General features: G+C 72.9%; 54 protein-coding genes (2 of these 54 only partly in view). 32 read left to right on the top strand and 22 right to left on the bottom strand.

Annotation, left to right across the window (positions count from 1 at the left end):
• Together F1615_RS18845 and F1615_RS18840 are read right to left on the bottom strand one after the other, a co-directional pair.
• On the bottom strand, window positions 1-474 hold the 5' end (the start) of the coding sequence (locus F1615_RS18845; protein ID WP_149550162.1) for an NADPH-dependent 2,4-dienoyl-CoA reductase. 1542 nt of this gene lie to the left of the window's left edge; the window shows 474 of its 2016 coding nt (coding positions 1-474); it begins with the start codon at window positions 472-474; the stop codon falls past the left edge of the window.
• Between the two features lie 105 nt (window positions 475-579).
• Entirely contained in the window at window positions 580-951 is a 372-nt protein-coding gene (locus tag F1615_RS18840) for a hypothetical protein (RefSeq protein ID WP_149550161.1), read from the bottom strand.
• Between the two features lie 240 nt (window positions 952-1191).
• On the opposite strand from F1615_RS18840, the gene F1615_RS18835 reads away from it, so the two are divergent.
• A complete protein-coding gene (locus F1615_RS18835; protein ID WP_149550160.1) occupies window positions 1192-3273 on the top strand; it encodes a SpoIIE family protein phosphatase in 2082 nt (693 codons plus the stop codon).
• Window positions 3274-3284: 11 nt separating this feature from the next.
• Here F1615_RS18835 and F1615_RS18830 read toward each other — a convergent pair whose 3' ends face one another.
• Entirely contained in the window at window positions 3285-4037 is a 753-nt protein-coding gene (locus F1615_RS18830) for a putative protein N(5)-glutamine methyltransferase (protein ID WP_244328784.1), read from the bottom strand.
• 388 nt (window positions 4038-4425) lie between these two features.
• On the opposite strand from F1615_RS18830, the gene F1615_RS18825 reads away from it, so the two are divergent.
• The 4 genes from F1615_RS18825 to F1615_RS18810 all read left to right on the top strand — a co-directional run bounded on the left by F1615_RS18825 (window position 4426) and on the right by F1615_RS18810 (window position 8216).
• A complete protein-coding gene (locus F1615_RS18825) occupies window positions 4426-5031 on the top strand; it encodes a sulfite oxidase-like oxidoreductase (protein WP_149550158.1) in 606 nt (201 codons plus the stop codon).
• A gap of 190 nt (window positions 5032-5221) precedes the next feature.
• Window positions 5222-5941, top strand: coding sequence for a ferredoxin reductase (locus F1615_RS18820; protein WP_149550315.1), 720 nt, complete (start codon window positions 5222-5224; stop codon window positions 5939-5941).
• 380 nt (window positions 5942-6321) lie between these two features.
• Entirely contained in the window at window positions 6322-7296 is a 975-nt protein-coding gene (locus tag F1615_RS18815; RefSeq protein ID WP_149550157.1) for an acetylxylan esterase, read from the top strand.
• A 176-nt stretch (window positions 7297-7472) separates the two neighbouring features.
• Window positions 7473-8216, top strand: coding sequence for a GntR family transcriptional regulator (locus F1615_RS18810; protein ID WP_149550156.1), 744 nt, complete (start codon window positions 7473-7475; stop codon window positions 8214-8216).
• A gap of 383 nt (window positions 8217-8599) precedes the next feature.
• Here F1615_RS18810 and F1615_RS18805 read toward each other — a convergent pair whose 3' ends face one another.
• Window positions 8600-9328 carry a class I SAM-dependent methyltransferase gene (locus F1615_RS18805; protein WP_149550155.1) on the bottom strand — a complete coding sequence of 243 codons (729 nt, stop codon included), beginning with the start codon at window positions 9326-9328 and terminating at the stop codon, window positions 8600-8602.
• Between the two features lie 281 nt (window positions 9329-9609).
• Here F1615_RS18805 and rho point away from each other — a divergent pair, with 281 nt between their 5' ends.
• The gene (gene rho, locus F1615_RS18800; protein WP_149550154.1) at window positions 9610-10746 is read left to right on the top strand and encodes a transcription termination factor Rho; all 1137 of its coding nucleotides are present in this window, start codon (window positions 9610-9612) and stop codon (window positions 10744-10746) included.
• Window positions 10747-10829: 83 nt separating this feature from the next.
• The gene (locus F1615_RS18795; RefSeq protein ID WP_149550153.1) at window positions 10830-11990 is read left to right on the top strand and encodes a D-alanyl-D-alanine carboxypeptidase family protein; all 1161 of its coding nucleotides are present in this window, start codon (window positions 10830-10832) and stop codon (window positions 11988-11990) included.
• A gap of 13 nt (window positions 11991-12003) precedes the next feature.
• Here F1615_RS18795 and F1615_RS18790 read toward each other — a convergent pair whose 3' ends face one another.
• From F1615_RS18790 to F1615_RS18750, 9 genes are all read right to left on the bottom strand, one after another.
• On the bottom strand, window positions 12004-12936 hold the full coding sequence (locus tag F1615_RS18790) for a glutaminase (protein WP_149550152.1): 933 nt from the start codon (window positions 12934-12936) through the stop codon (window positions 12004-12006).
• On the bottom strand, window positions 12930-13967 hold the full coding sequence (locus tag F1615_RS18785; RefSeq protein WP_149550151.1) for an asparaginase: 1038 nt from the start codon (window positions 13965-13967) through the stop codon (window positions 12930-12932). Before F1615_RS18785 ends, F1615_RS18790 begins: the two co-directional genes overlap by 7 nt.
• A complete protein-coding gene (locus tag F1615_RS18780; protein ID WP_149550314.1) occupies window positions 13967-14635 on the bottom strand; it encodes a FadR/GntR family transcriptional regulator in 669 nt (222 codons plus the stop codon). The genes F1615_RS18785 and F1615_RS18780 overlap by 1 nt, the downstream gene beginning before the upstream one ends.
• A 143-nt stretch (window positions 14636-14778) precedes the next feature.
• Window positions 14779-15153 (bottom strand): fluoride efflux transporter CrcB, encoded by a 375-nt coding sequence (gene crcB / locus F1615_RS18775; RefSeq protein WP_149550150.1) that lies wholly within the window; start codon window positions 15151-15153, stop codon window positions 14779-14781.
• On the bottom strand, window positions 15150-15506 hold the full coding sequence (locus F1615_RS18770) for a DUF190 domain-containing protein (protein WP_149550149.1): 357 nt from the start codon (window positions 15504-15506) through the stop codon (window positions 15150-15152). The genes crcB (F1615_RS18775) and F1615_RS18770 overlap by 4 nt, the downstream gene beginning before the upstream one ends.
• Window positions 15503-15946, bottom strand: a complete 444-nt coding sequence (crcB, locus tag F1615_RS18765) for a fluoride efflux transporter CrcB (RefSeq protein ID WP_149550148.1) — start codon at window positions 15944-15946, stop codon at window positions 15503-15505. The genes F1615_RS18770 and crcB (F1615_RS18765) overlap by 4 nt, the downstream gene beginning before the upstream one ends.
• A 75-nt stretch (window positions 15947-16021) precedes the next feature.
• Window positions 16022-16279: a helix-turn-helix domain-containing protein gene (locus tag F1615_RS18760; RefSeq protein WP_167533793.1), complete on the bottom strand. Its 258-nt coding sequence runs from the start codon at window positions 16277-16279 to the stop codon at window positions 16022-16024.
• Window positions 16280-16473: 194 nt separating this feature from the next.
• On the bottom strand, window positions 16474-18033 hold the full coding sequence (locus F1615_RS18755) for a glycoside hydrolase family 53 protein (RefSeq protein WP_149550146.1): 1560 nt from the start codon (window positions 18031-18033) through the stop codon (window positions 16474-16476).
• Window positions 18034-18146: 113 nt separating this feature from the next.
• Window positions 18147-20168 (bottom strand): beta-galactosidase, encoded by a 2022-nt coding sequence (locus F1615_RS18750; protein WP_149550145.1) that lies wholly within the window; start codon window positions 20166-20168, stop codon window positions 18147-18149.
• Window positions 20169-20375: 207 nt separating this feature from the next.
• On the opposite strand from F1615_RS18750, the gene F1615_RS18745 reads away from it, so the two are divergent.
• From F1615_RS18745 to F1615_RS18725, 5 genes are all read left to right on the top strand, one after another.
• Window positions 20376-21695, top strand: a complete 1320-nt coding sequence (locus F1615_RS18745) for an ABC transporter substrate-binding protein (RefSeq protein WP_149550144.1) — start codon at window positions 20376-20378, stop codon at window positions 21693-21695.
• Complete coding sequence (locus tag F1615_RS18740; RefSeq protein WP_149550143.1) at window positions 21692-22669, top strand: carbohydrate ABC transporter permease; 978 nt, start codon at window positions 21692-21694, stop codon at window positions 22667-22669. The genes F1615_RS18745 and F1615_RS18740 overlap by 4 nt, the downstream gene beginning before the upstream one ends.
• The gene (locus F1615_RS18735) at window positions 22666-23559 is read left to right on the top strand and encodes a carbohydrate ABC transporter permease (RefSeq protein ID WP_149550142.1); all 894 of its coding nucleotides are present in this window, start codon (window positions 22666-22668) and stop codon (window positions 23557-23559) included. The genes F1615_RS18740 and F1615_RS18735 overlap by 4 nt, the downstream gene beginning before the upstream one ends.
• A complete protein-coding gene (locus F1615_RS18730; RefSeq protein ID WP_149550141.1) occupies window positions 23556-24587 on the top strand; it encodes a LacI family DNA-binding transcriptional regulator in 1032 nt (343 codons plus the stop codon). The genes F1615_RS18735 and F1615_RS18730 overlap by 4 nt, the downstream gene beginning before the upstream one ends.
• Before the next feature lie 89 nt (window positions 24588-24676).
• Window positions 24677-25066 (top strand): MarR family winged helix-turn-helix transcriptional regulator, encoded by a 390-nt coding sequence (locus F1615_RS18725; protein WP_149550140.1) that lies wholly within the window; start codon window positions 24677-24679, stop codon window positions 25064-25066.
• A gap of 27 nt (window positions 25067-25093) precedes the next feature.
• Here the strand turns inward: F1615_RS18725 and F1615_RS18720 are convergent, their stop codons facing one another.
• Window positions 25094-25498 carry an SseB family protein gene (locus F1615_RS18720; RefSeq protein ID WP_149550139.1) on the bottom strand — a complete coding sequence of 135 codons (405 nt, stop codon included), beginning with the start codon at window positions 25496-25498 and terminating at the stop codon, window positions 25094-25096.
• Window positions 25499-25699: 201 nt separating this feature from the next.
• Between F1615_RS18720 and F1615_RS18715 the strand changes: the two genes are divergently transcribed.
• The gene (locus F1615_RS18715; RefSeq protein WP_149550138.1) at window positions 25700-27145 is read left to right on the top strand and encodes a glyceraldehyde-3-phosphate dehydrogenase; all 1446 of its coding nucleotides are present in this window, start codon (window positions 25700-25702) and stop codon (window positions 27143-27145) included.
• Between the two features lie 159 nt (window positions 27146-27304).
• Entirely contained in the window at window positions 27305-28273 is a 969-nt protein-coding gene (locus tag F1615_RS18710; RefSeq protein WP_149550137.1) for a hypothetical protein, read from the top strand.
• Window positions 28274-28303: 30 nt separating this feature from the next.
• Here the strand turns inward: F1615_RS18710 and F1615_RS18705 are convergent, their stop codons facing one another.
• Window positions 28304-30040: an FAD-dependent oxidoreductase gene (locus F1615_RS18705; protein ID WP_149550136.1), complete on the bottom strand. Its 1737-nt coding sequence runs from the start codon at window positions 30038-30040 to the stop codon at window positions 28304-28306.
• A 235-nt stretch (window positions 30041-30275) separates the two neighbouring features.
• On the opposite strand from F1615_RS18705, the gene F1615_RS18700 reads away from it, so the two are divergent.
• From F1615_RS18700 to F1615_RS18670, 7 genes are all read left to right on the top strand, one after another.
• Window positions 30276-31400: a SchA/CurD-like domain-containing protein gene (locus F1615_RS18700; protein ID WP_149550135.1), complete on the top strand. Its 1125-nt coding sequence runs from the start codon at window positions 30276-30278 to the stop codon at window positions 31398-31400.
• 70 nt (window positions 31401-31470) lie between these two features.
• Window positions 31471-31938, top strand: a complete 468-nt coding sequence (locus tag F1615_RS18695) for a cupin domain-containing protein (protein ID WP_149550134.1) — start codon at window positions 31471-31473, stop codon at window positions 31936-31938.
• On the top strand, window positions 31935-33203 hold the full coding sequence (locus F1615_RS18690; protein ID WP_149550133.1) for a beta-ketoacyl-[acyl-carrier-protein] synthase family protein: 1269 nt from the start codon (window positions 31935-31937) through the stop codon (window positions 33201-33203). Before F1615_RS18695 ends, F1615_RS18690 begins: the two co-directional genes overlap by 4 nt.
• Window positions 33200-34444, top strand: coding sequence for a ketosynthase chain-length factor (locus F1615_RS18685; RefSeq protein WP_149550132.1), 1245 nt, complete (start codon window positions 33200-33202; stop codon window positions 34442-34444). The genes F1615_RS18690 and F1615_RS18685 overlap by 4 nt, the downstream gene beginning before the upstream one ends.
• A 27-nt stretch (window positions 34445-34471) precedes the next feature.
• On the top strand, window positions 34472-34732 hold the full coding sequence (locus F1615_RS18680) for an acyl carrier protein (protein WP_149550131.1): 261 nt from the start codon (window positions 34472-34474) through the stop codon (window positions 34730-34732).
• Window positions 34733-34734: 2 nt separating this feature from the next.
• Complete coding sequence (locus tag F1615_RS18675) at window positions 34735-35217, top strand: SRPBCC family protein (protein ID WP_149550130.1); 483 nt, start codon at window positions 34735-34737, stop codon at window positions 35215-35217.
• 34 nt (window positions 35218-35251) lie between these two features.
• Complete coding sequence (locus tag F1615_RS18670; RefSeq protein WP_149550129.1) at window positions 35252-35587, top strand: TcmI family type II polyketide cyclase; 336 nt, start codon at window positions 35252-35254, stop codon at window positions 35585-35587.
• An 80-nt stretch (window positions 35588-35667) separates the two neighbouring features.
• Here F1615_RS18670 and F1615_RS18665 read toward each other — a convergent pair whose 3' ends face one another.
• The 6 genes from F1615_RS18665 to F1615_RS18640 all read right to left on the bottom strand — a co-directional run bounded on the left by F1615_RS18665 (window position 35668) and on the right by F1615_RS18640 (window position 41910).
• The gene (locus F1615_RS18665) at window positions 35668-36699 is read right to left on the bottom strand and encodes a methyltransferase (RefSeq protein WP_149550128.1); all 1032 of its coding nucleotides are present in this window, start codon (window positions 36697-36699) and stop codon (window positions 35668-35670) included.
• A gap of 49 nt (window positions 36700-36748) precedes the next feature.
• Complete coding sequence (locus tag F1615_RS18660) at window positions 36749-37810, bottom strand: right-handed parallel beta-helix repeat-containing protein (protein WP_149550127.1); 1062 nt, start codon at window positions 37808-37810, stop codon at window positions 36749-36751.
• Between the two features lie 144 nt (window positions 37811-37954).
• The gene (locus F1615_RS18655) at window positions 37955-38359 is read right to left on the bottom strand and encodes a DUF779 domain-containing protein (RefSeq protein ID WP_149550126.1); all 405 of its coding nucleotides are present in this window, start codon (window positions 38357-38359) and stop codon (window positions 37955-37957) included.
• Entirely contained in the window at window positions 38359-39876 is a 1518-nt protein-coding gene (gene adh / locus F1615_RS18650; RefSeq protein ID WP_149550125.1) for an aldehyde dehydrogenase, read from the bottom strand. The genes F1615_RS18655 and adh overlap by 1 nt, the downstream gene beginning before the upstream one ends.
• 138 nt (window positions 39877-40014) lie before the next feature.
• Window positions 40015-41247, bottom strand: a complete 1233-nt coding sequence (locus F1615_RS18645) for a transcriptional regulator (RefSeq protein WP_149550124.1) — start codon at window positions 41245-41247, stop codon at window positions 40015-40017.
• A gap of 153 nt (window positions 41248-41400) precedes the next feature.
• Window positions 41401-41910 (bottom strand): MarR family transcriptional regulator, encoded by a 510-nt coding sequence (locus F1615_RS18640; RefSeq protein ID WP_244328783.1) that lies wholly within the window; start codon window positions 41908-41910, stop codon window positions 41401-41403.
• 74 nt (window positions 41911-41984) lie between these two features.
• Between F1615_RS18640 and F1615_RS18635 the strand changes: the two genes are divergently transcribed.
• The 4 genes from F1615_RS18635 (at window position 41985) to F1615_RS18620 (ending at window position 49412) form a co-directional block, all read left to right on the top strand.
• Window positions 41985-44102, top strand: a complete 2118-nt coding sequence (locus F1615_RS18635; protein ID WP_149550123.1) for an MMPL family transporter — start codon at window positions 41985-41987, stop codon at window positions 44100-44102.
• A gap of 282 nt (window positions 44103-44384) precedes the next feature.
• Entirely contained in the window at window positions 44385-46448 is a 2064-nt protein-coding gene (locus F1615_RS18630; RefSeq protein WP_149550122.1) for a SpoIIE family protein phosphatase, read from the top strand.
• Between the two features lie 215 nt (window positions 46449-46663).
• Complete coding sequence (locus F1615_RS18625; RefSeq protein ID WP_149550121.1) at window positions 46664-47497, top strand: ribonuclease BN; 834 nt, start codon at window positions 46664-46666, stop codon at window positions 47495-47497.
• A 175-nt stretch (window positions 47498-47672) separates the two neighbouring features.
• Window positions 47673-49412, top strand: a complete 1740-nt coding sequence (locus F1615_RS18620) for a VanW family protein (RefSeq protein WP_149550120.1) — start codon at window positions 47673-47675, stop codon at window positions 49410-49412.
• A gap of 38 nt (window positions 49413-49450) precedes the next feature.
• Here F1615_RS18620 and F1615_RS18615 read toward each other — a convergent pair whose 3' ends face one another.
• Entirely contained in the window at window positions 49451-50314 is an 864-nt protein-coding gene (locus F1615_RS18615) for a CBS domain-containing protein (RefSeq protein WP_149550119.1), read from the bottom strand.
• Window positions 50315-50494: 180 nt separating this feature from the next.
• Here F1615_RS18615 and F1615_RS18610 point away from each other — a divergent pair, with 180 nt between their 5' ends.
• The 7 genes in view from F1615_RS18610 to F1615_RS18580 are tightly spaced (at most 23 nt apart) and all read left to right on the top strand, a layout consistent with a single transcriptional unit that may run on beyond the window.
• Complete coding sequence (locus F1615_RS18610) at window positions 50495-50995, top strand: hypothetical protein (RefSeq protein ID WP_149550118.1); 501 nt, start codon at window positions 50495-50497, stop codon at window positions 50993-50995.
• Window positions 50996-51018: 23 nt separating this feature from the next.
• Complete coding sequence (locus F1615_RS18605) at window positions 51019-51972, top strand: V-type ATPase subunit (RefSeq protein ID WP_244328782.1); 954 nt, start codon at window positions 51019-51021, stop codon at window positions 51970-51972.
• A complete protein-coding gene (locus tag F1615_RS18600; RefSeq protein ID WP_208818352.1) occupies window positions 51959-53449 on the top strand; it encodes a V-type ATPase 116kDa subunit family protein in 1491 nt (496 codons plus the stop codon). The genes F1615_RS18605 and F1615_RS18600 overlap by 14 nt, the downstream gene beginning before the upstream one ends.
• Window positions 53446-53862 (top strand): ATP synthase subunit C, encoded by a 417-nt coding sequence (locus F1615_RS18595; RefSeq protein WP_149550116.1) that lies wholly within the window; start codon window positions 53446-53448, stop codon window positions 53860-53862. The genes F1615_RS18600 and F1615_RS18595 overlap by 4 nt, the downstream gene beginning before the upstream one ends.
• The gene (locus tag F1615_RS18590; protein WP_149550115.1) at window positions 53859-54110 is read left to right on the top strand and encodes a hypothetical protein; all 252 of its coding nucleotides are present in this window, start codon (window positions 53859-53861) and stop codon (window positions 54108-54110) included. The genes F1615_RS18595 and F1615_RS18590 overlap by 4 nt, the downstream gene beginning before the upstream one ends.
• Window positions 54107-54634: a V-type ATP synthase subunit E gene (locus tag F1615_RS18585; RefSeq protein ID WP_149550114.1), complete on the top strand. Its 528-nt coding sequence runs from the start codon at window positions 54107-54109 to the stop codon at window positions 54632-54634. The genes F1615_RS18590 and F1615_RS18585 overlap by 4 nt, the downstream gene beginning before the upstream one ends.
• Window positions 54622-56022, top strand: partial view of a V-type ATP synthase subunit A gene (locus tag F1615_RS18580; RefSeq protein WP_149550113.1) — the 5' portion only. The gene runs 372 nt beyond the window's last position; the window shows 1401 of its 1773 coding nt (coding positions 1-1401); it begins with the start codon at window positions 54622-54624; the stop codon falls past the right edge of the window. Before F1615_RS18585 ends, F1615_RS18580 begins: the two co-directional genes overlap by 13 nt.

Raw genomic sequence — 56022 nt, 5'->3', positions numbered from 1 at the left:
GTCATAACCGGCGTGACGGGCCAGGCGGGCGGCGCGGGCGTAGTCCTCGATGGTCCGCTCGACGTCGGCGTCGGTCAGCTCGCGGGGCGGGAAGGGGCTGATCGGTGCCTGGACCGGGCTGGGCGCGACCAGGTCCCGGTGGTAGGCGTACCGGCCGAAGTGCAGGATCTGCATCGCGATCCGCCCGCCCTCGCGGTGCACGGCGTCGGTGACGACCCGGTGCCGCTCGGCCTCCTCCTCGGTGGTGAGCCTGGCGCCGCCCTCGTAGGGGCGCCCCTCGTCGTTGGGGGCGATGCCGCCGGTGACGATCAGGCCCACTCCCCCGCGGGCGCGGGCGGCGTAGAAGGCGGCCATGCGCGCGAAACCGCCCTCCGCCTCCTCCAGGCCGACGTGCATCGAGCCCATGAGGACCCGGTTGGGCAGGGTCGTGAAGCCCAGGTCGAGGGGGCTCAGCAGGTGGGGGTAATGGCTCATCGGGCCCTCCGTGCGCGGTGTCGTGCCTGTAGTTGTAAGGCACGCGCACCGCTTTATGCAACTAGTTGCATAAGCGTGACGGAGGGCACAGCGGTCAGCGGGGCGTCACCCGCTTTCGAGGCGGACGTGCAGTTCCTCCTCCTGGTCGCCCGGGACCGTGCTCAGCTCGTGCACGGTGAACAGGGAGTCCAGGGTGGCGCGGAACCGGCCGATGGCCCAGTAGCCGCCCTGCACGTCGGCGTCGACCGACGACGACAGCCGGACCGGGCCGGCCCCGCCCTCGTGCGGGTCGGCGACGTCGAACGTGCCGAGCCACACCGTGGGCCGGGTCTCGTGGAACTCCTCGGGTACGTCGTCGGCGCACCGGTCGGACGCGAAGCACGCGCAAAGCGTGTCGAACACGACGCGGGCGTCCTCCTTGCTGCATCCGCTGATCTCGACCGAGACGGATTCCGGGTGCGGTTGCCGGGTGCCCATCGTGATCGCTCCTCTCGTGGCCACTGCCGCCCCACCCCTCCCTCAGCAAAGCACCACACGCCGGGGAGCACTACCCGCGCGCCGCCGCGGCGGTGGTTGCCGCGCGGGGCACCCGCCGCGAGGGTGCGAGAAGCTGGAACCGGACGCCTCGAGCGGCGGAAGATCGCCCCCGGGCGCGGTAGAACAAGGGGTGGCGGCACCGTGACGGGTGCCGGGGAATCGGCGAAGGCGGGGCGTTGGATGAGTGCAGCGGGATCACCCCCGGCCGGCGGTGACGGGCCGGTGCGCGGACCGGTGCGTCCCAGCGGGCTGCTCGACGTGCTGCGCGTGGCCTCGGTGGTCCTCGACACCGAGGGCCGCATCGTGCTGTGGAGCCCGCAGGCCGAGGAGCTGTTCGGGTACGGCGCGCGGGAGGCGCTCGGCCAGTACGCCGCCCGGATCATGGTGCACGAGGAGCACCTGGACCTCGTGGTGAAGCTGTTCGCCGACGTCATGCGCACCGGCCGGAGCTGGGCCGGTGCCTTCCCGATCCGGCGCAAGGACGGCGGCACCCGGCTGGTGGAGTTCCGCAACATGCGGCTGCTGGACGACCGGGGCGACGTCTACGCCCTCGGCCTCGCGGTGGACCAGTCGACCGTGCGCCGGCTGGAGCGGGACGTGGCCCTGTCCACCCGGATCGTCGCCCAGTCCCCCATCGGACTGGCCGTGCTGGACTCCGGCCTGCGGTACGTCTCGGTGAATCCGGCGCTGGAGCAGATCAACGGCATCCCGGCCGATGAGCACCTGGGCCGCACCGTCCGGGAGGTGCTGCCACTGGTGGACGCCGACGCGGTCGAGGACGCCGCCCGTCAGGTGCTGGACACCGGCCGGCCCGTCGTCGACCGGCCCACGACCGGCCGCACCCCGGCCGCTCCGGACGAGGACCGCGCCTGGTCGGTCTCGCTGTACCGGCTGGAGAACGCGCTCGGCACGGTGCTGGGCGTGGCCGTGTCGGTGGTGGACGTCACCGAACAGCACCGGGCGAACGCCGAGGCCGAGACCGCGCGGCGGCGGCTCGCCGTGATCGCCGACGCCTCCGCCCGGATCGGCACCACGCTGGACCTGGACCGGACGGCCGGCGAGCTCGCCGACGTGGCCGTGCCGGAGCTGGCCGACGCGGCGGCGGTGGATCTGCTGGACGCGGTGGTGCGGGGCCGTCGCAGCACCCTCGGCCCCGCCGAGCCGGCGCTGATCCGGGCGCTGGCGGTGCGCTCGGTGGACGCGGACGGCACGCTGTCGGCGGCCGACCCTCCGGGCAGGGTGACCCGGTACGCACCGGACCGGCTGATCACCGAGTGCGTACGCACCGGGCTGCCCGTGATGGTGCCGCAGGTGAAGGACGAGGACCTGGCGCGGATCGCCCGCTCCCCGGAGGCGGCGGAACTGCTGGCCCGGGCGGGCGTCCACTCGTATCTCGCGGTTCCGCTGATCGCGCGCGGGGAGGTGCTCGGCGCACTCGACCTCATCCGCACGCGCACTCCCCGGCCGTTCGACGAGGACGATCTGCTGCTCGCGCGGGAGCTCGCCTCCCGCGCGGCCGTGCAGATCGACAACGCCCGCTGGTACCAGAACGCCCGCGACACCGCCCTCACCCTCCAGCGGAGTCTGCTGCCGAGTCATCCGCGCGTGACGGGCGGTCTCGAGGTCGCCTCCCGCTACCAGCCGGCCGGCGCCACCAGTGAGGTGGGCGGCGACTGGTTCGACGTGATCCCCCTGGGGGACGACAGGACGGCCCTGGTCGTGGGGGACGTGATGGGCAGCGGCATCCCCGCCGCGGCCACCATGGGCCGGCTGCGCACGGCGACCCACACCCTCGCCTCCCTGGGCCTGGACCCGGCCGTCCTCCTGGAACACCTGGACCGGATCACCGGCGGTCTCGACCAGGCGATCGCCACCTGCGTCTACGCCGTCCACGACCCCCGCGAGCGGGTGTGCTCCATCGCCAACGCCGGGCACCTGCCGCCGGTCCGGGTCCGGGCCGGGCACGCGCCCGAACTGCTCGATCTGCCCACCGGGGTGCCGCTGGGCGTGGGCGGTGTCGCGTTCTCCACGACCACGGTCGAACTGGAGCCGGGCGACCGGCTGGTCTTCTACACCGACGGTCTCGTCGAGACGCGCCGGCACACGCTGGACGAGCGCCTGGACCGGCTGCTCGCCCTGCTGGGCCACCCCGCACAGTCCCTGGAGGAGGTCTGCGACCTGCTGCTGCGCACCCTCCACGAACCCGACAACTTCGACGACGTGGCCCTGCTGATCGCCCGCGCGAGGACACCTGACGCCTGAGCGCCGCGCTCCTACGCCCTGACACCGATCACGACGTGGGCGTACCGCTCCTCACAGACGGCCAGACGGGTCCGCAGCCCCGCGCCGGTGAAGGCGCCGACGGCGGCGGGGGCCTGCCGGCTGCTCGTCTCCACCAGGAGGCGGCCGCCGGGGGCGAGCCATCCGGGCGCCCCGGCGGCGACCCGGCGCAGCACGTCGAGGCCGTCCGCGCCGCCGTCGAGCGCGACGCGCGGCTCGTGGTCGCGGGCCTCCGGGGGCAGCAGACCGATCTCGTCGCTCGGTACGTACGGCACGTTCGCCGCGAGGATGTCGACACGGCCCCGCAGTCCGCCGGGGAGCGCCTCGAACAGGTCGCCCGTGTGGACCCGCCCGCCGAGGCCGGCCACATTGCGGCGGGCGCAGCGCACGGCGGCCGGATCGATGTCGGCGGCGTGCAGTTCCGCCCCGCGGAGCCCGGCCGCCAGCGCCGCGCCGACGGCACCCGAGCCGCAGCACAGGTCAACGACGACGGCCGCGTCCGGCGCCTGTGCCAGAGCCTGTTCGACGAGGAACTCGGTGCGCCGGCGGGGCACGAAGACACCGGGTTCCACGGTGATGCGCCGGCCCCGGAACCCGGCCCAGCCGACGACTAGTTCGAGGGGCAGGCCGGCTGCCCGGCGCTCAACCATCGAGGCGATGTCCTGCGGGGTGGACGCGGCGTCGAGGATCAACTCGGCCTCGTCCTCGGCGAAGACGCACCCGGCGGCGCGGAGGTCCGCCACCACGGCGTCGCGGGAGGGCGGCGGGGAGGGGCGGCCGGACGGGGGCGTGGGGCGGGGTGAGGAAGGCTGAGAGGTGTGGGACGTGTGGGAGGGCCTGTGCGGCAAGAGCCTGGAGCCTTTCGGGAGCCGAAGGGCGCTCTCGTGGTCACCTGCCTGCGGTGAACCGTATGGCTTCGAAGGGAGAGCACCCGACCTGACGAGCGGTAATGGGTCTCACCCCCTCGGCGTCCGTGGCTGGGCAGATCCGCAGCCGGACGGCCACAGTACCCGACGATCTCCGCGGTCGTACGGTGCGATCAGGCCATGAGCGGCGCGCGGGGGGCGGTGCGGGGTCGCGTACGGTTGAACTCGGAAACACTTGAGCACCAGTCGCAACGGAATCGCCGATCACGTGAACATCACCCGAGGCTTCACCGGCCGCCCCCGTGTGGACGATCCCGGGCTGCCGCCCGGTCAGTACGACGCGGGCGACGAATGGCCCGTCCTGTCCGCCGAGGTCACCCCCGACCTCGCGCCCGCGGACTGGACCTTCCGGATCGACGGGCTCGTGGCCGAGCCCCGCACGTGGGACTGGGAGCAGGCGCACACCCTGCCGGCCTCGGCGTACGAGGGTGCCATCCACTGCGTGACGAGCTGGTCGAAGTTCGGGGTGCGGTTCGGTGGTGTCTCGCTGGACGCGTTCCTGGACGTGGTCCGGCCCCGGGCGACGGCCACCCACGTGGTCGCGTACGCGCACACCGGCTACACCACCAGCCTGCCTCTCGCCGACGTGACCGGCGGCCGGGCCTGGATCGCCTGGGAGTACGACGGCCGGCCGCTGCCCGCCGAGCACGGCGGTCCGGCGCGGCTGCTGGTGCCGCATCTGTACTTCTGGAAGAGCGCCAAGTGGATCGCGGGACTGCGGCTCCTGGACCACGACGAGCCGGGCTTCTGGGAGGGCAACGGCTACCATCCGCGCGGCAACCCCTGGGAGGAGCAGCGGTACTCCGGTGACTGAGGGGACGACGACGCCGGTGGCCGAGGGGACGAGGAGTCCCGTGACCGAGGGGACGACGGCTCGCGTGACCGAGGGGACGACGGCTCGCGTGACCGAGGGGACGACGGCTCGCGTGACCGAGGGGACGACGCGCGTGACGCGGACGCCGGTGACCGCGCCGGAGCGGTTCGTTCCGCCGACGCGGTTCGCCGTGCCCGGACGCATCGGCGTCAGCGAGCGGACCGCCTCCGTGTGGCGGACGGCCACACTCACGGAGATCCGCCGCGAGACCCCGCGCGCGTCGACCTTCCGGTTCGCGGTGCCCGGCTGGCCGGGGCATGTTCCCGGCCAGCATCTGATACTGCGGCTGACCGCCGCGGACGGTTACGCGGCCCAGCGCCACTACTCGATCGCGTCGGCGCCGGACGACTCCGGGCACATCGAGCTGACGCTGGACCACGTGGAGGGCGGCGAGGTCTCGGGCTGGTTCCACACGGTGGCCCGCCCCGGTGACCGGATCGAGGTGCGCGGCCCGCTCAGCGGATTCTTCGCCTGGCCCGGCGACCGGCCCGCGCTGCTGGTGGGCGCCGGCTCCGGAGTGGTCCCGCTGATGTCGATGGTGCGGCACCACCGGGCGCGGGACATGCGGCTGCCGCTGCGCCTGCTGGTGTCGGCCCGCCGGCCCGAGGAGCTGATCTACGCACGCGAGTTCGGGGCGGAGACCACCCCGGTGTTCACGCGGAGCGCCCCGGAGGGTGTCCCCGTGGGACGTATGACGGCCGCACATGTGGCGCCGCTCCTGGCCAAGCAACCTCCCGGTGGGTGGGAGGCCTATGTGTGCGGCTCGAACTCCTTCGCCGAGCACGCCTCCCGGCTGCTGGTGGCGGCGGGCCAGCCCGTGGAGCGGATCCGGATCGAGCGCTTCGGCTGACGGGCAGGTCCGTCCCGTGCGGCGGGGGCGGTGCGGGGGGATCGGTGCGGCGGGACCGGTGCGGCGGGGCTGATGCGGTGGCACCCGCCCATTTCGCGCGGGTGCGGCCGGGTACCCGGGCTCCCGCTGTCCGCGTGCGCGCCCGGAGGGGGAGCCGCCCGTGTCCTGGTCCGGTGTCTCAGCTCGCGCCCTGGCCACGTACGGGACCGGCGCCGCGGGAGGCACGGAGGGCGTCGGCCGGCTCCCCGGAAACAGGCCTCGGCGGCAATCGCTTTCTACGCGCTTCACCTGGACTTTTTCCAGCAGGCCCTGGCGAGGTCAAGGATGATCCACGTACGGTGTCATCGCTTCGCACTGTCTCTTCACGAAGGCGGTTCCTGATGGCCCTGTTCGACCTTCCGCTCGACGAACTGCGCGAGTACCGGAGCGCGTCCACGGCGCCCGAGGACTTCGACGCGTTCTGGTCCCGGACGCTCGAGGAGGCGCGCGAGTACGACCTCGACGCCCGTTTCGAGCCGGTCGACACGGGGCTGTCCACGGTGCGGGTCCTCGACGTGACGTTCGCCGGGTTCGGCGGCCACCCCGTGAAGGGCTGGCTGACCCTGCCCGCCGACGCCGACGCCGACGCGCCGCTGCCGCTGGTGGTGGAGTTCATCGGGTACGGCGGGGGGCGCGGACTGCCCCACGAGCACCTGCTGTGGGCGTCCACGGGACGGGCCCACTTCGTGATGGACACCCGCGGGCAGGGCAGCGCCTGGGGCGCCGGGGGCGGTACCGCGGATCCGGTGGGCGGCGCTCCGGCGTACCCCGGGTTCATGACGCGCGGTATCGACGCGCCCGAGAACTACTACTACCGCCGCGTGTTCACGGACGCCGTCCGCGCGGTGGAGGCGGCGCGGTCGCACCCGCTGACCGACGCGAGCCGCACCGTGGCCGTCGGCGCCAGCCAGGGCGGGGGCATCTCCCTGGCGGTGGGCGGCCTGGTGCCGGACCTCGCCGGCGTCGCGCCGGACGTACCGTTCCTGTGCGACTTCCCGCGTGCCACGACCCTCACCGACCGGCACCCCTACCGGGAGGTCGGCCTCTACCTGAAGACGCACCGCGGCCGTTTCGAGGACGTCCTGGGCACCCTGTCGTACTTCGACGGCGTGCACTTCGCCGCACGCGGCCGGGCCCCGGCGCTGTTCTCGGCGGCACTTGAGGACCAGACGTGCCCGCCCTCGACCGTGTTCGGCGCCTTCAACGCGTGGGCGCACGAGGACAAGACCATCGAGGTGTACGACTTCAACGACCACGAGGGCGGCGGCCCGTTCCAGGAGGCGGCCAAGCTGCGCTGGATGCGCTCGTACATCTGAGGGGCGGTGCGGTGCGGGGCGGGTCGCGGTCGTTGTCGCGGTCCCGGTGACCGGGACACCGCATGGTTCCGGCCTAACTGCCGGACCACCCTTCCCTGTTGGTGTAGACCAATGGTAGATGTGGTGGCCCAATGAGCCCGCGCGGCTACGGAACGTCACCAACAGGAGGGCGCGGCATGGCCCGCACCACCCCGCACGACCACCCGCTCACCGAAGGGGAGCCGCTGTACCGGAAGATCGCGACGCAGTTGCTCGGCGAGCTGCACGACGGGACGATTCCACCCGGTGAACGTCTCCCCGGTGAGCGCCAGCTGGCCGAACACTTCGGGGTCAGCAGGGAGACCGTCAGGCAGGCGCTGCAGTTGCTGCGCCGTGACGGACTGGTCGCCACCGACCGGCGGGGCAGCCATGCCGCGCTGCCGGGCCGGCCGGTGGAGACGCCGGCCTCCTCCGGTTTCCCCCTCGGCACCGGGAGTGCCGCCCACGGCGCGGTGACCAGGGCCACCGTCGCCTGGGAGGCTCCGCCGCCGGGACACGCCGAGGCGCTGGAACTGGTCCCCGGACGGCCGACGCTGGTGCACCGCTACTGGTCCGCGTCGGCCGACGGGCGGGAACTGCGGACCGCGGTGACATCGTTTTCCTCCGTGGCACTGGCGGAGGTCGGGGAGCTGTCCCGCTACCGTGACCGGGCCGACGGCACGTGCGCCGCGGAGCTGCGGCGGGCCTACGACTGGATGCGCCGGGCGGGACTCACGCTGCACCACCGGGACACGATCACGCGGATCTCGGGGACGCCGTCGGTACGGGTGACCCGGCGGGTGCACGACCAGTACGCCCGTCCGCTCGAGATCACGGAGCTGGTGATGGACGCTCAGGAGGAGGTGCTGGTCTACGAGTTCACGGTGCCGGCCGCGGTCTGACGTCGGACGCCTGCCCGCGGTGGGGGTGCGCGTAGCGCCTACGGGTGGGGGGTGGGTCGGGGGCGGGTCGGGGGTGTACGTCCTCGGACTGGCGCGATTCCGTTGCCCGGTGGAGGTGCGGGGCGCTGAGTCGCACCAGCCGCTGCGGGCGCACACCCCCGCCCCACCCCCTCCGCGCCGTGGGCGCCCGTCGGCCGCCGCCGCTTCCGCGGGCCGCCCGGCCGCTCCCGCCGTTCCCGCGGGCAGTCGTGCCGCTGGGGCGATGGGGGTCCCCCCGCTCGAGCGACGCGACGGCACCCCATAAGCGCCGGGCTGCGCGAACACCCCCCGGCCCGCACCGACGCCGGGATCCCCGCCCATCAACCCGCGGCGGAACCTCCCGGTCACGCCTCCACTCGTGACGCGACAACGAGTCGCACCCTCGGGCTGCCGTCCCTGCGCCGCCCGAACTCCGGCAGTGCCCAGAACTCCACCCTGAATCCCGCCCGGGACAGCCCACGCCACATGTCACCGAAGCGGACAGCGCGGTAGTACATCACGAACGGCGGACGCCGGACAGCGTTGCGCACCCGCATCACCGCGTCGAACCCCAGCAGCACCGCGTGGGCCGGCGTACCGGGCCGGGGCGGCGCGACCACGGGGAAGACGAAGCGCCCGCCGGGCCGCAGCACCGAGTGGACCTGAGCGAACAGCCCCGGCAGCTCCCGCGGCAGGAAGTGCCCGAAGGCGCCGAAACTCACCACCAGGTCGAAGACCGGCCCGAACGGCAGGGCCCGCGCATCGGCCCGCACCCAGCCGACCGGCGGCCCCTGCGGCCTGATCCGCTCCCGCGCGACCTCCAGCATGCCCGTGCTGAAGTCCACGCCCGTGACGCTCTCCTCGCACACCTGCCTCAGCACGTCGACACCCGCACCGGTGCCGCAGCAGAGATCGAGCCCGGAGGCGTACGGGCCCGTCGGCAACAGCGCCGAGACCGTGGCGTCGAGCACGGAGTCCGACGTACGGAAGGGGGTGTGGTCGAACTTCGGTGCGAGGAGGTCGTAGCCGCGTTCCACGGACGACAGCGCCTGGACGGCGAGTTCACGCAGGCTGGGGCCTTCGGGGCTGAACATCGGACCAGCCTAGAGGAGTGCACCGGCCGACAGCGGTCCACACACGGTGGTAGAGTGTGGGGAGCACTCGTTGTACGCCCCTGTTCGGGCGTCGGTGCTTGTTCTCTCCGGTTCGCCGCCTTGTTCGTCGTTTCCGACCGCAGCGGCTTTCCCACATCACCTCGTCGGCCGGTTTCGCCGCGGTGTTTTCCCTCCGCCCGGGCGCGTGTCCGCCCTTCCGTGCGGTTTCTCTCCCTTCCCTCGCATGTCCCTGCCCGTCGTCCGCGAAAGGACCGGCCCATATGACCACCACCATCGATCACCGTCCCGTTCAGCAGCAGCCCCAGGTCGTCAGCGGCGTCCTCGACATCGACGCGGCCGGACAGGGGCGTCTGCGCGCCGGAAGCTGCCTGACCTCGCCCTCCGACCCGTCCGTCCCGCCCGCGCTGCTGCGCCGCCACGGCCTGCGCAAGGGCGACCGGGTGGAGGGCGTCCTCGGCGACCGCCGCGGTCTCACCGGCATCACCCGGGTCGACGGCCGGACGCCCGACGCGCTGCGCGGCCGGCGGCACTTCCGGGACCTGACACCGCTTCACCCTCGGGAGCGGCTACGCCTGGAGCACCCGGCGTCCGGGCTTGCCGGGCGGGTCGTCGACCTGTTCGCGCCGGTCGGCAAGGGGCAGCGCGGGCTGCTGGTGGCGCCGCCGAAGACCGGCAAGACCGTCCTCCTGCAGCAGCTCGCCGCGGCGGTCGCCGGGAACCACCCGGAGTGCCGGCTGATGGTGGTGCTGCTCGACGAACGGCCCGAGGAGGTCACCGACATGCGGCGCTCGGTGCGTGGCGAGGTGTACGCGTCGACCTTCGACCGTCCCGCCAAGGAGCACGTCGCTCTCGCCGAGCTGGTCGTCGAGCGGGCCAAGCGCCTGGTCGAGGCCGGTGAGGACGTCGTCGTGCTGCTCGACTCGCTGACCCGCCTGTGCCGGGCGTACAACAACGCGGCCGCGTCGAGCGGCCGCACCCTCAGCGGTGGCGTGGACGCCTCCGCGCTGCTCGGACCCAGGCGGTTCTTCGGTGCCGCCCGGCGGGCCGAGGAGGGCGGCTCGCTCACGATCCTGGCCTCGGCCCTGGTGGAGACCGGGTCGCGCGCCGACGAGTTCTGGTTCGAGGAACTCAAGAGCACCGGCAACATGGAGCTGCGGCTGAGCCGCGAGGCCGCCTCCCGGCGGCTGTTCCCCGCCGTCGACATCATCGGCTCGGGCACCCGACGCGAGGAACTGCTGCTCGGTCCGGCCGAGTTGGACGCCGTGCGGGGTCTGCGGCGGGTTCTGCGGTCCCGGGACGGGCAGATCGGTCTGGAGACACTGCTCGGACGGATGCGCGAGGCTCCCGACAACGCGACATTCCTGCGGCGCGTCCAGCCGACCCTGCCCGGCGGCTGACGGCGTGTGGCATCCGGGTGCTCGCGGACGGTCTCCGGCCGGGGCAGCGCGGTGTTCCGGGGGTCCATTCCTACGTTTGCGGTATGACTATCGGATTTGCTTCACGGGCTGCCGTGTCGACCTGTGTGCTCTGCACGGCGGGCCTGCTGGTGCTCGCGCCCGCCGCGGCGACCACCGGCACCGGCATCGACCCGGGGCCGCGGGTGACGCCCGCGTCCGCGTCGCTGCTGTACCGGCCCGGCACGCATGTCCGTCCGCGTCCGGGGACGCCCGGGGTACCGGACCTGTCCGCCCGCTCCTGGCTGGTCGCCGACGCGCATACCGGCGAGGTGCTGGCGGCGCACGACGCGCACCGCAGGCTGGCGCCCGCCAGCACCCTCAAGACGCTCTTCGCCCTCACCGTGCTGCCGATCCTGCCGGCCGGCATCACACACCGGGTCAGCGCCGAGGAACTGGCGGGCATCGGCCCCGGCAGCAGCCTCGTCGGCGTGGCCGAGAACCGCGGCTACCGCGTGTCCGACCTGTGGAACGGGGTGTTCCTGAGCTCCGGCAACGACGCCGTGCGGGTGCTGGCGGAGCTCAGCGGCGGCTGGCGGGACACGGCCCGGCGGATGCAGGCCAAGGCCCGAGCCCTGGGCGCCCGCGACACCCGGGTCACGTCGCCCGACGGCTACGACGCACCCGGACAGGTGTCGTCCGCCTTCGACCTGGCGGTGTTCGGCCGGGCCGGGCTGCGCAACCCCGAGTTCGCCCGGTACTGCGCCAGACGGGAGGCACGGTTCCCGGCCCGCGACGGCGGCTCCTACGGGATCCGCAACACCAACCGGCTGCTCACCGGAGCGGACGGCGTCGAACCCTACCGGGGCCTGGTCGGGATCAAGAACGGCTACACCAGCAACGCCGGGAACACACTGGTGGCGGCCGCGCGGCGCGACGGTCGCACCCTCGTGGCGACCGTGATGAACCCCCGCGCGGACGACGGGCTCGCGGTGTACGAGGAGGCGCGCTCGCTCCTGGACTGGGGATTCGAGGCGGCCGGGCGGGTCGATCCGGTGGGTTCCCTGGACGCCCAGCGGAGCGGACCGCTGCGGGGACCGGAGGCGGAGTCCGCGGCGGTGCCCGTGCGGCGGGGCGACGGCCCCGGACGCCCGGTGTCCTGGACGATCGCCGGTGCCGCACTGCTGGGCGGCGCGGGGACGGCGCTGTTCCTGCGGCTCAGATGGGGTCCGGTGCCGGCGGACTGACCGGCCCGGGAGGTCAGAACACCGAGAGGCCGGTGAGTGTCGTGAAGCGGTCCAGTGCGGCGACGCCCGACACCGAGTTGCCCCGCTCGTCCAGACCGGGTCCCCACACGCACAGGGTGCACCGCCCCGGGACGACGGCGATGATCCCGCCTCCGACCCCGCTCTTGCCGGGCAGGCCCACCCGGTAGGCGAATTCGCCGGCCGCGTCGTACGTCCCGCAGGTCAGCATCACCGCGTTGACCTGTTTGGCCTGGCTGCGGCTCAGCAGCCGGGTGCCGTCGGCGCGGATGCCGTGGCGGGCGAGGAATCCCGCCGCCAGGGCGAGGTCGGCGCAGGACGCGGCGACGGAGCACTGACGGAAGTACTGGTCGAGCAGGACCGGCACCGGGTTGTCGATGTTGCCGTAGGACGCCATGAAATGGGCCAGGGCCGCGTTGCGGTCACCGTGGGCGTCCTCGGAGGCGGCGACCTCCCTGTCGAAGGTGAGCCCGGGATTGCCGCTCTCCGCCCGCAGGAAGGCGAGCAGTTCGCCGGCCGCGTCCCCGGTACGGGTGTGCAGCCGGTCGGTGACGACCAGGGCGCCCGCGTTGATGAACGGGTTGCGCGGGATGCCGTTCTCGTACTCCAGCTGCACCAGGGAGTTGAAGGGGTTGCCGGAGGGTTCACGGCCGACGTGCTCCCACAGGGCGTCGCCCTCGCGGGCCAGGTCGAGGGCGAGGGTGAACACCTTGGTGATGGACTGCGCCGAGAAGGGCTGCCGCCAGTCCCCCACCCCGTACACCGTGCCGTCCGGTTCGGCGACGGCCATGCCGAAGCGTCTCGGGTCGCAGGCCGCGAGCGCCGGGATGTAGTCGGCGGGCCGGCCGCGGCCGGGGGTCCGCTCGATCTCCTCGGCGATGCGCTCCAGGACCGGCTGGAAGGCCGTCGACGACGTCACGGTCACCATTGTCCCGAGAACGCCCCGGTGCGGGCCGGCGCACTCACCGGATCGAGCGCCGGCACCGGCCGTATGCCACCGACCGGTCGCCCGCCCCCGAGCAGCGGCTCCCCCGTGAACGCCTCGAGCAGGGACGGGTCCACTCCCGCGCGCGCGAGCGCCGCCGCGGCCACCGGGACGCGGGCCCGGGAGGCCCCGTCGGCGATCTTCACGGCGACGGCGCGGCCGTCGGGCAGGGCGGCGACCTGCACGCCCTCGAAGCCGTCCTTCGCGAGCAGGCCGGGGACGGCCCGCATCAGCGCGGCCACGTCGCGGCCGGAGCCGGAGGCCATCTCGGCGTGCTCACGCATCGCGTCGGCGACGCGGGCCTCCGGGGTGCCTGGAGCGGCGGTGGTGATCCGGGCGGCGGCACGGGCGAGACCGTGCAGGGAGACGGCGAAGAGGGGGGCGCCGCAGCCGTCGACGGAGACCGTGGCGACGCGCTGCCCGGTGAGGTCCTCGACGATCTCCGCCATCGCCTGCTGGAGGGGATGGGCGGGGTCGAGGTAGTCGTCGAGGGACCAGCCGTTCAGCTCGGCCGTGCAGAGCATGGCGGCGTGCTTGCCGGAGCAGTTCTGGGCGAGCCGGGAGGGCGGTCGCCCCTCGCGCACCCAGGTGTCCCGGAAGACCGGCTCGAACGGCAGGTCGGGGACGTTGCGGAGGTGGTCCTCGGTCAGTCCGGCCCGTTCGAGGATGCGCCGGGCGCCGGCGAGGTGGCGTTCCTCGCCGGAGTGACTGGCCGCGGCGAGCGACAGCAGCTCGCCGTCGAGGGGGAGTCCCGCGCGGACCATGGCCACCGCCTGGACGGGCTTGAGCGCGGAGCGCGGATAGCAGGCCGCCTCGATGTCGCCGAGCCGGAACCGGACCTCGCCGCCGGGGCCGAGGACCACGACGGAGCCGTAGTGGACGCCTTCCACGACCCCACCGCGTACCAGGTGGGCGACGGGCGCGTGGAGGGGCTCGCGGATCGGGGGTGCGTCCGCGGGAAGACTGGTGTACATCACTCTGCCTGGTGGGAGTGGTGCGCCGACGCGCGGCGCACGATGTCGGTGAGGGTGGTCTCGACGCGGTCGAGATGGTGGGTCATGGCCTCGACGGCGTCCTGTTCGCAGCCGTCGGCCAGCGCCTCGACGATCGCCCGGTGCTCGCGGTTGGACTGTTCGCGGCGGCCGCCGAGTTCGTTGAGGAAGGCGGACTGGCGGGCCAGGGCGTCCCGGATCTCCTCGATGACCCGTCGGAACACCGGGTTCTGGGCGGCCTCGGCCACGGCGAGATGGAACAGGGTGTCCATCGCCACCCACGCGGTGGTGTCCGTCTCCCGTTCCATCCGGTCCAGGAGGTGGGTGAGGTGGTCCAGGTTCTCCGGGGTGCGGCGCCGGGCGGCGTAACCGGCGACCGGGATCTCGATGTGGCGGCGCACCTCCAGCAGATCGCTGGCCGCGTAGTCGCCGAAGGTGGGGTCCTCCACGGCATCGGCCACGACGAAGGTGCCCTTGCCGGTCCTGGACACGGTCAGGCCCATCGTCTGCAGGGCGCGCAGCGCCTCGCGGAGCACGGGCCGGGAGACCTCGAGGGTGCGGCACAGCTCCGCTTCGGAGGGAAGCTTGTCGCCGATGGCGTAGTCACCGCGCTCTATGGCGCCGCGGAGGTGGGTGAGCACCGCTTCCATCGCGCTGACGCGGCGCGGGCCCGTACCACCTGTCTGGCTGTCTGACAGGTTCACGGGGCGATCCTGCGGGACCGGCGTGAGCGCTGTCAAGGCGGGGTGGTGCCGGCCACGGCCTCCGACGTCGGGCCCCACTCCCTTCCGCGCTACGACCACGCCGCGCCGGCCAGGGCCGCGCCCGCGAAGGCCGCGCCCAGCCCAGCCGCCACGCTCGCCACGACGTTCACGGCCGCGTAGCGGCCGGCGCCGGTCTCGGCCAGGCGCAGGGTCTCGTAGGAGAAGGTGGAGTAGGTGGTCAGGGCACCGCACAGGCCGGTTCCGAGCAGCAGCCGGAGGTCCGGGCCGGCGGCACCCGCGGCCGCGGCGCCGGTGAGCAGGCCGAGGACCAGGGAACCGGTGACGTTGACCGTGAGGGTTCCCCAGGGGAACACCGAGTCGTGCCGGGACTGCACCGCTCGGTCGGTGAGGTAGCGCAACGGGGCGCCGACCATGGCGCCCAGCACCACGTACAGCCAGTTCACCGGGGCTCCTCGCCAGGGGCGCCGGGCACGTGACGGACGACCTCGCAGTGGTCGAGCAGGACCAGGCCGTCGGTGACCAGCGCGTCGAGTTCGGGGAGGAAGGCCCGTACGCGCTCCTCGGTGTCGACGACGACGACCGCCACCGGCAGGTCCTCGCTCAGGGACAGCAGCCGGGAGGTGTGCACGAGGGAGGACGCGCCGAAGCCCTCGATGCCGCGGAAGACACTGGCACCGGCGAGCCCGGCGGCGTGGGCCCGGTGGACGATCTCCGAGTACAGGGGCCGGTGCTGCCAGGTGTCGTTCTCGCCGACGAGCACGGTCAGGCGCAGGACGGTGCCGGTCAGCCGCGTCATGGCTGCCTCCTGATGAGTACACGGCGGGTCGCCGAGGTGGCCGTCCACACGGCGGCGAGGGCCGCGACCGGGGTGACGGCGAGGTAGAGGAGTCCGGCGCCGGGACGGCCGCCGTCGAGCAGGTTCCGCACGTCGACGGCGTACGTCGAGAAGGTGGTGAAGCCACCGAGGACGCCGGTGCCGAAGAACGGGCGGACCAGGGGGTGGGCGGTGCGGACCTCGGTGACGATCACCATGAACGCGCCGATCACGGCGCAGCCGGCGACATTGACCCAGAGGATCGTCCAGGGGAATCCGCCCGGCGGCGTCGGCCACCACAGGGAGGCGGCGTACCGGACCGCCGCCCCCGCTCCCCCGCCCAGCGCGACCGCCGCGACGACGGGTGCCTGGGCGCGGACGGCGGGGCGGGCCCGAAGGCCCTCGGTTTCCGGGGCTCTCACCGTCGTACGTCTCCCACTCGCTCGGGATCAGCGTAACGGCCGGGAAGGCATCGGGGCACTCCGGGGACGCGCGTGCTACCAGCCCTTCTCGAACATTTGCGCCACCTCGGCGATCCGCACCTCGTCGCGCCGGTAGCGCAGCCGGCCGCCGGAGCGGCCGGTGTGCAGCAGGCCCAAGGACGTCAGCAGCCGGAGGTGGGTGAGGGCCACCGGGCGGGGGACGCCGAGCCCGGCGGCCACGTCGTCCGCGGTGAGCCCGTGCTCGGCGGTACCCGGTTCGCCCAGCCACGCCAGGATGCGCAGCCGTGTCCCGTCGCCGGGAGTCCTCAGCATCTCGTCCACCTCCGCGCCCGGGCTTTCCTCTCTCCGGTGCCCTCCCACTGTGCCGCCTGCCAGACCTCCGCGTCCCGGACTGACGGCACCTTGTCCGGGACCCAACGCCCTTGGGCCGCGAGGCCGTTCGGCCTCGCACAAGGAGAGCGGGTCCCCGCCCCGCTTCCGGCGGGACGGGGACCCGGGCCAGGGTCTCACCTGTGGCGGAACCACGCCGTCGCGGGCAGCGCGCGGTCGTCGTAGCCGAACAGTGCCTGGTTCTCCCAGCCGTTGCCGGAGGACGGGTCGGCCGGGTCCCAGCCGTTGCCGTCACGGGCGGTCCAGGTGGCCTCCCAGTAGAAGACGCCGAGACCGCGGCCGTTCGGGACGGCCTCCACGATGCTCGCCACGTCGTTCATCCAGCGGGTCTGGCCGGTGGTGGACGCCGGGTAGCCGGGGACGAGTTCACCGTCGAGGTCGATGATGTTCTCGAGGCCGTCGTCGCTGTCGAGACGGAAGGGGTAGGCCGTCTCGGCGACGAAGACGGGCTTGCCGTAGCGGCCGGCCGCGTCGTCCAGGGTCGTCTGGAAGTCGTGCAGCGTGCCGTGCCAGTAGCCGTAGTACGACAGGCCGATGGCGTCGAACCTCACGCCGTGGGAGACCGCGTTGTCGAACCACCAGCGGGTGCCGTCCAGGTCCCCGCCCTCGGCGAGGTGCAGCGCGGCGACCGTGGACGGGCTGACGGCCTTGACCGCGTCGTAGCCGGAGTTGAGCAGTCCGGCGAGCTGGGTCCAGTTGTCGGTGGAGCCCTCGTTCCACAGCATGCCGCCGTTGATCTCGTTGCCGACCTGGACCATGTCGGCGGTGGTGCCCTGCCTCTTGAGGGCGTCGAGGACGTCGTACGTGTGGTCGTAGACGTCCTTCTTCAGCTGCCCGTAGCCGTGTCCGGCCCAGGCGGCGGGCTTGTACTGCTTGCCCGGGTCGGCCCAGGTGTCCGAGTAGTGGAAGTCGACCAGCAGTTTCATGCCCTGGGCCTTGATCCGCTTGGCCAGGGCCAGGACGTGCGCCTTGTCGTTGTAGCCGTCGGCCGGGTTCACCCACACCTTCAGGCGGGCGTAGTTCATGCCGGCGGACCTCAGGATCGCGACCGGGTCACCGGCGGAGCCGGACGCGGTCCGGTAGACGCCGCCCCGGTCCTCGCTCTTGGGCAGGGAGGAGATGTCGGCGCCCTTGACCGGCAGGCCGGAGGTACCGCGGGCGAGGGTCAGGTCGTCGACGTTGATCCAGTTGCCGGCGTGTGCGTCGCTGGTGACGCTGATGGTGCACTGGTTGTTCGTCACCCGGACCGGCACGACGATCCGTATCCATCCGGAGTCGGACACCGGCAGGCCGGTGCGCTGCTCGGCGCCGCCGCAGTTCTTCAGGGCGAGGTACGCGGCGTTCTGGCCGCCGCCGGAGCGGACCCAGGCGGTGAGCCGGTAGTCGCCGTCGGCCAGGCCCGACAGGTACTGGTACGTCTCGACCTTGTAGGCCGTGGGCGACCAGTGGGACAGACGGTGACGGCCGCCGCGGCCCCCGGACTCCGTGTACGAGGCGGCCGTGTCGCCGTACTCGGACCAGCCGGCCGGGGTGGCGGTCCCCGAACCGTCGGCCTCGAAGCCCGCGTTGGTGAGCGTGCTCGCGGCCGCGGCGGTCTGCGCGGGCAGGGCGGTGAGGGCGAGTCCGGCCACGAGCGGCGGCAGCAGGGCCCGGAGTGTGCGTCTGGGATGGAACATGGTCGTTCGTCGTCCCTTCGACGTGGGGAGGGGGGGTGCCCGGCACCCGGGAGGGGTGAGGGCCCCCTCCGTCCGCGGCCGGAGTGCTCACGCGGACGGAGGGGAGTCGCGGTTCAGCCGTCGAGCCGGACGACCCGGACGGCTCCGGCCGGTACCGCGAGGCGGCCCGCGGCGCGTTCACCGGTCAGCAGTTCGGTGCCGGGGGTGTCCAGCGGCACCTCGGCGTCGGTCGCGGTGTGGTTGATCGCGAACAGGAAGGTGCCCGGCTCGCCCGTGCGGCGCACCACTTCGACGTCGCGCGGCAGATCGGCGCGCGGGGCGATCCGGGCGTCCTCGGCGGCGCGGCCGAGCAGGGTGGCCAGGCCCTCGGCGCCGGGCCGGGTGGAGACGTACCACGCGGTGCCCCCGCCGAGACGGTGCCGGGTGACGGCCGGGTGTCCCGCGGTCAGGCCGTCGGCGTACGTCCACACGGTCTCGGCGCCGTGCGGCACCACGAACTCCGTCCAGACGTCGGCGTCGAGTTCCGCGCCGCCGGGCCCCCTCAGGCGTACCCGTTCGCCCTGGAGCAGGGGGGAGAACTCCTCCACGGTCAGGCCGAGGACGTCGCGCAGTACGCCCGGGCAGGGGCCGTCGTGCACGGCGTCGTGCTCGTCGACGATGCCGGAGAAGTACGACACGACGAGGGTGCCGCCGCCCTCGACGTACTCCCTGAGGTTGTTCCCGGCCGCCTCCGTCATCAGGTACAGGGCCGGTACGACGACAAGGGGATACCTCGACACGTCGGCCTCGGGGTGGGCGAAGTCGACGGTGAGGTGGTGGTCGTAGAGGGCCTCGTACCAGGCGTCGGCGCGTTCGCGGGCGTCGTGGTCCTCGCTGGGGCGCCAGTCGAGGTTCTGCGCCCACCAGGACTGCCAGTCCCACAGCACGGCGACGTCGGCCTCGGTGCGGGTGCCCCGGACCGGCGCCAGCGACTCGACGGCCGAGCCGAGTTGCGTCACCTCGCGCCAGACACGGGTTCCGGTGCCGCTGTGCGGCAGCATCGCGGAGTGGAACTTCTCGGCGCCGCGCCGGGACTGGCGCCACTGGAAGAACATCGCGCCGTCGGAGCCGCGGGCCACGTGCGCCAGGGAGTTGCGGGCCATCTGGCCGGGTGCCTTGGCGGGGTTGCGGGGCTGCCAGTTGACGCCCGAGGTGGAGTGTTCCAGCAGCAGCCAGGGGGCGCCGCCGGCGACGGAGCGGGTGAGGTCGGCGGCCATGGCGAGGTTGACGTGGGTGCGGCGGCCGTCGGTGATCAGATAGTGGTCGTTGGTGACGAGGTCGGCCTCGCGGCCCCAGGCCCAGTAGTCGACGGAGTCGCACTGGCTGAGGGCGGTCATGAAGTTGGTGGTGACCGGGACGCCCGGGGCGAGGCGGTGCAGGATGTCCCGCTCGGCGGTGAAGTTCTCGCGCATGGTGGCGTCGGCGAACCGCCGGTAGTCCAGGGCCTGGGCCGGATTGCCGACCGTGGGCGTCGAGCGCGGCGGGTTGATCTCCTCGAACGAGGCGTACCGCTGGCCCCAGAAGGCGGTGCCCCAGGCCTCGTTGACCGCCTCGACGGTGCCGTACGCGGTCGCCAGCCAGCGGCGGAAGTGCGCGGCACAGGAGTCGCAGTAGCAGGCGGAGACGGGGACGCCGTACTCGTTGTGGACGTGCCACATGGCGAGCGCCGGATGGTCGCCGTAGCGTTCGGCGAGCCGGGTGGTGATGTTCGCGGCGGCGGCCCGGTAGTCGGCGTTGCTGTGGCAGATGGCGCCGCGGGAGCCGAACTCCAGGCGTACGCCGTCCGCGGTGACGGGCAGTGCGCCGGGGTGGGCGCGGTAGAACCAGGCGGGCGGCACGACGGTCGGCGTACCGAGGTCGACGCGGATGCCGCCCGCGTGCAGCAGGTCCAGGTTGCGGTCGAGCCAGCCGAAGTCGTACACGCCGGGCGCGGGTTCCAGCAGGGCCCAGGAGAAGATCCCGACGCTCACCATGGTGACGCCGGCCTCGCGCATCAGCCGTACGTCCTCGTCCCAGACGTTCTCCGGCCACTGCTCGGGGTTGTAGTCCCCACCGAAGGCGAGCCCGGTGAGGCCCCTGGGGGTGGTCTCCGGCATGGATTCTCTCCCGATGTGTTCGATGTTCTGAGAACGTGCACACACTCTTTCGGCGGCGCGGACCCAACATAACCGCACAGCAACAACCATTGACAAGTGTCCATTGTGTTTCTCTACTGTGAACGCTCACAGAAGCAGCGCGAGCCGCACACCGCAGCGCAGCCGGTCCCCGCAGCAGGCGGGGGCCCCAGGTCAGGGGAGAGATCCATGCCGTACACGAAGCGCCGTCGCCTCGTGAGTTCCGCCGTCGCCGTCACGCTCGGCGCCACCGCGATCGCCGCCTGCGGCTCGTCGTCCGACGACGGCGAGGCCCGGTCGGGTCCGGTCTCACTGACGTACTGGACCTGGACTCCCGGCATGGACAAGGTCGTGGACCTGTGGAACAAGGGGCCGGGCAAGAAGGAGCAGATCACCGTCACGGTGAAGAAGCAGGCGTCAGGCGACACGCTGGTCACCAAGATCCTCACCGCGCACAAGGCCGGCAAGGCGCCCGACCTGGTGCAGGCGGAGTACCAGGCACTGCCCACGCTGGTCAGCAATGACGCGCTGGCCGACATCGGCGACACCGTGGGCGGCGCGAAGAGCAAGTTCGCCGAGGGTGTGTGGCAGCAGACCACGCTCGGCACGGACGCCGTCTACGCGGTCCCGCAGGACATCGGGCCGATGATGTTCTACTACCGCGAGGACCTGTTCAAGGAGTACGGCCTCACCGTCCCGGCCACCTGGGACGAGTTCGCCGAGACGGCGCGCAAGCTGAAGAAGGCGGCTCCCGACAAGGACCTGACCACGTTCTCCGCCAACGACTCCGGACTGTTCGCGGGCCTCGCCCAGCAGGCCGGCGCCCGGTGGTGGACCACCTCCGGCGACAAGTGGAAGGTCGGCATCAACGACGCGGCGACGAAGAAGGTCGCCGACTTCTGGGGCGGCCTGGTCGAGGAGGGCGCCGTCGACAACCAGCCGATGTACACCCCGGCCTGGAACAAGGCGCTCAACACCGGCAAGCAGATCGCCTGGGTGAGCGCCGTGTGGGCGCCGGGCACGCTGACCACGGCCGCGCCCGGCACCAAGGGCAAGTGGGCGATGGCCCCGCTCCCCCAGTGGAACGAGGGCGAGAGCAGCACCGGCAGCTGGGGCGGCTCCTCCACCGCCGTGACCACGGACTCCCGGAACAAGGAGGCCGCCGCCAAGTTCGCCGCCTGGCTGAACACCGACGGCGAGGCCCTCAACGCGCTGGCGAAGGAGGGCGGCATCTACCCGGCCTCCACCTCGGCCCAGCTCAGCGGCGCCTTCACCAGCCCGCCGGAGTACTTCTCCAACCAGCCCGACTTCTACAAGAAGGCCGCCGGGATCGCGGAGACCACCGCGCCGTCCGCCTGGGGACCCAACGTCAACGTCGCGTACACGTCGTTCAAGGACGCCTTCGGCGCCGCCGCGAAGAACAAGTCGGACTTCACCGCCGCCCTGGACACCATGCAGGAGGACACGGTCGCCGACCTGGAGAAGCAGGGCTTCGGGGTCGCGGAGTGAAGTCCCCCGCCCGCCGGACGTCGTACGGGGCCGAGGGCGCCCCGTACGCCCACCCGTCTCCCACCACCACCCTCCGACGAGCGCGAAGCGCCCCCTATCTCTTCCTCGTCCCCGCGGCCGTCCTGTTCCTCCTGTTCTTCGCCCTGCCCATCGGGTACGCCGTGTGGCTCAGCTTCCGCAAGGTGCGGGTCTCCGGCCTCGGTCTGGGGTCCGGGGCCCGTGAGGAGGTCTGGGCCGGCCTGGAGAACTACACCGGCGCCCTGTCCGACAGCGAGTTGCTGAGCGGTGCGCTGCGCGTGCTCGGCTACGGCTGCATCGTGGTGCCGGTCATGCTGGGCCTAGCCCTGCTGTTCGCGCTGATGCTCGACTCCGAGCGGGTACGGCTCGCCCCCTTCACCCGGCTCGCGATCTTCCTGCCGTACGCCGTGCCCGGTGTGGTGGCGGCGCTGCTGTGGGGCTTCCTGTACCTGCCGGACGTGAGCCCCTTCTTCTACGTGCTCGACGGGCTGGGGCTGCCGCAGCCGGATCTGCTGGACGGCGGCCCGCTGTATCTGGCGCTGTCGAACATCGCGGTCTGGGGCGGCACCGGTTTCAACATGATCGTCATCTACACCGCCCTGCGGGCCATTCCCGCCGAGGTGTACGAGGCGGCGAAGCTGGACGGTGCCACGCCGCTGCAGATCGCGCTGCGGATCAAGATCCCGATGGTGGCGCCCTCGCTGGTGCTGACCTTCTTCTTCTCGATCATCGCGACGCTCCAGGTGTTCAACGAACCGACCACCCTCAAACCGCTCACCAACTCCGTTGCCACGACCTGGAGTCCGCTGATGAAGGTGTACCAGGACGCCTTCGGCAAGGGCGACATCCACGCGGCCGCCGCCCAGGCGACCCTCATCGCGCTCGCCACCCTGGTCCTGTCCTTCGGGTTCCTGCGGGCCGCGAACCGGCGCACCAAGCAGGAGGCCGCACGATGAGCTCCCTCACCCTGCACGAGGCCGAGCCCGCCGCCGGCACCGCCCGGCGTCCGGCGCGCCGTCGCGGGACCGCGCTGGTCCCGACCGTGACGCTGCTGCTCGGCGCGCTCTACTGCCTGCTGCCGGTGGCCTGGGTGGTCATCGCGTCCACCAAGTCCGGCTCGGAGCTGTTCTCCACCTTCACGTTCTGGCCGGGCACCGGCTTCACCGAGAACGTCTCCGACCTCGGCACCTACCGCGACGGCGTCTACTGGCAGTGGATGGGCAACTCCGCCCTGTACGCCGGTCTGGGTGCCCTGTTGTCGGCGTGCGTGTCGGCGGTCAGCGGCTACGCGCTGGCGATCCACCGCTTCCGGGGCCGCGAGACGCTGTTCAACGTGCTGCTCGCGGGCGTGCTGATGCCGCCGGTGATCCTCGCCGTCCCGCAGTACCTGCTGCTGGCGAAGGCGGACCTCACGGACTCCTACCTGTCCGTGCTGCTGCCGCAGATCCTCTCCCCCTACGGCGTCTACCTGGCGCGGATCTACGCCGCCGCCGCGGTGCCGGCGGACGTGGTGGAGGCCGGGCGGATGGACGGCGCGGGCGAGTGGCGGATCTTCACCCGGGTCGCGCTGCCGATGATGGTGCCCGGCCTGGTGACGGTCTTCCTGTTCCAGTTCGTGGCGATCTGGAACAACTTCCTGCTGCCGTACATCATGCTCAGCGACGACGAGAAGTTCCCGATCACCCTCGGCCTATACACCCTGCTCGAACAGGGCGCCAGCACTCCCGCGCTGTACACCCTGGTGATCACGGGGGCGTTCCTCGCGGTGTTCCCGCTGGTGGCGCTCTTCCTGGTCATCCAGCGGTTCTGGAGCCTCGATCTGCTGTCCGGGGCCGTAAAGTCATGACCATGAGCAGCACGGGGGGCCGGCGCAAGCCGCCGACGATCCACGACGTGGCGCGCGAGGCCGGTGTCTCGCGCGGCACCGTCTCGCGGGTGCTCAACGGCGGCCACTACGTCAGCCCCGCCGCGGCGGACGCGGTCGACGCCGCGATCCGCAAGACGGGCTACGTCGTCAACCGGCACGCCCGCTCGCTGATCACCGGTCGGTCGGACTCGGTGGGCTTCCTGCTCACCGAGCCCCAGGAGCGGTTCTTCGAGGACCCCAACTTCAATGTCCTGCTGCGCGGTTGCACGCAGGCGCTGGCCGCGCACGACATACCGCTGCTGCTGATGCTGGCCGGCACGGACGACGAACGGCGGCGCATCACGCGGTACATCACCGCCGGCCACGTGGACGGGGTGCTGCTGGTGTCCAGCCACTCCGGTGATCCGGTGGCCGAGGAACTGCGGGCCGCGGGCGTGCCGCTGGTCGCGTGCGGGAAGCCGATCGGGCTGGGCTCGAAGGTGAGTTACGTGGCCGCCGACGACCGGGACGGCGCGCGGGACATGGTGCGGCATCTGCTGGCGCTCGGCCGGCGGCGGATCGGTGTGGTGACCGGTCCGCTCGACACCCCCGGCGGTGTGGAGCGCCTCGCCGGTTACCGGGAGGTGCTCGCGGAGGCGGGCGTGGAGGCCGACGAGCGGCTCGTCGTCTCCGGCGACTACAGCAGGGCCAGCGGTGAGGCGGGGGCCGAGCGGCTGCTGGCGCGGGCCCCCGACATGGACGCCGTGTTCGTCGCCTCAGACCTGATGGCCCAGGGCGTGCTCACGGCGCTCAACCGGGCGGGGCGCCGGGTGCCCCAGGACGTCGCGGTCGGCGGCTTCGACGACTCCCCCGCGGCCGTCGCGGCGAGCCCGGAACTCACCACGATCCGCCAGCCGTGGGACCGCATCAGCTCGGAGATGGTGCGGGTACTGCTGGCCCAGATCGGCGGCGAGGACCCGGCCGCGGTGATCCTGCCGACGGAACTGGTGAAACGGGACTCGACGTGACGTGCCCCCGCGGGCGGGTCGGCGGCCGGGACCCCGGGGGCCCGCCCTTGCGCGTTCATTGAAAGTCGAACAAGTGTTACCGTTCGAGTATGGCAGCGAAGACCGCCGGAGCGGGTCTCGAGGAACGGTGGCGGGACATCCTCGCGGTGCACGCGCGCACGCTGGGCGAGATCGACCGGTCGCTGAACCCGTACGGTCTCGGGGCGTCCGACTTCGAGGTGCTCGACCTGCTCGCGGCCGCGACGCCCGCCGAGGGCGAGCAGTGCCGGGTGCAGAACCTGGTGGGCCGGGTCCACCTCAGCCAGAGCGCGCTGTCGCGGCTCATCGCCCGGCTGGAGAAGGACGGCCTGGTCGAGCGCAGCATGTGTCTGGAGGACCGGCGCGGCGTGTACGTGGCGCTCACGTCCAAGGGCCGCGCCCTGCACGCCGAGGCGCTGCCGGTGCAGCGCGCCGCCCTGGCCCGCGCGCTGGGCGAGTAGCGCGCCGGCCGGAGCGGCTCCGCGGGGTCACGGACGGGCCAGCAGGGTGCGCACCCCCTCCGAGGTGAGGGTGAGGCGGTGCTCGGAGCTGCCGTCGATGGTGAGCGACAGGTCGTCGGCCGGCCACTGCGCGGCGAGGGCGCCGAGCGGGACCAGACGGTAGCGGGAGACGAACGGCAGCAGCCCGGCCATCTCCAGTTCGGACGTGAAGACGGGCACCACCTGCGTGCCGCCCGGCTGCTCCAGCACCGGCAGGGCGACCGCACCGGGGTCGGCGGCCTCCTCCTCGCCGGCGTCGTCCGGTACCGGGATCAGCACGTCGCTGTTGGCGAGGGCGTCCAGCGCCATCGTGTCCTCGGTGTTCTCCGACAGGGCGTCCAGGGCCCGCTGCGCGGGCGTGGGGGCGTTGTTCTCGTGCGCGGGTGTCTCCATGGCAGATTCCCTGGTAGCGGCGGTCGTGCGGCCCACCCGGGACAGGATCCGGCCCCGGGCACAATGCTGCACGCGTACCCGTTCGCATGTCGCACAACCCTGCGAGTCGCGGGGTGCTTCCGGACCCGGCGGACACCCCCTCCGGGCCGCCCCGACAGCATGGCTATCATATGAGCACCCTCTAGCTCGAAAGATGATCCTGTGACTGTCAACGAAGACTCGTTCACCCATTGGAAGCACCGCGAGGAGATCGCGGAGTCGATGATCCCGATCATCGGGAAGCTGCACCGGGAGCGGGACGTGACCGTCCTGCTGCACAGCCGTTCCTTGGTGAACAAGTCGGTGGTCAGCATTCTCAAGACCCACCGCTTCGCCCGGCAGATCGCCGGCGAGGAGCTCTCGGTCACCGAGACGCTGCCCTTCCTGCAGGCGCTCACCACGCTCGACCTCGGCCCGTCCCAGATCGACATCGGCCTGCTCGCCGAGGCGCACCGCGCCGACGACCGGGGCCTGTCGGTGGCCGAGTTCACCGCCGAGGCCGTCGCCGGCGCGACCGGCGCCCACAAGATCGACCGCCGCGAGCCGCGCGACGTCGTCCTCTACGGCTTCGGCCGCATCGGCCGTCTCCTGGCCCGGCTGCTCATCGAGAAGTCGGGGTCCGGCAACGGTCTGCGTCTGCGTGCGATCGTGGTCCGCCGGGGCGGCGAGCAGGACATCGTCAAGCGGGCCTCGCTGCTGCGCCGCGACTCCGTGCACGGCCAGTTCCAGGGCACGATCACCGTCGACGAGGCGGAGAGCACGATCACCGCCAACGGCAACACCATCAAGGTGATCTACGCGAACGACCCCTCGGAGATCGACTACACGGCGTACGGCGTCAAGAACGCCATCCTCATCGACAACACCGGCAAGTGGCGCGACCGCGAGGGGCTTTCGCAGCACCTGCGCCCCGGTGTCGACAAGGTGGTGCTGACCGCGCCCGGCAAGGGCGACGTGCCCAACATCGTGCACGGCGTCAACCACGACACCCTCAAGCCGGACGAGCGGATCCTGTCCTGCGCGTCCTGCACCACCAACGCGATCGTCCCGCCGCTGAAGGCGATGGCGGACGAGTACGGCGTGCTGCGCGGGCACGTGGAGACGGTCCACTCGTTCACCAACGACCAGAACCTGCTGGACAACTACCACAAGTCGGAGCGGCGCGGCCGCTCGGCGCCGCTGAACATGGTGATCACCGAGACGGGTGCCGCCTCCGCCGTCGCCAAGGCGCTGCCCGACCTCGACGCGACGATCACGGGCAGCTCGATCCGGGTCCCCGTGCCGGACGTCTCGATCGCCATCCTCAACCTCCAGCTGGCCCGCGCCACCAACCGCCAGGAGGTCCTGGACCACCTCCGCAAGGTGTCGCTGACCTCGCCGCTGAAGCGCCAGATCGACTTCATCAGCGCGCCCGACGCGGTCTCCAGCGACTTCATCGGCTCGCGGCACGCCTCGATCGTCGACGCCGGCGCGCTGAAGGTCGAGGGCGACAACGCGATCCTGTACCTCTGGTACGACAACGAGTTCGGCTACTCCTGCCAGGTCGTCCGGGTCGTCCAGTACGTCTCGGGCGTGGAGTACCCGACGTTCCCGGCTCCGGCGGCCTGATCCGGGAGCCCGCCGACCGCACGGGCGGAACGAGAGGGCGGGGCCGACGACATGTCCGGCCCCGCCCCGGTATGCCCGGCTGACCGGCGGTAAGGGGCAGATCGATAACGATCGCCCCGTCCGGGTTGCCGGGGCACCCGCAGTTCCTAGTCTTCGGTCATGCCCCTCTTCAGCAGTCGCACCAGCAGACGTCCCCGTATCTCCTTGGCCCTCGACGATGCCGAACTGACTCGTGTGCTGGGGCGGTTGAGCAAGCGGGGCGGGAGCGGCAGGTCCGCGGACGTGGCGCTCGTCGCCTCCCTGCTCGAGGAGACCGGGGACGACTGGGACCGCCGCAGCCACCGGGTGTCCGTACTCGCCGAGGCGACGGCGGACACGGGGGTCGCGGCGGCCTGGCTGGGCAGGGAGCCGAACAGCGCCGACGCCCTGGTGTTCCACGCCTGGGCCGGGCTGGCGCGCGGGATGCGCGACGGGCACCTCGAGGACGCCGCGGAGCTGGTGTCCCAGTGCCACCGGGCCGCCGACCTCGGACCGGAGGATCCGCTGCCGTGGGTGGCCCTGATCGGGGTGTCGCGGATCGAGCGGTACGGCCAGAACGACGTCAACGCCGTCTGGCGGGAGGCCACCGGACGCGACCGCTGGCACCGTGAGGCGTACATGCAGATGCTCGCGTACCTGTCGCCGGAGGAGGGCGGCTCCAGCGCGTCCGTGCTCGACTTCGTCGACGTGGTGCGCACCCGGATCCCGGCCAACGCGCCGTGCGCCGCGGTCGAGCTGACCGCCGCCGTCCGCCAGTACCAGGGGCTGCTGGCGCAGGGCGGCGTACGGGCCATGACCGCCGGTCAGCTGTGGGAGGGCGGACAGATCGCGGCGGCGCTGGAGCAGGCGGCCGCGCTGTGGGCGAAGCCGGGCTTCTTCCAGCACGCGGCGGCGCCGGCCGACCTGAACGTCCTGGCGTACGCGCTGTGCGCGGCCGGCCGCGCCGCCGACGCCCACCCCGTGTTCCAGGCCCTCCAGGGCGTGGTCACCTCCTGGCCCTGGGACGTCGACGGCCCCGCACTCCAGCGCTTCGAACAGCATCTGGCCAAATCGGAACGGGGCCGCCAGGGCGGCATCGGCGGTTCGTGAGCGAGGGGTCCTGCGCCCTCGCCGGCCGCGTCAGGGACGGCTCAGGATCGTTTCGACCGCCTCGTGCAGGGCCTTCGCCGGGTCGGCCGGGCGCGCCGCGTGGCGCCAGGCGACGAAGCCGTCGGGGCGGACCAGGACGGCGCCGTCCTCGGTGATGCCGTGGGCGCCCGCCCAGTCCGTGTCCGGGCCGGGGGTCAGGTCGGCGTGGGGTCCGTCGCCGATCCGGTACGCGTCCAGCGGTACGGACATCTGCGCGGCCACCTCGACGGCCGCGGCGTGCCAGGGGCCGTTCTCCGCGCTGAGCAGGACCAGCGACCTCTCGTACAGGTCGAGGGTGGAGACGCGGGTGCCGGCCCGGTCCAGCCAGAGGTGCGGGGCGCGGCTGCCGGGCTCGCCGTTCAGCACGACCCCCTCGGGGACGACCGGCGTCGTGGGATCGGTGCCCATGACCGCGCCGCGCGGATAGCGGTACGCCAGCGCCACGTTGAGGATGCCGCCCTTCCGGCCCCCGGGGCCGCCGCCACCGGGTCCACCCGGACCGCCGGGGCCACCGCCACCGGGTGCACCGGGTCCACCGGGTCCACCGGGTCCACCGGGTCCACCGGGTCCACCGGCGGGCGTGTACCCGGGGTGGCTGTGCTCGCTCGAGCGGGAGGACGCGCGGGCGCTGGTCGCCTCCGCGACGGGGCGCCGTTCGGCGTCGTAGGACTCCAGCAGGCCGGGCGCGGCCCAGCCGCCGAGCACGGCGGCCAGCTTCCAGGCGAGGTTGTGGGCGTCCTGGATGCCGGTGTTGGAGCCGAACGCCCCGGTGGGCGACATCTCGTGGGCCGAGTCGCCGGCCAGGAACACCCGGCCGTGGCCGTACCGTTCGGCGACCCGCTCGGCGGCGTGCCAGGCGGCCCGGCCGGTGATCACCACGTCGAGGTCCGGCACGCCGACGGCCTTGCGGATGTGGTCGACGCAGCGCTCGTCGGTGAACTCCTCGAGGGTCTCGCCGTGCTCGGGGTGCCAGGGGGCGTGGAACACCCAGTTCTCCCGGTTGTCGACCGGCAGCAGGGCCCCGTCGGCCTCCGGGTTGGTCAGGTAGCAGATGATGAACCGCCGGTCACCGACGACGCCGGCGAGGGCGCGGGAGGTGAACGTGAGGCTCACGTTGTGGAACAGGTCGCCCGGACCGTTCTGCCCGATGCCCAGCGCCTCGCGCACGGGGCTGCGCGGACCGTCGGCGGCGACGAGGTAGTCCGCCCGGATCCGGGTGTGCTCACCGGTCTCCCGGCTCTTGACCAGCGCCGTCACACCCTCCGCGTCCTGCTCGAAGGACAGCATCTCCGTCCCGAAGCGCAGGTCCCCGCCGAGCTCCCGGGCTCCCTCGAGGATCACCGGTTCCAGGTCGTTCTGGCTGCACAGGCACCACCCGCTGGGGCTGAAGCGGGCGATGCCGCCGCCCGGGTCGATCTCCTGGAGCAGCCACTCCCCCTCGTCGCCCACCAGGCTCGGGGTCTGCAGGATGCCGTGGTTGTCCGCCAGGGTCGACGCGGCCACGCCGATGCGCTGCTCCAGCCCGGCCGTCCGGAACAGCTCCATGGTGCGCACGTTGTTCCCCCGCCCGCGCGGGTGGTTCGACGTGCCCGCGTGGCGTTCGACGAGCGTGTGCGGCACGCCGAGGCGTCCCAGGAACAGGGACATGGACAGGCCCACCAGGGAGCCGCCGACGATGAGGACCGGCGTGCGGTGATCCGCCCGGCCGGCCGTATCCGATCGATGCATTGAAACGCCTCCAGCGTCGCCCACGACGGGGCTGTGGAAAGGGACGCCCCCATTTCATGCCTGGTGCCGGGCGGTTCGCGTCCCGGCGGCACCCGTATGGCGCGCGGTTCACCCACCTGCCCCGTGTCGCTCGCGCGCATCGGAAGGTCGCGTCAACGATCGACTCATGGCGACCCCGGCCCTCCGGACACGGCGGTCGTTCCTGACCTTCCGACGAAGAGGAGAGGTGCGCCGGATGACCAAGTCGGCACGCGTATCGCAGTCGGCGTTCGACGGCTCCAGGCTGCGGGTGATCCTGCTGCTCGACCTGTACGAGGGAGCCCAGGAGCAGTTCCTCGACGCGTACGAGCACATGCGCAACAAGGTCGCGTCCGTCCCCGGTCACATCAGTGACCAACTCTGCCAGTCGATCGAGAACCCCTCGCAGTGGCTCATCACCAGCGAGTGGGAGAGCGCCCTGCCGTTCCTCGCGTGGGTCAACAGCGAGGAGCACATCCAGATCGTCCGGCCGATGCACAGCTGTGTCCGGGACACCCGGTCGATGCGCTACAGCGTCCTGCGCGAGACCCACCCGGAGCAGCCGCTCACTCCCGAGGCGGCGCGGGCGGGCCTCCAGACGACGGCCCGCGTGGGGGCCGGCGTGACCCGCCACGCCCTCACCTTCACCGTCAAGCCCGGATCCGAGTCCAAGGTCGTGGAGATCCTGGCCAACTACGACGCGCCCGAGACGCGGATCAACGGTGTCACGCGGCTGCACCGCACCTCGCTCTTCATGCACGGCAACCGCGTCGTGCGGGCCGTGGAGGTGGAGGGCGACCTGCTGGCCACCCTGTGCCACGTGGCCGCCCAGCCCGAGGTCCAGGCGGTGGAGGAGGCCATCAACGCTCATCTGGAGCAGGACCGGGACCTGTCCGACTCCGACTCCGCGCGGGTCTTCTTCACCCGGGCGGCGCTCCCGGCGATGCAGCACGTGGAGGCCGACCGTCCGGAGCCCGCCGGACTGCGGCGGCACATGCTGTACTACCCGGCCGTGGCGGGCCACGGGCTGGAGCTGGCCCGGTTCCTCGCCCACCAGGACGAGGCCGCGGCGAACGACCCGGACAGCCTGGTGTACGCGAGCACCGTCTTCCAGCGTGACGACGTCGTGACCCGCATGATCGACGTCACGGGCGAACTCGATCTCGACCCGCTCTCCGCCCTCGGCATCAAGGGCCAGGGCAAGGCGGCCGAGCTGGAGCGCCACCTGGACGGCGCCGCGGTCGGCGTCGAGGGCTCCCTGGACTCGGAGCGCACCCTCCACCGGCTCCTGGCGCACGCCGACATGATGCCCGTCACCGACCGCGTCTCGGCGGATTCCTGACGGCCGACCGTGGCGACGTCCGCGGCCGTGTCCGCCCGGACGCCGCCGCTCCCACCCGGAGGTATCAACCATGTCCAAGCAGCACCCACGCATCGTGGATCTGAGCGAGACGGAACCCAACCGCCGGCGCGGAGGTGACCTCAGGACCCTGCTCACGCCGGCCACCGTGGGCTCCACCAGCGGTTTCATGGGCCTGGCCATCATCAAGCCCGGCGAGCGGATCGGCGAGCACTACCACCCGTACTCCGAGGAGTTCGTGTACGTCGTCAGTGGCGCGCTCGAAGTGGACCTGGACGGCGAGCCGTTCGCGCTCCGCGCCGAGCAGGGGCTGATGATCCCCGTCGACATGCGGCACCGCTTCCGCAACGTCGGCGACCAGGAGGCCCGCATGGTGTTCCACCTGGGCCCGCTCGCGCCGCACCCGAGCCTCGGCCACGTCGACACCGAGGAGACCGAAGGCGTGTCCGCCGGGCCGCAGTTGACGGTCGGCGGTCCCGAGCAGGGCCGCCCGGCCGAGCCGAGCGAGGCCATAAAATGACCCGGCGAGTGGCCGTCACCGGGGTAGGTGTGGTCGCTCCCGGCGGCATCGGAGCGACGGCGTTCTGGGATCTTCTCGCAGCCGGCCGCACCGCGACCCGCGGCATCACCCTGTTCGACCCGGCGGGACTGCGCTCGCGCATAGCCGCCGAGTGCGACTTCGACCCGTACGCACACGGTCTGGACGCGGAGCTGTGCCAACGCGCCGACCGGTACGTGCAGTTCGCCGTGGTCGCCGCCGGGGAGGCCGTCCGCCACTCCGGGCTCGACATCGATGCCTCGGACCCCTGGCGCACCGCGGTCTCCCTGGGCAGCGCGGTCGGCGGCACGACCCGGCTGGAGCACGACTACGTGCTGGTCAGCGAGGGCGGCCGACGCTGGGACGTCGACCACGAGAAGGCCGAGCCGCAGTTGCACACGGCCTTCCAGCCGAGCACGCTCGCCTCGGTCGTCGCCGAGCGGTTCGGCGCCCGGGGTCCCGTGCAGACCGTCTCCACCGGCTGCACCTCCGGGCTCGACGCGGTCGGCTACGCGTTCCACACCATCGCCGAGGGCCGCGCCGAGGTCTGCATCGCGGGGGCGTCGGACTCGCCGATCTCACCGATCACGATGGCCTGCTTCGACGCCATCAAGGCGACGTCGCCCAACAACGACGACCCCGAGCACGCCTCCCGGCCTTTCGACGCCCACCGCGACGGCTTCGTGATGGGCGAGGGAGCGGCGGTGCTCGTGCTCGAGGAGTACGAGCACGCACGGGCCCGCGGCGCGGAGATCCACTGCGAGATCAGCGGCTACGCCACCTACGGCAACGCCTACCACATGACCGGTCTGACCAGTGAGGGGCTGGAGATGGCCCGGGCGATCGACACCACGCTCGACCAGGCCCGTATCGACCCCACGCTGATCGACTACGTCAACGCGCACGGTTCCGGCACCCGCCAGAACGACCGGCACGAGACGGCCGCCGTGAAGCGGTCGCTGGGCGCGCACGCCCACGAGACGCCCATGAGCTCCATCAAGTCGATGGTGGGGCACTCACTCGGCGCGATCGGCGCGATCGAGGTGGTCGCGTGCGTCCTCGCGCTGAGGCACCAGGTCGTGCCGCCGACGGCGAACTACGAGACCCCCGACCCGGAGTGCGACCTGGACTACGTGCCGCGCACCGCCCGCCCGCGGAAGCTGAACCACGTGCTCTCCGTCGGCAGCGGTTTCGGCGGTTTCCAGTCCGCGGTGCTGCTGTCCGGGCCGGGCGGGAGGACACGATGAGCAATCGGCGCTCCGGGCGCGCGGCCGTCACCGGCATCGGTGTGATCGCGCCCAACGGACTGCGGACGGACGCGTACTGGAAGTCCGTCCGCGAAGGCCTGACCGTACTGGACCTGATCGGCCGCGACGGCTGCGGCCACCTGCCGCTGCGGGTGGCGGGCGAGGTCCGGTCCTTCGACCCTGCGGACCTCATCGAGGACCGGTTCCTGGTGCAGACGGACCGGTTCAGCCACTTCGCCATGGCCGCCGCCGCCCTCGCCCTCGACGACGCCGGACTGGGCGGTGATCCCGCGGAGCCGTACTCGATCGGTGTGGTCACCGCGGCCGGATCGGGCGGCGGCGAGTTCGGCCAGCGCGAGCTGCAGAAACTCTGGGGCAAGGGCTCCAAGTTCGTCGGGCCGTACCAGTCCATCGCCTGGTTCTACGCGGCGAGCACCGGCCAGATCTCCATCCGCAGCGGTCTCAAGGGGCCGTGCGGGGTGGTGGCGAGCGACGAGGCGGGCGGTCTGGACTCCCTCGCGCACGCGAGCCGGGCCGTGCGGCGCGGCACCGACGTCATGGTCGTCGGGGCCGCGGAGGCACCCCTCGCCCCCTACTCGATGGTCTGCCAGCTCGGCTACCCCGAGCTCAGCACCGTCGACGACCCCGACCGTGCCTACCGCCCGTTCACCGAGAAGGCCTGCGGCTTCGTGCCCGCCGAGGGCGGCGCGCTGCTCGTCGTCGAGGACGAGGCCCGGGCCCGGGAGCGCGGGGTGCCCGTACGGGCCACCGTGGCCGGCCACGCGGCCACGTTCACCGGGGCCTCCCGCTGGGCGGAGTCCCGGGAGGGTCTCGCCCGCGCGATCCGCGGCGCCCTCGACGAGGCGGGCTGTGCCCCGGAGGAGATCGACGTCGTGTTCGCCGACGCCATGGGCGTGCCCGAGGCGGACCGCGCGGAGGCGCTGGCGATCGCCGACGCGCTCGGCGCGCACGGCACCCGGGTGCCGGTCACGGCGCCCAAGACCGGCATCGGCCGCGCCTACTGCGCGGCGCCCGTGCTGGACACGGTGGCCGCGGTGCTCGCCATGGAGCACGGCCAGGTGCCCCCGACGCCCAACGTGTTCGACACCTGCCACGACCTCGATCTGGTCATGTCGCGCGCTCGCCCCGCCGAGCTGCGCACCGCCCTCGTCCTCAGCAGGGGACTGATGGGCTCCAACGCGGCGCTGGTCGTGCGCCGCGGTGACGATTCCGCCCGGTAACGCCGGGCGGGAAAGGAGCAGTCGCCCATGATCACCACCGAAGTGACCTACGACGAGCTGTCCGCCCTGATGAAGCAGGCGGCCGGCATCACCGTCGACCCCGGGGAGCTCAAGGAGGCCGCGGAGTCCCCGTTCGACGCCTTCGGCCTGGACTCGCTCGGTCTGCTCGGCATCGTCGGCGAGCTGGAGAACCGGTACGGCCAGTCGCTGCCGCCCGACTCGGAGCGCTGCAGGACGCCCCGGGAGTTCCTGAACCTCGTCAACAGCACCCTCACGGCTGGAGCCTGAAAGTGGCCGGACACACCGAGAACAGCATCACCATCGACGCTCCCCTCGACCTCGTGTGGGAGATGACCAACGACCTGGAGAACTGGCCGCGGCTGTTCAGCGAGTACGCGTCCGTGGAGGTCCTCTCCCGTGAGGGCGACACGACGACGTTCCGCCTGACCATGCACCCGGACGAGAACGGGAAGGTGTGGAGCTGGGTGTCGGAGCGCACCCCGGACCGCGAGAAGCGGACCGTCCGCGCCCGCCGTGTCGAGACGGGCCCCTTCGCCCACATGGACATCCTGTGGGAGTACGTGGAGGTGCCGGGAGGTGTCCAGATGCGCTGGACGCAGGACTTCGCGATGAAGCCCGACGCCCCGGTCGACGACGAGTGGATGACGGACAACATCAACCGCAACTCCCGTACCCAGATGGCCCTCATCCGGGACCGGATCGAGCAGGTCGCCCGCGACAGCGAGAGCGCGTCCGTCGCGTCCTCGCGCTGAGCGCCGGTCCGCGAAGGACACGGAAGGACACCCCATGCACCACGCCCTCATCGTCGCCCGGATGAAGCCCGGCTCGGCGCCGGACATCGCCGACGTGTTCGCCGCCTCCGACCGGGGTGAACTGCCCCATCTGATCGGCGTCAGCCGGCGCAGTCTCTTCCAGTTCGGGGACGACGTGTACCTGCACCTCGTCGAGGCCGAGCAGGACCCGGCGCCGGCCATCGCGAAGCTGGCCTCGCACCCCGAGTTCCGCGGCATCAGCGAGCGGCTGGAGGCGTACGTCAGCCCGTACGACCCGGCCACGTGGCGCGGTCCCAAGGACGCCATGGCGCAGTGCTTCTACCGCTGGGAGCGCGGCGCCGGCTCCTGAGCCGGCCGCGCCGCACACCCCGAGGCCGCCGGTCCCGCGTCAGTCGCGGAGCCGGCGGCCTCGGGGTCGTGGTGCGCGGATCAGCCGGGCACAACGGTGCACTCGAAGGCGTGGAGGTAGGCGTTGACCGGGCGGATCCCGTCGATGACCAGTCCCGCGTCGGTCAGGCGGTCGACCATGCTCTGCCGGGTGTGCTTGGCACCGCCGACGTTGAGGAGCAGCAGCAGGTCCATGGCGGTGGTGAACCGCATCGACGGGGTGTCGTCGACGAGGTTCTCGATGACCACGACGCGGGCTCCGGGCCGGGCCGCCGCGCGGAGGCTCGCGAGTGCCCGGCGGGTGCTGTCGTCGTCCCATTCCAGGACGTTCTTGATGATGTACACGTCCGCCTGGACGGGGACGGCCTCGCGGCAGTCACCGGCCACGACGTCGGCCCGGCCGGCGAGCGCGCCGCCCTCGCGCAGCCGGGGGTCGGCGTTCTCCACGACGCCCGGCAGGTCGAGCAGCGTGCCGTGGAGGTGGGCGTGCTTCTCCAGGAGGCTGGCCAGGACGTGCCCCTGGCCGCCGCCGATGTCCGCGACCGAGGAGGCGTCGTCCAGGTCGAGGAGCAGGGCCACGTCGCGGGCGGACTGCTCGCTGGACGTCGTCATCGCGCGGTTGAACACGTGGGCGGACTCGGGGGCGGACTCGTTGAGGTACGGGAAGAACTCCCGGCCGTGCACGTCCTCGAAGACGTCGCGCCCGGAGCGCACCGCCTCGTCGAGCAGCGGCCAGACGTTCCAGGTCCACGGCTCGGTGCACCACAGGGCGATGTAGCGCAGGCTGTGCGGGTCGTCCTCGCGCAGCAGCCGGGACATCTCGGTGTGCTCGAAGGTGCCGTCGGGATTCTCGGCGAAGACGCCCTGGCAGGACAGGGCGCGCAGCAGCCGCCGCAGGGTGTGCGGCTGGGTCTTCACCGCGGCCGCCAGGTCGTCGGCGGTCATGGGGCTGTCGTCCAGGGCGTCCGGCACGCCCAAACGGACGGCCGCGCGTACGGCGGCGGCGCACGCCGCGCCGAATACGAGCTCCCTCAGCCGCATGGGCGGCGGGGGAGCCGGTTCAACGGTGGTCATCCGTTGCCTCGCTTCTGCTGTCGTGCAGTCGGTGGGTGGGGCGGGTCGGTCAGCACATTCCGGCGGGCTCGGAGAGCGTGCAGGTGTTGCGGCTGAAGGTGTTGGTCCGGGCGGTGTCCCGGTTGGCCAGGTCCGCCGGGCTGTTGCCGGTCACCAGGTTGTCGCGGACGTCGTTGCGCTCGCTGGGGGTGCCGACGAGGCTCTTGAAGAGGACGATGCCGCCGGACAGCGGGGAGGTGCCCTTGTTGTTCTCGACCCGGTTGTGGGCCACCACCGTGTCCTCGACGCCGGTGAGGACGATGCCCGATCCCTGCAGGAAGGGCAGCCGCGGTGTCTTCGCGCAGTGCTTGTTGTTGGCGTGGACGTGGTTCCACCTCACGTCCAGACGGCCGGCGCGGGGCTTGGTCTCGTCGCCCACCACGAACACGGCGGCGCAGTTGCCGGTGGCCTCGTTGTGGGCGACGCTCAGGTTCCGCAGCCGGCGCACGGTGACGCCGACCCGGTTGCCCGCCGTCGTGTTGTGCCGGATCACCGTCTTCTCGGCGTCCCGGGCGCCTTCCTCGGTGTCGACGGTGTTGGCGACGAAGATTCCCGCGTCGCCGTTGTTCTGCGCGAGGTTGTGGCTGATGACACTGCGTACGGAGCGTTCCTCGGCGATGCCCCACTGGCCGTTCTTCTCCGCCGTCACGTAACGGACGTTCAGCCGCTCGGTCCTGGTGGCCCACAGCCCGTTCTTGGCGAAACCGCGGACCGCCAGCGACCGCACGGTGACGTCCTGGAGGGGCTTGTCGTCGCTGCCGGTGACACAGATGCCGTGGCCCGCCTTGGCGCAGGCGCTCTTGCCGGCCTTCTTGGCGGGCATCAGCACGGTGCGGTTGGCGCCGTGGCCGCGCAGGGTGATGTCCGATTCGGTGAGGGAGACGCTCTGCTCGTAGGTGCCGGGCGCGAGGAGGACGGTGTCCCCCGGCCCGGCGGCGTCGACGGCCTTCTGGATCGACTGTCCGGGCTGCACACGGTGCACGGTCGGGTGGTGGGCCGACGGGGCGGCACCGAGCCCCGCGGCCACGACCGCGGTGGTGCATGCGAGGTACGCGATGTGTCGTCTGTTCATGGAGCCGAAGCTATGAGCGGGGATTGCGCCCCGCCACCGGTGATCACCCAGGCGGGCGCGGTGATCACCGGCCCCCGGCACCGGCGTCCACCTGACACCCTCCGAGGCGACGGCGAGCGCCCGGCGCAGACTCGTCGTGCCGGTTCACGCCGCCGGATCCTCCCCCGTGGGCAGCGGCGGCTCCGCCTCGATGCTCCGCAGTTCCCCGTCGGTGAACAGCCGGGAGCGGAGCAGGAACCGTACGCCCTCGGGGGCCTCCAGGGAGAAGCCGCTGCCGCGGCCGGCGACCACGTCCACGGTGAGGTGGGTGTGCGACCAGTACGCGTACTGGTCCGCGCTCATCCAGAAGGGGCAGTCGCCGGCCACATGGCCGAGCAGGACGTCCGAGGCACCGACACGGAACTCGCCGCGCGGATAGCACATGGGCGCGCTGCCGTCGCAGCACCCGCCGGACTGGTGGAACATCACCGGCCCGTGCGTCCCGGCGAGCCGCCGCACCAGCTCCTCCGCGGCCGGCGTCAGTTCGACACGCCGGGTGCGCGCGTCCATCAGAAGAACCCGAGCTTCTGCCCGGAGTAGCTGACCAGCAGGTTCTTCGTCTGCTGGTAGTGGCCGAGCATCATCTTGTGGTTCTCGCGGCCGATGCCGGACTTCTTGTAGCCGCCGAAGGCCGCGTGCGCCGGGTACGCGTGGTAGCAGTTGGTCCACACCCGGCCGGCCCTGATCCCCCGCCCGAGGCGGTACGCGGTGTTTCCGTCCCGGGTCCACACGCCGGCCCCGAGGCCGTACAGCGTGTCGTTGGCGATCCTCAGGGCCTCGTCGACCGAGTCGTAGGTGGTGACCGAGACGACCGGGCCGAAGATCTCCTCCTGGAAGATCCGCATGTCGTTGGTGCCGCGGAAGATCGTCGGCTCGACGTAGTACCCGCCCTCCAGACCGGGCACGGCCCTCGGGGTGCCCCCGGTGAGGACCTCCGCGCCCTCCTGCCTGCCGATGTCGATGTAGGAGAGGATCTTCTCGTACTGGTCGTTGCTGGCCTGGGCGCCGATCATGGTCTCCGGGTCCAGCGGGTCACCGCTGACGATGGCCTTGGTCCGTTCGACGCAGCGGGCCATGAACTCGTCGTACATGGAGGCGTGAACGAGCGCGCGGGACGGGCAGGTGCACACCTCGCCCTGGTTCAGCGCGAACATCACGAAGCCCTCGACGGCCTTGTCCAGGAAGTCGTCGTCGGCGGCCGTGACGTCGGGCAGGAAGATGTTCGGGCTCTTGCCGCCCAGTTCCAGCGTGACGGGGACGATGTTCTCGCTGGCGTACTGCATGATCAGGCGTCCGGTCGTGGTCTCGCCGGTGAAGGCGACCTTGGCGACGCGCGCACTGGACGCGAGCGGTTTGCCCGCCTCGACGCCGAAGCCGTTCACGACGTTGAGGACACCGGGCGGGAGCAGGTCGGCGATCAGCTCGATCACGTACAGCAGGCTGACCGGGGTCTGCTCGGCGGGCTTGAGGACCACGCAGTTGCCGGCCGCCAGCGCGGGCGCCAGCTTCCACGCGGCCATGAGGACCGGGAAGTTCCACGGGATGATCTGGCCGACCACGCCCAGCGGCTCGTGGAAGTGGTAGGCCACGGTGTCGGCGTCGATCTCGGCGATGCTGCCCTCCTGGGCGCGGACCACTCCGGCGAAGTAGCGGAAGTGGTCGATCGCCAGCGGGATGTCGGCGGCCAGCGTTTCGCGTACGGGCTTGCCGTTCTCCCACGTCTCCGCGACCGCGATCTTCTCGAGGTTCTTCTCCAGCCGGTCGGCGATCCGGATCAGGATGTTCGACCGCTCCGTCACGGACGTGGCCCCCCACCGGGGCGCGGCGGCGTGAGCGGCGTCCAGGGCGAGTTCGACGTCGGCGGCGGAGGAGCGGGCGGCCTCGCAGAACGTCCTGCCGGTCACCGGTGACGGGTTCTCGAAGTACCGCCCCTCCACGGGGGCGACCCAGTCGCCGCCGATGAAGTTGTCGTACCGCGACGCGAAGTCGACGATGCTTCCGTCCGTTCCCGGCTGCGCGTACACCATGGCGGCTCTCCTCGCTGGATGGCGGGTGCGGTGGTCCGACGGTCCGTTCCCGTCGTGACGGACGGCACTGTGCGCCCCGGAGGTTGGCGCGAGGTTGGCGGGCGGCCGGTGGGCACCGGCGCCGGTGCGGGTCAGTACTTACCGCAGGGCCGTGGTGAGGCGGCCCATCGCGAGGGCGCGGCGGGTGTCGCGCGGGCCGAGCAGGCGCAGCGCGTGTTCGTGCACCTCCGCGTCGTACGGGGCCCGTTCGCCGTAGCGCAGGGCGTGCTCCGGGCTGGGACTGGCCAGGACGGCCTCGCGCACGGCCACTTCCAGGTGGGTGCGCCATTCCTCGATGCCGGGGGCCTCGGACCGGGGCAGCAGGGGGCCGCGGTAGAGACGCAGCGCGGTCTCCGCGTCCCCCCGTTCCAGTGCGCGCAGCACCTCGCCCGCGTCGCAGGACACCGGAACGGTCAGCGCGTAGCGGCGGGTGGCGACGCCGCCGTCGAGGGCACGGCGGAGATGGGAGATCTCGGCCTTGAACGTCGACGCGGTGACCGCCCGGTCGCCGTACAGGGCCTCACGGAGCCGGCCGGGCGTGAAGCCGTCCCGCTCCAGCGCGAGCAGCGTGAGGATCTCCAGCTGCCGGGGCCGCAGCGGCAGGGGGACGCCGCCGCGGACGGCTTCCCCGGTTCCGAGGCAGGTGAGTTCCACCGGGCCGGGGACCACGTCGGCAGGGGGCGGTGCGGTGCGGAGCAGGGACTCGATGCCGGCGACCAGGGAGCGCACCGTGGACATGGCGAGGGGGTTCGAGCGGTCCCAGGTGGTGGACATGTCCAGCACGCCCAGGACCCGTCCGTCCGGGCCGTGCACGGGAGCGCAGTAGCACACCCAGCCGTGCAGTGCGCTGACCAGGTGCTCGGCGGAGAAGACGGACGTGGGGCGGCCCGTGCGCAGGGCGAGGGACAGGGCGTTGGTGCCCATGGCGCCCTCGTCCCACCGGCCGCCGGGCGCGAAGTTGACACGCTCGGCCCGCCGGCGCATGGTGCGTCCGCCGCACGTCCACAGGATGGTGCCGGTCTCGTCGGTGACCGCGGTGACGAATCCCGCGTCCTCGGCGATGCCGCGCAGTTCGTCGGCGAGGCCGTCGACCGGCCGGCGCAGCGGCGAGCCGAGCCAGCGGCGGTGCACCGCTCCCCCGTCGGTGACGGGGGCGCTGTCCAGCGCCGGGTCCACGCTGTCCAGCGAGCGCAGCCAGGACTCGGTCACGTCCTGCCGCAGTGCCTCGGCACCGAGCGGCTTCGTTCCGGCGGCCTTCATCTGCGGCACCCAGCGGGACCACGCGCTCTCCAGCCTGGCCCGGTGCTGCCGCAGCTCACGCGGCTGTGACATGTGCTCTTCCCTGCCGTCGAACGGGGACAACCGACCATCGCCCGCGAGGTCCGCTCCGCCGGCGCGCCCGGCGTGGTCCTCGGCCCGATGTCTGTGTTATCCGCCACTCCGGCGGCAAAAGCAAGGTCGCGTGCGCGGTGTCCCGCGTCCGCTTCAGCCCGGATCGCGCCGCAGCAGGTCGAGTTCCCGGTTCATCTCGGTGAGGAAGCGCGTGATCACCATCAGTTCCCCGGGGGTGAAGCGGCCACGCGCGGCGTCGGTGCTCCGGGCCAGCGGCCGGAAGTAGTCCCTGGCCAGGCTTCTGGCCCCCTCGGCGTACTGCAGGTGCACCACACGGCGGTCGTCGACCGCCCGGACGCGGCGGATGTGGCCGGCCCGTTCCAGCCGGTCGACGCAAGCGGTCACCGCGCCCGACGTGAGGTTGAGCTGCTTGCGCAGGCGTCCGGGTGTCATCGGCTCGCCCGGTGCGTCGGGGTCGGCGTCCGCGTCGAGGATCGCGATCAACGCCTGTACGTCGGTCAGGTGGAGGCCCTGGGACTGTGCGAAGTCGTGGGCGATGCGGTTGAACTCGCCGTTCATCCGGCGCAGCAGGACCGCGAAGGACTGCAACCCCGTCGGGTCGTGCCCCTGAAGAGGTGTCGAGGGGGTACCGGAACCGCTCATGCCCTCAGTATAGGATCACTCAATGGTTGAGATACTTCACCGTTGACTTACTACTTCCGTTCGTTGGGATGCTGATGAAGAACGCACCGCGCTGGGCACGATGGCTCGTGCCCCTGGTCCTGTTGGTCGTCTGGCTGGGAGTGGGCGGGACGCTCGGCCCGTACGCGGGAAAGCTGGGCGAGGTGGCCACCAACGACCAGGCCGCCTTCCTGCCGCAGAGCGCCGAGTCCACCCAGGTCCTCCGGGCACGCGAGGCGTTCGACCAGTCCGAGACGCTGCCCGCCGTCGTGGTCTGGACGACCGACGGCTCCCGGGTCGGGGACGGTCAGCGGCAGGCCGCCTCCGAGGCGGTCGGCGCGCTCTCCGGCGCCTCCGGTGTGGTCGGCCGCCCCTCGCCGGCGCTGGTCTCCGAGGACGGCAAGGCCATGCAGGCCGTCGTTCAGCTGGAGCCCGACCTGGGCGACGAACTGCCCGCGGTCCTGGACGAGGTGCGTGACGCGGCGGACGGCGTGCCCGCGACCACGGCCCGGATCGCCGGTCCCGCGGCGAGCCAGGCGGATCTGTCGGACGCGTTCGCCGGCGTCGACGGACTGCTGCTCGGCGTGGCGCTCGGCGCCGTGCTGCTGATCCTGCTGCTGGTCTACCGGAGCGTCCTGCTGCCGTTCGTGATCATCCTCGGTTCCGTCTTCGCCCTGGGACTCGCCTGCGCCGTCGTCTACGCGCTGGCGGACCGGGACGTCGTCCGGGTGGACGGCCAGGTGCAGGGCATCCTCTCCATCCTCGTGATCGGTGCCGCCACCGACTACGCCCTGCTGCTGGCGGCCCGCTTCCGCGAGGAACTCGCCCTGCGCGGTGACCGGGCCGCGGCAGCGGTGGCGGCCGTGCGCAGGTCCTTCGGCGCCATCACGGCGAGCGCGGCCACCGTGGCGCTCGCGCTGCTGGCCCTCCTCGCCAGTGACCTCACGAACAACCGCGCCCTCGGCCCGGTCGGCGCCATCGGCATCGTGTGTGCCGTCCTGTCGACGCTCACCTTCCTGCCGGCCGTGCTGGCCCTGCTGGGCCGGGCCGCGTACTGGCCCTCCCGGCCGAAGGCGCCGGACGCGTCCGTGGAGGGCCACGGAGTGTGGCGCCGGGTCGCCGCGACGGTGGACCGCCGGCCGCGCCGGGTGTGGCTGCTGACCGCGCTGGTCCTCGCCGTCTTCGCGGCGTTCTCCCCCTCACTGTCCGCCAAGGGCGTACCGCTCGACGAGATCTTCGTGAACGACGCGCCCTCGGTGGCCGCCCAGAAGACGCTCGGCGAGCACTTCCCCGGCGGGTCCGGCAACCCCGCCGTCGTCATCGCCGACGCCGGACGCACCGCCGAGGTGACGGCCGCGGCGAGGGACACCGAGGGCGTGGCGTCGGCCGCCGCCGTCTCCGCCTCGGGACGGCCGGGCGGCGGTGAGCCGCTGGTCGTCGACGGGCGCGTGCGCATCGACGCCACCCTTCAGGACGCGGCGGACAGCGACGCGGCCAAGCGGACCGTCGAGCGGCTGCGCGAGAACCTGCACGCGGTGCCCGGCGCCGACGCGCTGGTCGGCGGGTACACCGCCCAGCAGTACGACACCCAGCAGACCGCCGCCCAGGACCGCACCCTGATCGTTCCGGTGGTCCTCGGCATCATCCTGCTGATCCTCGTGCTCCTGCTGCGGTCCCTGCTGGTACCCGTTCTGCTGGTCGCGACCGTGGCACTCAACTTCCTGGCGACCCTCGGTGTGTCGACGCTCGTCTTCGAGCACCTGCTCGGCTTCACCGGTACGGACGCGTCCGTACCGCTGTACGGATTCGTGTTCCTGGTCGCCCTCGGCGTCGACTACAACATCTTCCTGATGTCCCGGGTCCGGGAGGAGGCGCTCGTCCACGGCACCCGGCAGGGCGTGCTGCGCGGGCTGACCACGACCGGCGGGGTGATCACCTCGGCCGGTGTGGTGCTCGCCGCGACCTTCGCGGCCCTGATGGTCATCCCCCTGGCGTTCCTGGTGCAGATCGCGTTCATCGTGGCCTTCGGGGTGCTGCTCGACACCCTCGTGGTGCGCTCGCTCCTCGTGCCCGCCCTGGTGCTCGACATCGGTCCGCCGGCGTGGTGGCCCAGCGCCCTGTCCCGGCGCGGCACCACCACCGGGCCGGTGGCCGAGACGGAGCCCGTGGGGTGACGGCGGTCCGCGCGCCGTGCCGGCCGCGACGGCACGGCGCGCGGACACCCGGCGGCACCGGCCGGCTTCTCCGTCCCGCGGACCGGTGCCCGGCCGGTCACGTCGTCCCTCTTGCACCCGGATTCCGTGTCCTCGCCCGTCGTGCGCGCCTTCTCCCGTCGCCTGGATGCCTTCGCGGCACGTTGGGCGTAATGTCCGGCATATGCACGGTGTTCGGTGTGGCGGGTGGGACGCGGTCCTGCCGGGACCGGCTGTGCACGTCTCGCGAGGGCCGGACCGCTGATGGACACCGCGTTGGCCGCCGTGGTGCGGGAGAGCGGCGCGTACGGCGGGCTGCTGTACGTACTGCCGCCGGGTGAGGACGTGTTGCGACTGATCATGGTGGCGGGCGTCCCGAGCGAACTCACCCTCCCGTGGCGGCGGGTGGCGCTGACCGACCCGATGCCGGTGGCGGAGGCCGTGCGCGAGCGACGTCTGGTGTGGATCGGGGACCAGGAGGAGATGGCGCGCCGGTACCCCCGGCCGGCCCTCGTGCTGCCCTACGACTTCGCGCTGTCGGCCGCCCCGCTCACCGCGGGCGGCACGGTGCACGGCGGGCTGGTGCTGCTGTGGCCCGGGACCCGGTCACCGGAGCTGGGTCCCGCCGAGCGCGAGGGGATCGAGTCGGGCTGCGACCGCCTGGGCGCCCTCCTCGAGGGGGCCACCGGGCGCGGCGACCCGCTGCTGACCGCGGACCGGCCGCGGGCCGTGCCCCTGACGGCCGGGCGCACCGTGCCACCCGGCGAGGCGGCAGCCGTCACGGCGTTCATCGACCGCCTGCCCGGGGGGTCCTGCGGGCTGGACATGCACGGCCGCATCACCTTCATCACCCCCGCCGGCGCCGACCTCGTCGGTCGTGATCCGCAGGATCTGGTGGGCGCCCTGCCCTGGGAGGCGCTGCCGTGGATGGACGTCCCCCAGGTGGAGGACCGCTACCGCGCCGCGCTGGTCAGCCGCCGGCCGCAGCATTTCACCGTCCTGCGACCGCCCCGGACGTGGCTGGCCTTCGAGCTGTACCCGGATCCCTCCGGGATGAGCGTCCGTATCACCCCTGCAGACCCGGCCGAGGGTGCTCCGGCGTCACCGTCCGTGCCGGCCGCCGGTCCCAGCCGCGCCACCCTGCTCTACCACCTGATGCAGCTGGCCGCCACGCTGACCGAGGCCGCCGGGGTCCAGGACGTGGTGGAGCAGGCCGCCGACCAGCTCCTGCCCGCTCTCGGCGCCCAGGGCATGGTGCTGATGACCGCCGAGGACGGACGCCTGAAGATCCTCGGTCACCGCGGTTACAGCGCCGGGCTCCTGGAGCGCTTCGACTCCGTCCGCCTGAGCACGGACATCCCCGCCGTCCGGGTGCAGACCACCGGCGTCCCGGGGTTCTTCCCGACGTTCGCCGACCTGAGGCGTGAGTATCCGTCGGCCGCGCACGAGGACGGGATGGCCGCCTGGGCCGTCCTGCCGCTGATCGCCTCCGGCCGCCCCAGGGGTTCCCTGCTCCTCTCCTACCGCAGGCCCCATGCCTTTCCGCCCGGTGAACGCGCCGTCCTGACCTCGATCGCGGGCCTGGTCGGCCAGGCCCTGGACCGCGCCCGCCTCTACGACGCCAAACACGACCTCGCCCGCCGGCTCCAGTCCGCGCTGCTGCCGCACACCCTCCCCGACATCCCCGGCCTGAAGGTCGCCGCACGCTATCTTCCGGCGGCCCGGGGCCTGGGGATCGGCGGCGACTTCTACGACCTCATCCGCCTCGACGAGTACACCGCCGGCGCCGCCATCGGCGACGTGCAGGGCCACAACGTGGATGCCGCGGCGCTCATGGGGCAGGTCCGCACCGCCGTCCACGCCCACGCCACCGCGGGCTCGTCCCCCGACCAGGTCCTGGCCGGCACCAACCGTCTGCTCAACGACCTCGAGCCGGGCCTGTTCACCTCCTGTGTCTACGTCCACCTCGACCTCGCCACACGCCGCGGGTGCGTGGCCACCGCCGGCCATCCGCCGCCCCTGCTGCGTCACGCCGACGGGCGCACCGAACTCGTGCAGGTCTCCCCCGGCCTCCTGCTCGGCATCGAGCCGGACTCCCGCTACCCGGTCCGGGAGGTGCCCCTGCCGCCCGGCTGCGTGCTCGTCCTCTACACCGACGGACTGGTCGAGGCCCCCGGAGTGGACCTCGACGACGCCACCGCGGCCCTCGCCGGGCTCGTCGAACGCGCGGACCCGACCGACCTCGACGCCATGGCCGACACCCTCATCCGGCACGCGCCGAGTCCCGCCGACGACATCGCCCTGCTCCTCATCAGCCCCGGTGGGTGACGCGGCGCCCGCCACCCGGGGGCGCAACCGGCGGGAACCCGGCGTCACTCGACGGACGGACACGGTTGCCGCACGCGGCCCAGACCGTGTTTCGGGGCCGGGCCGAACGGTGACCTTCGACAAGGCCGTCTCCCACCGGACCTGACGCGCCCGGGGCCCGCCTCTGCCGCCGCCCGACACGGGCGCGGGTACGCGCGTCCACGAAGGAGCGCACCGTGAAGCGTCACCTGCGCGTGCTCCGCCGCGCATGGACGTGGCTGGGCGCCGACACCCTGCTGCGGCGCGGCCGCGACCTCGAGCTGCTGCACCGGGCCATGGGGTTCGCCACGCTCGCGCTGGTCACGCTGGCGCCCCTGCTCATCGTGATCGCCGCCGCCGATCCGCTCGGACGGGGCGGATTCGCGGCCTGGCTGGCGGACGGCATGGGGCTGTCCGGACGGTCCGCCCGCGTCCTCGCGCAGATCATCAGCCCGCCGCGCGAGGTGATCGGCACCACCAGCGTGTGGGGCGTGCTGGCCCTCGCCGCGTTCGGCATCCCGTTCGGCGGGAGCGTCCAGAACGGCTACGAGCGGACATGGCACCTGCCCACGGGGCCGTGGCACCGGATCTGGCGCCAGACGACCTGGCTGTGCGTCCTGACCGCGTACCTGTACCAGGAGGTGCTGACGCGCGATGCCATGCACGGGCCGGAGCGGATCACCCTCTCGCTGGTGACCGGCGTGCTCTTCTTCTGGTGGGGGCAGCACTTCCTGCTGGGCGGGCAGGTCCGCTGGCGGCATCTGCTGCCGGGCGCGCTCGCCACCGTGGCGGGTCTGATCGGTCTGCGGGGCTTCTCCTACTTCGTCTTCACCCCGCTGATCGTCGACAACGCGATCAGCTACGGCACCGTCGGTGTGGTCCTCGTCGTCGAGTCCTGGCTCATCGGAGTGGGCTTCGTCATCTTCGGCGGTGCCCTGTTCGGCCGCTGGCTCCTCGACCACCACGGGCACCGGTTCACCGACGACCTGCCCCCTCGGCCCGGGACGGCACCGGCCGGCGACGACGGCTGACGCTCTCCGGCTGCGCGGTGCGCGGTGGGACGGCGGCGCCGCGTTCCTTGATCCCAAACGCCCGACGTGACATGGGATATACCCTTTGGCGTTCGGTTGTGCCTATCGTGACCGACTGTTCTCGCACACAGTGCCGTGACTTCGGGTGCACGCCACACCATCGTTCAGGAGACCCATGCGCCCCCGGATACCGTCCGTCCCCCGAATAGCCTCCCTCCCGCCCGTCGCGTTGGCGGGCGGCGCGCTGACCGTCGGCGTCGGTGGCCTGTATCTCGCCGGGCTGCTGCTCACCGGCGGTGAGATCGAGGCGGGTACGACGGTGCGCGGCGTGGACCTAGGGGGCCTGACCCGCGAGGAAGCCGCCCGGAAGCTGGAACGGCACCTGGTGGAGGCCGGACCGCGAAAACTGGCGGTGAAGGTCGGCGACCGCGGGGGCGCGCTCGATACGCGGCAGGCGGGGCTGTCCTACGACATCCCGGCGACCCTCGACCGGGCGGTGGCCACCGGTGCCGATCCGGTCGGCGTGATCGGCGGGCTGTTCCGGTCGGGCGGCGCCATCGAGCCGGTCGTGCGCGTCGACGAGGGCAAGGCCCGCGCCGCCCTCGGGAAGCTGGCCGGGACACTGGACCGGAAGGTCCGCGAAGGAGCCGTCTCGTTCAACGACGGTCGTGTGGAGCAGACCGCCCCGCACCGCGGGTACGCGCTGGACGTGGACGCCGCGATCGGCTCACTGCGCGCCCCCTTCCTGCGCGGCGCGGCCGGCCCGGTCACGGTGCTGCCCGCGCGCGAGACCGAGCCGGAGCTCACGGCGGACGAGGTGAAGCGGGCGGTGCGCGAGTTCGCGCGGCCGGCGATGTCGGCACCGGTCACCCTCACCGCGGGCGGCGAACGGTTCACGGTCACCCCGGCCGTGCTGGGCGAGCACCTGACGATGCGGCCGGACGACGCCGGCAGGCTCACACCGGAGCTGGACAGCAAGGGCCTGCGCGCCGCGCCCGTGGTGGCCGACGCCCTGAACGGCCTCCCCGCCACACCCCGCAACGCCCGGCTGGGGCTCGAGGGCGACAAGGCCGTGGTCACCGCCGACGCCAGGCCCGCCGTGAAGGTCACCGACAAGGCCCTGGGCAAGGCCGTCCTGCCCCTGCTCACCAGGACGGGTGGCGCGCGCACCGGCGAGGTGGAAGCGCAGCGGATCCAGCCCGAGGTCACCCGCGAGAACGCCGCGCGCCTCGGTCTGACGGAGAAGATGTCCTCCTTCACGGTCGACTTCGAACCGGCCGCGTACCGCACGACGAACGTCGGCCGGGCCGTGGAACTCATCAACGGCTCCGTCGTGATGCCGAACGAGACCTGGAGCTTCAACCGGACCGTCGGCGAGCGCACCGAGGCCAACGGTTTCGTCGACGGAGTCATGATCTTGAACGACCGGTACACCAAGGCGCCCGGCGGCGGTGTCTCCGCCGTGGCCACCACGGTCTTCAACGCGATGTTCTTCGCGGGCGTCCGGCCCGTCGAGTACGGCGCCCACTCCTTCTACATCGAGCGCTACCCCGAGGGCCGTGAGGCGACGGTCGCCTGGGGCAGCCTCGACCTGAGGTTCGCCAACGACTCCGGGAAGGCGATGTACATCCAGGCCGAGTCCACCGGCACCTCGGTGACCATCAGCTTCCTCGGCACGAAGAAGTACGACGAGATCACGTCGGTGAAGGGGCCGCGGACCAACGTGGAGCAGCCGGCCGAGAAGGTGAGCACCGACGAGCAGTGCGTGCCGCAGCCCCCGCTCGAGGGCTTCGACGTCACGGTGGAGCGGGTCTTCCGCGACGGGGGCCGGGAGGTGCGGCGGGAACCGTTCCGCACGCACTACACCCCGCGCGACGAGATCGTCTGCGAAGAGACGCCGAGCGAGCCCGGCTGAGAACGCGCGGGCGCACGCCCCGCGCGGAGGCCGACCGCTCAGATGGCCTCGACGGCGTCGACGACGTCGGCCACGTCGTCGATGTCCCGGACCGCCGCGAGCAGTTCGGGGACCGGCGTCCTGTCCGCCCTCCCCGTCAGGGTCACCGTGCCGTTCTCCACGGACACCTCGACGGTGTGCGGGGCCGGCAGGTGCCGACCGACGAGGGACTCGGCCTCGGCGCGGATCTCCGCGTCGTCACGGATCAGGGCCCGCAACAGGTCGCGCCGGCTGACGACACCGACGAGCCGGCCGCGGTGGTCGGTCACGGGAAGCCGCTTCAACCGCGCGTGGGCAGCGGTCCACGCGGCGTCCGAGACCCGTGCCGCGGGGTGGACGGTGACCGGCGGGAAGGTCATCAGGGTGGCCGCCGTGTCGCCTTGGCCCTTCTCGTACAGACGGTGCTGCCACAGCCTGCCGACGGACCCGTGCCGGTGCGGCTCCGCCATGACCGCGGCCTTGGCCAGCAGATCCGACTCCGAGACGACACCGATCACGTGGTCGTCGGCATCGACCACCGGTACGGCGCCCACCTGCTCACGGGCCAGGGTGCGGGCCACCTCCAGGAACGGCATGTCGCCGGGTACGGAGGCCGCCGGCACCCGCATGACGTCCCGCACGTGGAGGACGGCCGGCCCCCGAACGGGCGGCTCAGGTGCGGCGGTGACGGGTGGTTCGGTGCTCCCCGTGCCGGAGGCGGGTGCGGGCTCCTCCCCGGTGCTCCTCCGCGACGCGGCGGCGGCCACCGCCCCCAGGTAGCGGCGCAACGCGTCCTGGCGCGGTTCCTCCTGGGGCGTCCACGGGCGGCCGGGCGCGGTGCGGCGGGCTTCCGTCTCCACGGAGCGGTGCTCGAAGTCGCTCACGGCTGCCTCCTCCCGGGAGTGCCGTCCGCCTACGGGTTCAGTTTCGCATCCATCGAACGGTGCGGCCTCCGGGCCGAACGGCACCGCCCGCGGGACGGACGACGCGGCACGGCGCGACATGCCCCCGCCCACCGAGGACACTGGAAGGCGGAGTCCGGTCCCACCGACAGGAGAGTTCGTGTGACGGGTTTCCGGGACTTTCTGACACGGTTCCGGCCGGCGGCGTCGCCCGGCCGGGCCGCACCGGGCGGTGTCCCCGCGGACCGCTCCGCCGAACTCCGTGCGGAGCTCGCACCGCCGCTGGCCCTGCTCGAACGGGCGGAGGCGGAAGCCCGGGCGGTTCGCGAGCGGGCCGCCGACGCCGCCGCGTCACGACTGCGGGAAGCCGAAGGGCAGGCCGGGGCGATCGTGGCCGGGGCACGCGCGCAGGCCCCCTTGATCCGGGCGCGCGCGGCCGAGCGGGTGCTGCGCGCGGCCGAGGGTGAGGCGGCCGCACTGCGCGCCGCGGCCGAGCGCGAGGCGAGCGCCGTGCGCGACCGTGCCAGGACACGGACGTCCGTGATCGCCGGCCGTGTGGTGGATCTGGTGCTTCAGGACCTGGCGGCGGACGGCGCGTCGCCACCCGTACGCGTTCCTCAACGGGCTCCGGGCCACGGAGGCTTCGCGGAGGCTGATCCCTGATGGGTGCCGGGTGGGTGGCCGGTGTGACCAGGGCACGGGCGCTGCGGACCAGGTGCCTGGGCGAGGACGGGGTCCGGAACGTGGCCGAATCCGGGACACTGGAGGACGCCCTGCGCTACGTGGCGGCCACCGCGTACCGGCACGACGTCGCTTCCGGCGCCACCCCGGCCGAGGCCCAGCGGGCGGTCTCGTCCGCTCTCCTGTGGCATCTGCGGGTCCTCGCCGGCTGGCAGCCGGCCGCCGGGGCCGCCGCCGTCCGTGCGCTCACCGCCGGGTTCGAGATCTCCAACACCGAACACCATCTGCGTTCCCTGTCGGCCGTGTCCCCCGGGCCGGCCGGTCCGGGGGAGCCGGGTCCGGCAGGCTTCCGTCCCCCGCCGTACCGCCTGGGCACGCTGGCGCTCGCCTGGACCCGGCTGGCCCGCGCCCGTACGCCGTCGGAGCTGCGCACCGCGCTGGCGGCCTCCGACTGGGGCGACCCCGGCGGCGACTCGCCGGCCGAGGTCGCCACCGGCATGCGGGTCTCCGCCGCGGTGCGGGTGGCCACCGCCGTTCCCGGCGCGGAGCGCTGGGCCGCGTCCCGGCTCGCCCTGCTGTTCGGCCGCGAGGTGTTCGTCGTCGGCCGCCGGATCCCGGACGCCTCCGCCCGCCGGGCGGCCCGGCTGCTCGGCCCGAGGGCGGTGGACGCGGGGTCCTACGCCGGATTCCGGGAGGCGTTGCCGGCCACCGCGACGTGGCTGCTCGACGACGTCGACGAGGCGGCGGACCTGTGGCGGGCCGAGGCCCGGTGGTGGGAGGCGGTCGAGGAGGACGGCCGGGAACTGCTGCGCCGGTCCCGCTTCGGTCCCCACCCGGTCGTGGGAGCCGTCGCGTTGCTGTCCGCCGACGCGTGGCGCACCCGCGGCGCACTGGAGCTGGCCGCCCGGGGCGGCGGCCCCGGCAACCGGTCCGCGGAGGTGCTCGATGCTCCGGGCTGAGGGGGCGGCGGTCCCGGTCCGGATGCGCAGGGTGGCCGTCGTGGCTCCCGAGGAGACGCTGCGCGACAGCCTGGTGCGGATCGCCGAGGCGGGCTGCGTCGAGATCGACCCGGCCGGGGACGGGAGGCCGGAGGTCCACGGGCCGGCGGCGACGCGCCTGCGGCGGCTGCGCGCCGAGCCGGCGCGTCCCTGCCTCAGCGAGGCTCCGCCCGACCTGGACGCCCTCGAACTGGAGGGCCGGGCGGACCTGCTGGCGGGCGAGGCGCAGGTGGAGGAACGGATGGGCGGCGCGGTCCGGCACGGCGATGTCGCGGCCCTGGCCGGCTGGTGTCCGCAGACCGAGGTGGGCGCCGTCGCGGCGCGGGTCGCCGGTACCGGGGGCGCGCTGGTGCCGCTGCGCTCCCCGCGCGGTGTCGACCCGCCCACCCTGCTGGGCGGAGCCGCCGCGGCACCGCGTCCGGCGCCGGCCGTGCGCCGCTCCTTCACGCCTCTGGTGACGACGTACGGCACCGTGCCCTACGCCGACCTCGACCCCACGATGGCGGCCGGGGTCGTCTACGTGGTGATGTTCGGCCTGATGTTCGGCGACGCCGGGCACGGACTGCTGCTGGTCGCCGTCGCCCTCCTCCTGCGCGCCGGCCGGCCGCGCCGCCTGGCGGCGCTGCGCCCGCTGTGGCCCTTCGTCGCCGGGGCCGGACTGGCCGCCACCCTGGCCGGGGTGGCGTACGGCGAGTTCTTCGGCCCGACCGGGGTGCTGCCCGCGCTGTGGCTGGCACCGCTGGAGGATCCCATGCGGCTGCTGGCCGGCGCCGTCGGGTTCGGCACCGTGCTGCTCGGCCTCGCCTACGCCGCGGGGATCGTGAACCGGTGGCGGGAGGGCGGACCGGCGGCCGCCCTGTACGCGACGACCGGCATCGCCGGGGCGGCGCTCCATCTCGGTCTCGTCGTCGTCGCCGGGTCCGTGTGGCTCGGGCAGGCCGCGTACGGGGTCGTGGGGGCCGTGATCGCGGTCGTCGGTCTGGCACTGGCCGGGCCGGGACTGTACGCGGCCACCGCGGGTGGTCCGGGCGGCGCCGTGCAGACCGGCATCCAGCTCTTCGACGCGGTGGTCAGGATCGGCTCCAACGCCGTGTCCTTCGCACGGCTCGCGGCCTTCGGCCTCACCCACGCGGCCCTCGGCGCGATCGTCTGGGACGGTACGACCGCCCTGGCGGGGCGGGGCCCGGTGGGCGTCGCCGCCGCACTCGTGGTGTTCCTCGCGGGCAATGCCCTTGCCTTCTCCCTGGAGGCACTGGTGGCCGGTGTCCAGGCGCTGCGTCTGGAGTTCTACGAACTGTTCTCCCGGCTCTTCGAGGGTGAGGGCCGCCCCTTCAGGCCCTGGCACCTGCCCGTGGAGCGCGGGTCCGCCGCCGACGCCGAACCGGCCGCGGTGGAGCAAGCCGTCCGACCGTACCCGGCGAGGAAGGAGCAGTCGTGATCACCTGGTTCTTGGCCCTGCCGGTCATCGCGGCGGGATGCGCCGCCGTGCGCCTCGTGCTGCGGCGCTCGGGCCGGACGGCCCTGTGGTGGATGGTCGCCGCGGACGCCGTGCTCCTGGTGGCCGCCACCGTGGTGCTGACCCTGGCGCTCGGCGGCGGGTCCGCCGAGGCCGCGACCACGGCGGCGCAGGACTCCGGTTCCGGGTCCGCCGCCCTGATCGGAGCCGCGATCGCGGTGGCCGCGTCGACGATCGGCGCGGGCATCGCCGTCGCCTACACCGGTGCGGCGGCCCTCGCGGCGCTCAGCGAACGGCCCGAACTCTTCGGCCGGGCCATGGTCGTCGTCGGCCTGGCCGAGGGCATCGCCATCTACGGGCTGGTCGTCGCGGTCATCCTGATCGGGAAGGCGTGACCGTGGGGCGCGTCGCGGCGCTCGGAGAGCGGTCCAGGGTGACCGGCTGGGCCCTGGCCGGAGCGGTCGTCCTCGTCGCCGACGACGCCGAGACCGTACGCAGGCTCTGGCAGGGCCTGCCGGACGGCATCGACCTGGTGATCCTGACCGCGGCCGCGGCCGAGGCGCTGGAGGCGGCCCCTGCGGCCCCCGCGGCCCCCGCGGCGCCGGGTGGCCGCCGTCCGCTGACCGCCGTGATGCCGCCATGACGACCCCGGTCCCCGAGCAGGCGGCGCAGGCGCTCTCGCCGGTCCGGGAGGGGCTGCTGCGTGCCGCTCGCACCGATGCGGAGGCGCTGCTGGCCGACGCGGACCGGGAGGCCGCGGCCCTGCTCGAACACGCCCGCGCCGAGGCCCGGGCGATCCTCGACGCGGCCCGGCGGCAGGGCGAGGCCGACGGCTCGGACGCCGCCCGCGACCTCCTCGTCAGGGCCCGGCGTGAGGCCAGGTCCCGTACGCTCGCCGCTCGCCGGGAGTCCTTCGAGGAGGTGCGCCACGAGGCCGCCGAGCGGGCCCGCGCCCTGCGCGGGACCGACGGCTACGCCGCGCTGCGGGAGGAGCTGGAGCGCAGGGCCCGCGTCCTCCTCGGTCCCGCGGCGGAGGTGAGCGAACACGCGGACGGGGGCGTGGTGGCGCGGGTGCCGGGACGACGGGTCGACCTGTCGCTGACCGCGCTGGCCGACCGCGCGCTGGACCGTGTGGGAGGGCAGGTGCTGAGCCTGTGGGAGCCGTGACGGAGGACCCCGGGGCGCCTCGGCGGGACACCGGCCGGCGGCCGGTCTCCCGGATCCTGCGTGTCACCGGGCCGCTTGTGGAGATGGAGTACACGAGCGGCATCGCGATGTACGACCTGGTCTCGATCGGCCCCGCCCGGCTGCCCGGGGAGATCGTGGCCATCAGCGGACGCGTGGTCACCGTCCAGGCGTACGAGTACACCGGTGGTCTCGCTCCGGGTCAGACGGCGCTGCCCCGGGGGCGTCCGCTGTCGGTCCGGCTCGGCCCCGGACTGCTCGGCGGGATCTTCGACGGTCTGCTGCGTCCCCTGTCCGGTGCCGGCGACTGGCTGTCGCCCGGCGCGCGACGGCACACGTCGGAGGAACGACCCTGTTCCTTCCGCCCCTTCGTGGCGCGGGGCGAGCGGGTGGCCGGGGGGCAGGCGCTGGGAGACGTCCGCACGGCGGGGCCCCTGCGGGTGAAGGTCCTCGTGCCGCCGGGCGGCGGGGGCACGGTCGAGGAGATCGCCGGCGCCGGGGACCACCCGAGGGACGCCGTGGTGGCCGTGGTGGGCGGCACCGGGATCACCGCGGACGCCCTGTGGCCGGTGCGCCGGCCGCGCCCGGTGCGGGAGCGCGTCGCCGGCCGGGAGGCCCTGAGCACCGGCCAGCGGGTGATCGACCTGCTCTTCCCCGTGGCCCGGGGCGGCACGGTGGCGGTGCCCGGCGGTTTCGGCACCGGCAAGACGATGCTCCTGCAGCAGATCGCCAAGTGGTGCGACGCCGACGTCATCGTCTACGTCGGCTGCGGGGAGCGCGGCAACGAGATGGCGGACGTGATCACCGAACTGTCCGAGCTCCGGGACCCGCGCACGGGCGGGAGCCTCGCGGACCGCACGGTCACGATCGCCAACACCTCCAACATGCCGATGATGGCCCGCGAGGCGAGCGTCCACACGGGGATGACGGTCGCCGAGTACTTCCGGGACATGGGCCTGGACGTGGTCGTCATCGCCGACTCGACCTCCCGGTGGGCCGAGGCGCTGCGCGAGTTCGCCTCCCGTACCGGTGCGCTGCCCGCCGAGGAGGGCTACCCGGCCGGACTCGCCTCCGCCATCGCCGCCTTCTACGAACGGGCCGCGGCGGTGACCACCCTGGGCGGCGACCGGGGATCGGTGACCGTGATCGGCGCGGTGTCCCCGCCCGGCGGCGACATGACCGAACCGGTGACCGCGCACACCGAACGCTTCGTCCGCTGCCTGTGGACCCTCGACCGCGACCTCGCCTACGCCCGCCACTACCCGGCGGTCTCCTGGGCCGGATCCTTCTCCCGCGACGTACCCGTCCTGGCCGCCGGGCACCGGACGGCGGGCGACCCGGCGTGGTCGGGTCGCCGCGACCGGGTGGGA

It is taken from the genome of Streptomyces marokkonensis, assembly GCF_008312835.1.
GTDB classification, from domain to species: Bacteria; Actinomycetota; Actinomycetes; order Streptomycetales; family Streptomycetaceae; genus Streptomyces; species Streptomyces marokkonensis_A.
This window is presented reverse-complemented; position numbering and strand designations above follow the sequence as displayed.

What these genes read in the sequence shown, in the direction of transcription:
- F1615_RS18840 (WP_149550161.1), bottom strand. Translation starts at nt 951, where the DNA reads ATGGGCACCCGGCAACCGCACCCGGAATCCGTCTCGGTCGAGATCAGC.
- F1615_RS18835 (WP_149550160.1), top strand. Translation starts at nt 1,192, where the DNA reads ATGAGTGCAGCGGGATCACCCCCGGCCGGCGGTGACGGGCCGGTGCGC.
- F1615_RS18815 (WP_149550157.1), top strand. Translation starts at nt 6,322, where the DNA reads ATGGCCCTGTTCGACCTTCCGCTCGACGAACTGCGCGAGTACCGGAGC.
- F1615_RS18810 (WP_149550156.1), top strand. Translation starts at nt 7,473, where the DNA reads ATGGCCCGCACCACCCCGCACGACCACCCGCTCACCGAAGGGGAGCCG.
- F1615_RS18805 (WP_149550155.1), bottom strand. Translation starts at nt 9,328, where the DNA reads ATGTTCAGCCCCGAAGGCCCCAGCCTGCGTGAACTCGCCGTCCAGGCG.
- rho (WP_149550154.1), top strand. Translation starts at nt 9,610, where the DNA reads ATGACCACCACCATCGATCACCGTCCCGTTCAGCAGCAGCCCCAGGTC.
- F1615_RS18795 (WP_149550153.1), top strand. Translation starts at nt 10,830, where the DNA reads ATGACTATCGGATTTGCTTCACGGGCTGCCGTGTCGACCTGTGTGCTC.
- F1615_RS18790 (WP_149550152.1), bottom strand. Translation starts at nt 12,936, where the DNA reads ATGGTGACCGTGACGTCGTCGACGGCCTTCCAGCCGGTCCTGGAGCGC.
- F1615_RS18785 (WP_149550151.1), bottom strand. Translation starts at nt 13,967, where the DNA reads ATGTACACCAGTCTTCCCGCGGACGCACCCCCGATCCGCGAGCCCCTC.
- F1615_RS18780 (WP_149550314.1), bottom strand. Translation starts at nt 14,635, where the DNA reads ATGGAAGCGGTGCTCACCCACCTCCGCGGCGCCATAGAGCGCGGTGAC.
- F1615_RS18770 (WP_149550149.1), bottom strand. Translation starts at nt 15,506, where the DNA reads ATGACGCGGCTGACCGGCACCGTCCTGCGCCTGACCGTGCTCGTCGGC.
- F1615_RS18760 (WP_167533793.1), bottom strand. Translation starts at nt 16,279, where the DNA reads ATGCTGAGGACTCCCGGCGACGGGACACGGCTGCGCATCCTGGCGTGG.
- F1615_RS18755 (WP_149550146.1), bottom strand. Translation starts at nt 18,033, where the DNA reads ATGTTCCATCCCAGACGCACACTCCGGGCCCTGCTGCCGCCGCTCGTG.
- F1615_RS18750 (WP_149550145.1), bottom strand. Translation starts at nt 20,168, where the DNA reads ATGCCGGAGACCACCCCCAGGGGCCTCACCGGGCTCGCCTTCGGTGGG.
- F1615_RS18745 (WP_149550144.1), top strand. Translation starts at nt 20,376, where the DNA reads ATGCCGTACACGAAGCGCCGTCGCCTCGTGAGTTCCGCCGTCGCCGTC.
- F1615_RS18735 (WP_149550142.1), top strand. Translation starts at nt 22,666, where the DNA reads ATGAGCTCCCTCACCCTGCACGAGGCCGAGCCCGCCGCCGGCACCGCC.
- F1615_RS18730 (WP_149550141.1), top strand. Translation starts at nt 23,556, where the DNA reads ATGACCATGAGCAGCACGGGGGGCCGGCGCAAGCCGCCGACGATCCAC.
- F1615_RS18725 (WP_149550140.1), top strand. Translation starts at nt 24,677, where the DNA reads ATGGCAGCGAAGACCGCCGGAGCGGGTCTCGAGGAACGGTGGCGGGAC.
- F1615_RS18720 (WP_149550139.1), bottom strand. Translation starts at nt 25,498, where the DNA reads ATGGAGACACCCGCGCACGAGAACAACGCCCCCACGCCCGCGCAGCGG.
- F1615_RS18710 (WP_149550137.1), top strand. Translation starts at nt 27,305, where the DNA reads ATGCCCCTCTTCAGCAGTCGCACCAGCAGACGTCCCCGTATCTCCTTG.
- F1615_RS18705 (WP_149550136.1), bottom strand. Translation starts at nt 30,040, where the DNA reads ATGCATCGATCGGATACGGCCGGCCGGGCGGATCACCGCACGCCGGTC.
- F1615_RS18700 (WP_149550135.1), top strand. Translation starts at nt 30,276, where the DNA reads ATGACCAAGTCGGCACGCGTATCGCAGTCGGCGTTCGACGGCTCCAGG.
- F1615_RS18695 (WP_149550134.1), top strand. Translation starts at nt 31,471, where the DNA reads ATGTCCAAGCAGCACCCACGCATCGTGGATCTGAGCGAGACGGAACCC.
- F1615_RS18690 (WP_149550133.1), top strand. Translation starts at nt 31,935, where the DNA reads ATGACCCGGCGAGTGGCCGTCACCGGGGTAGGTGTGGTCGCTCCCGGC.
- F1615_RS18685 (WP_149550132.1), top strand. Translation starts at nt 33,200, where the DNA reads ATGAGCAATCGGCGCTCCGGGCGCGCGGCCGTCACCGGCATCGGTGTG.
- F1615_RS18680 (WP_149550131.1), top strand. Translation starts at nt 34,472, where the DNA reads ATGATCACCACCGAAGTGACCTACGACGAGCTGTCCGCCCTGATGAAG.
- F1615_RS18670 (WP_149550129.1), top strand. Translation starts at nt 35,252, where the DNA reads ATGCACCACGCCCTCATCGTCGCCCGGATGAAGCCCGGCTCGGCGCCG.
- F1615_RS18665 (WP_149550128.1), bottom strand. Translation starts at nt 36,699, where the DNA reads ATGACCACCGTTGAACCGGCTCCCCCGCCGCCCATGCGGCTGAGGGAG.
- F1615_RS18660 (WP_149550127.1), bottom strand. Translation starts at nt 37,810, where the DNA reads ATGAACAGACGACACATCGCGTACCTCGCATGCACCACCGCGGTCGTG.
- F1615_RS18655 (WP_149550126.1), bottom strand. Translation starts at nt 38,359, where the DNA reads ATGGACGCGCGCACCCGGCGTGTCGAACTGACGCCGGCCGCGGAGGAG.
- adh (WP_149550125.1), bottom strand. Translation starts at nt 39,876, where the DNA reads ATGGTGTACGCGCAGCCGGGAACGGACGGAAGCATCGTCGACTTCGCG.
- F1615_RS18645 (WP_149550124.1), bottom strand. Translation starts at nt 41,247, where the DNA reads ATGTCACAGCCGCGTGAGCTGCGGCAGCACCGGGCCAGGCTGGAGAGC.
- F1615_RS18640 (WP_244328783.1), bottom strand. Translation starts at nt 41,910, where the DNA reads ATGAGCGGTTCCGGTACCCCCTCGACACCTCTTCAGGGGCACGACCCG.
- F1615_RS18635 (WP_149550123.1), top strand. Translation starts at nt 41,985, where the DNA reads ATGAAGAACGCACCGCGCTGGGCACGATGGCTCGTGCCCCTGGTCCTG.
- F1615_RS18630 (WP_149550122.1), top strand. Translation starts at nt 44,385, where the DNA reads ATGGACACCGCGTTGGCCGCCGTGGTGCGGGAGAGCGGCGCGTACGGC.
- F1615_RS18620 (WP_149550120.1), top strand. Translation starts at nt 47,673, where the DNA reads ATGCGCCCCCGGATACCGTCCGTCCCCCGAATAGCCTCCCTCCCGCCC.
- F1615_RS18600 (WP_208818352.1), top strand. Translation starts at nt 51,959, where the DNA reads ATGCTCCGGGCTGAGGGGGCGGCGGTCCCGGTCCGGATGCGCAGGGTG.
- F1615_RS18585 (WP_149550114.1), top strand. Translation starts at nt 54,107, where the DNA reads ATGACGACCCCGGTCCCCGAGCAGGCGGCGCAGGCGCTCTCGCCGGTC.